Raw genomic sequence first — 57,671 nt, forward strand, 5'->3', positions numbered from 1 at the left:
GGTCAATTGAGAAGAACCTGCCTGATGTGGAGGCGAAAGCGAAAGAGTATGTCGCAGAGTTAAAGCAAGAGTCCGTGTCATCGCTTGCCGAATACGTCATGAAGCGTAAGCTGGTTCTCGACGTGTTCGAAGAAAGTTTAAAATTTAAGCCTGATACCGACCAAGAATCCGAATATGAAGACGTTCTCCACGACATAATCTGCCCTTTGAAATCCACTTCCTCGGATTTGGACTATGACGACCACAATTTGTGGATCGTAGACGATCGGCTGGCGTTCTACTCGTATTTCAATTCTGTCCGAATGCACCCTCATGGCAAGATTGGGAAGCTGACGCGGTAAAAAACGAGATCGACCGGCAGCTTTGGGCCGCCTCTTTGGTCGCGCGATCATTGAGCAATGCCATGTTGCTGAGTACTTCAGCAGCGGTGAAGCGCCCGGTGCTATAAGGTGGTCCAACTGAAGCATTGAGCGGATTTTGGCGTCTCCCGGCATAGCCGGGACCGGGCTCAGGTCCTGGCGGACGGAAGCCGGCGTCGCCGTCTTCCCCCTTTCGGGCATAGATCCCTGACGCAGGACCCGCCAGAGGCGGGGTCCGCCGAGTGATGTGCCGCGGCGATCGCGGCGAGGCTACGGGCCTGTCCGGCTCAGCGTGAGAGGTCGAGAGGGGGCCGGAACGGGCAGGTTCCGGGCGGTTGAGAGAGAGCGCTGTCCGGGGCCGTCCCGCGCTCTGCTCTCCCGAGGATCTTCCCGATGAACGACCTGTCCCCCGCGACCACGGCGCAAGCGCCGGTCGCGCGCACTCCTGTTCTGTCCGCGCCCTGCATTCTGGCTGCAGCGCAGGCGCTTCTCCCGCATCTCGAACGCGGCCAGCGCATCGACAGCACGATGCTGCGCGGTGCCATGGAAACCGCTTTCGGCGCCTCAGACGCTTCCGGCCTCTGGGACTGGAAAGACGCCTACGAGGCCTGCGAAGTCGCCACGATACTGTTCCTGCGCAAGTTTGGCCGTGTGCTGTTCCGCAAAGCGGAAGCGCCGGAGGCGCGTCTCGCGGCGCTGACGAAGATCGCGGCCCTTCTGCCGAGCCATACAAGGCGCTCTGAGGAGAGCCAGGCGCTGCAGCAGTTCAGCACGCCTCTTCCGCTCGCACTTGCGGCCCTCACCTCTGCGGCGATCACCCCCGCGGATGTCGTGCTCGAGCCTTCGGCCGGCACCGGCCTGATGGCAATCTTTGCCGACATCGCCGGCGGCAGCCTCGCGCTCAACGAACTGGCCGCGACCCGCGCGGATCTCCTTTCCGCCCTCTTTCCGGCCCTGCCTGTCACCCGGTTCGATGCCGCGCAAATCCACGACCATCTCGATGCCGGAGTGGTGCCATCAGTGGTGCTGATGAACCCGCCCTTCTCGGTGCTGGCCAATGTGACAACCCGCGTGGCCGATTCTGCTTCCCGCCATATCGTTTCTGCTCTGGCGCGGCTCGCCCCTGGTGGGCGGTTGGTGGCGATCACCGGCGCGGGCTTCGGACCTGACGCACCGGCCTGGCGCGAGACCTTCATCCGGCTGCAAGAGCATGGCCGCGTGGTGTTCACGGCGGCCGTGGATGGCGCCGTCTATGCAAAGCACGGCACCACGTTCGACACCCGGCTGACCGTGATCGATAAGATCCCGGCCGAGGATCCTTCCTCCTTCCCGGCCTCTTCGGGCATCGCGCCCGATGTCGCGACGCTGCTCGGTTGGGTCACCGCCCAGGTGCCGCCGCGCGCAATCGTCGATCTGCCCCGGCCACCGGCACCAACAGCACCGGCCGCCGCCCGCACGGTGCGCTCCTATCTTGCTCGGGTCGGTGCAGCCCAGCCCGCTCGGCTTACGTTGAGCAGTCCCAACGCCGTCGAACTCGCGTATGAGACGCTGGACTGGGCGCCCCCCGAAGCCGCGCGGCTCTCGGACGCGATCTATGAAGAATACGCCCTACAGGTGATCCGTATTCCCGGTACGGCCCCGCATCCGACCAAACTTGTGCAATCCGCTGCCATGGCCTCGGTCGCGCCACCCCGTCCTTCCTACCGGCCCCTTCTGCCCGCTGACATCTGCGCACGTCTCTCGGACGCGCAGCTCGAGACGGTGATCTATGCCGGCGAGGCGCACAGCGACCATCTCGCGGGCAACTGGACGTTGGACGAGACGCTGGACACGATCAGTGCTGCGGCCGCAGATGCTTCCGGCGCTGTCCGCTTCCGGCGAGGGTTCATGCTGGGCGATGGCACGGGCGCGGGCAAGGGGCGGCAATCGGCCGGGATCATCCTCGACAACTGGCTGCGCGGACGCCGCAAGGCGGTCTGGATCTCCAAATCCGACAAGCTGATTGAGGACGCGCAGCGCGACTGGTCGGCGCTCGGCCAGGAGAAGCTGCTGATCACGCCGCTTTCTCGCTTCGCGCAGGGCAAGGCGATCACCCTGTCGGAAGGCATCCTGTTCACCACCTATGCGACGCTGCGCTCGGATGATCGGGGGGAGAAGGTCTCGCGGGTTCGCCAGATCGTGGACTGGCTGGGATCGGATTTCGACGGGGTGATCATCTTCGATGAAAGCCACGCGATGCAGAACGCCGCCGGTGGCAAGGGCGAGCGCGGCGACGTGGCTGCCTCGCAGCAGGGCAGGGCGGGTCTGCGGCTACAGCACGCGCTGCCCGATGCGCGCGTGGTCTATGTCTCCGCAACCGGGGCGACGACGGTGCACAATCTCGCTTATGCGCAGCGCCTTGGCCTCTGGGGCGGTGCAGACTTCCCGTTTGCGACCCGGGCCGAGTTCGTCGAGGCGATCGAGGCCGGCGGTGTCGCGGCCATGGAGGTGCTGGCGCGCGATATGCGCTCGCTCGGCCTCTACACTGCGCGGTCGCTCTCCTATGACGGGGTCGAATACGAGCTGATCGAGCACCAGCTGACCGCGGAGCAGCGTCGGGTCTATGATTCTTATGCCGGGGCCTTCGCAGTCATTCATAACAATCTCGACGCGGCAATGGAGGCGGCGAACATCACCGGCTCGGATGGCACGCTGAACCGTCAGGCCAAATCCGCAGCGCGTTCGGCCTTCGAGAGCACCAAACAGCGCTTCTTCGGCCATCTGCTGACTTCGATGAAGACGCCGACCCTGCTTCGCTCGATCACGGAAGATCTGGAAGCGGGCCATGCCGCCGTCATCCAGATCGTCTCGACCGGCGAGGCGCTGATGGAACGGCGGCTGGCCGAGATCCCGACCGAGGAATGGAATGACCTGAACACGGACCTGTCGCCTCGCGAGTATGTATTATCCGGAGTTCCGGATAAGACATAATATGCCGCGTCCGCGTTATGCAGAGCGCGGCGCTTCAACTCGTTGATATGCTGTTTCATTTTGGGATCTCCGCTTGGCATAATCATGATGCCTCTGCTCTCAACCGCAGAAGGACACCCCGATATGACCTCCCCCTCCAACTCTCACCCCGGCGGCACGACAGCCGCCGGAGCTGTTACCGGCCAAGCACTTGTTTCCGGTTATCTTGCGGATAATCCAAACTTGTCCGCAGGCGCCCTCAGCGCGGCCCGGCATTTTCTGAGGTGGGTCACAGATCGACAAATCAAGATCACCGAACTTGATGTGGCGACTATCGATCGTTTTGCGCGGCACCGCTGCCGGTGCGGCCGCTATAGCGCCGCGCAGTTGCGCGACCCGAGTTACATCACCGAGGCCCGGAGGTTTCTTCGCTATCTGGAAGACACCGGCCATGTGTCCATTCCGGACGAGGTTGCCCGGCTTGGCCCGCATTTGGCCGGCTTTTCAGCGAACCTTGTTGGCCAAGGCTACAGTAAGGTCACCTTCAGCTCCCGCATGAGCCAGGCGCGGCATTTTGCGGAATGGGCTCTGCAGCGACGTATCCCGGCCATCCATATCGATGACGATCTAATCGCGCAGTTTGCCCATCACGACTGCCAATGTGGGATCAAGACCAAACGCGGCAAGCGGGTCGAAGGCACCGGTACGAAGGATCGCTGCCGTGGTGCGCGTGCCTTCGTGGCTTTCCTCAGAGCAGAAGGATTGATCCCGGTGGCGAAGGCCACTGAAGTCTTAGCCGATCCACGCCTCGCTGATTTTGCCACTTGGATGCGCCGAGAGCGCGGTGCCACGTCCGAGACGATCCGGCGCTATCAGCAAGAGTTGGGCCGCTGGCTGATGAAGCTTGGATCGGAACCGCAGGCGTTCACCGCGACAGCCGTCCGCTTAATCGTTCTGGATCAAGGCGAGGACCGCTCCCGATCGTCAGTCCGCATGACGATAACAGTATTGCGCACATTTTTGCGTTTCATGATCGGCCAGGGACATTGTGCCCCGTCGCTGCTTCATGCAGTGCCGTCAGGGGTGCGACGCAGGCTTTCCGACGTCCCAAAGACGATCCCGGCTTCGACCATTGAAGAGATCGTCGCGTCCTGCGGCACAGGCACAGCCGTTGAGGTGCGGGACCGCGCCATCATCCTGCTTCTCGCGCGGATGGCCCTGCGGGCTGGCGATATCTGGAAACTCCGCCTCACCGACATCGACTGGCGCGCGAGCAGATTGCGATTGCACGGTAAAAGCCGACGCGGGATGTTCATGCCTTTGCCGCAGGACGTCGGCGACGCGCTGCTCGCCTATATCGAGAACGCACGCCCGATGGTTGCATCCGATCGGGTCTTCTTGCGCGTCCAAGCCCCTTTCACCCCCTTTCGCTCATCGGCAGAGATCGCCGGTATCGTCTCTCGCGTCCTATCCCGCGCCGGCCTCGTCGGTCTGCCGACCGGCGCGCATGTGTTTCGACATTCGCTGGCTTCGACTTGGCTGCGCAGTGGGGCGGAACTGGATCAGATCGGGGCCGCGCTGCGCCATGCTTCTCGCGACACAACCGCAATCTACGCCAAGGTCGATATCGACATGCTGGGATCTGTGGCCCAGCCTTGGCCGGGGTGCGCAGCATGATGCATCGTCATGTCGACCGCTACATCAACCTGCACCGCGCCCTCGGGAAGAGGTTTACCAAACACGAGAAGTCCTTGCGCGAGTTCGCCGCTTTTGCTGCTGACCGGTCTGATCTGCATGTAACCGCGGCACTAATCCTCGAGTGGGCGGGCAGCGCGGCTACGCCCAATTCAGCGAAAGACCGATATGATCAGGCTCGCGCCTTCGCGATGTTCCTGCATGCAGAGGACGTGCAGCATGAGGTTCCAGTCGCGGGATTATTCGGTCGGTCAAGACGCCGCCGACCCGCTCCCCACATTCTGTCGCAGGACCAGATCAATGGCATCCTGGCCGAGGCGCTGCAGGTTCCAGGACTGTCCCCAATCAGCCCTCATACCTATCACACGCTGTTCGGATTGCTGGCCTCAACAGGTCTGCGCATCTCAGAAGCATTGTCCCTGCGTTGCGATGACCTGACGGAAGACGGTCTGATGATCCGCAAGGGCAAATTCGGCAAGAGCCGCCAGGTTCCTCTTCATTCCTCGACCCGTGCAGCGTTGGAGCGCTATCTCGAGCGGCGGCGCATCGTCCGCGATGCCATACGGGCGCGCAGCTGCGTTCCCAGCTTACCTATCTGACCACCAAATCTAGTTTCATTCTCGATTCCCGTGGCACCCATGACGGCAAGAAGGTGCTTTCGCCCGCTGAGATCGAGCGTGTGGCGCGGCGCTTCGAGAACCAGTGGAACGAACGCCACAGTCCGAAGCTTGGTCACACCTCGCATCTTCTGATGGCCTTCCCCATCGGCACCCGCGCCGCCGAGGTTCGCGAGATCACACGTGAGATCTGTGAGCGGTTCTTCGAAGGCGACGGGGCGCAGTTCGACTATATCGCCGCGATCCATGAAGACCGCGCCCATCCCCATGCGCATATCGTGCTGAACCGCCGCAGCAAGGACGGTGAAATGTTCTTCCTCGGGAAGGATCATCACTTCAATTACGATGTTTTCCGCGAAGCGATGGTCGAGGCGGCCGAGCGTCACGGATTGCGTCTCGAGGCCACGCGGAGGCTGGACCGGGGTGTGCTCACCCGTGCGGCCAGCGACGTCGAAATCCGCAAGGCGGAACAGGAGGGCAGGGTGCCGGTGGAGCGACATCGCACCGGCGCCGACCTGGACCACGCCATTGCCGAGGTTGCGCGCAATGCCGCGATCTATCGGGGTCTCGCCGCCGAGGCCTCGCGTTCGAACTTCCACGATGTTGCAGAAGCCCTGTGCCGGGCCGGGGATGTGCTTGCCCGGGGTGATCGTATCAAGTCAGACGGAGTGTTGTATATGAGTGATGATAGCGCCCAATTCGACGAGTTGATCGACCGGTTCTCGCAGAACATCCGCCAGATCGAGGGGCTGATCGAGCGAGCCCCGGCAACCGAACGCCCGGTGATCGAGCGCAAACTGACCGATGTGCTGCGCGAGGTCTCGCATCTGCGCCCGCTCGGGGAGCGGTCTGACAGTCTGCATGAACCCGCGTCCCGTGACGGGATCTATGCCGCCCCGAACCTGGTGGAAGCCCATCGCGGTCAGCTCGATGATCCGGGCCTCAAATCCCGTATTGCCGAGGCCGTGCGCGGGAGCGGCATCGACAGCGATGCGGTTCTGGCCCGGATGCGCGAGGGTGCGGGCAATGCCGCGCTGGAGCAGCAATGGCTGGCGCAGGATCTGCGGGCCATTGCGAAGGAGGAGCAGCTTGATCTGCGCGACACCGCGCAGCGCGATCACGCGGTCGACCGCCTTGAGGCGGTTCATGGCAAGCTGGGCGATGTGCTGACTGAGGCCCGTGTCCTGCGCGCCGTTGAGGAGGTGGAGAGGGAAGGGCCGGAAAGGGAAGAGGGGGCGCGGCGGTCGGAGATTTCCGCTCATCGCGTTTCGGCTGACAACGTGGCGGCCCGCAGCGAGCCGGACATCTTCGACCCGGCCGAGCGTCAGGAGTTCCGCGCCTTGGTCAGCCAGTTCACGCGGACGGATTTCAGCTATCCCTACTCCGATGATCCGCGCGCCCGGCGCGATGGCGAAAAGCAGGTGGCTGAGGCGAAAGAGGCCTTCGATCGCTTTGCTGAGCGCTCGCCGCAGCATGCCGAACTGGCAACCATGGCCTGGGAAAAGGCCACCGATGTCATGCAGTCACCGGCGACCGGCGTTCGGGCCGCACATCGAACCCTCCATGCCGGAGATATGGACCTCGCGCAGCGTGATCCATCGATCCGGCTCGGTCCGATCACTGAGGAAGTTCGCGAGATGGCGCGCTTCCGGGCCGAAACCCCACAGGACCAGATCCGCGATGCCGTCAGCCGGGAAATCAACCAACTGCATGCCGAAGGCGCATCCCGCGCCCAAATCAGCGAGAAGATCGCCGAGGTTGAGGACAGCGCCCGCCAGGCTCATGCGGAACGCCGCTCTCTCGACGTGACAGCGCCCCAACTGGCCTCCGCCTTGCGCCAGGCTGCCGATGGTAAGGTCGATCTGGCCTCTGACACGGCGCAGCAACGCTTTGTCGAACAGGTCAATGACCGCCTGACGCCAGCCGAAATCAATGATCTGCATCGCGGCGACGCCAAAGTGCTGGACCGGCTCACCCCAAATGCGCTGGAACAGCTGCAGCTGGCGCGGGCCTATCTCGAGGCCAGGGATGTTCATGCCAATGATCCGGCGATGGACCGGGTGCTCGACCGGATCGTGGAAGAGCGCCATGGCGAGGACCTGAGGCATTCCCTCTCCCATGGCGAGAAGGGGATCACCCATGGATAAGGGCCGTATGCTTCTTGGCGCCGTGGTTCTGACCCTGCTCGGGTTTGCCATCGGCTATGTGCTGGCGACGATCTATTTTTCTGTCCAGTATGCCTATTCGACGCGCAGCTTCGATCTCACCCTGCTGGCGCGGAACTGGCTTGGGCTGAGAACATCGGCTCCGCAGGATTTCCTCTGGGTGAATGGCATCATCCTCGGGACCGGCCTCGCGGCCCTCCTCCTGACCGCAACCATGCTGGGCGATGCGCTGACCAGCTTCGGCACCACCCATTGGCAGAGCCGGGCCGAGATGAAGCGAAACGGCTTCTTTGCCGGGCCGGGCGCGGGTTTCTTGCTTGGCAAAATGGGCTCCCCGAAGTCGAAAAAGCCTTTCATCGTCTCGCGCACCTTTCCGCATGCCCTGGTCGTGGCCCCGACTGGTCGCGGCAAGGGCGTGGGCTTCGTGATCCCGAACCTTCTGACCTATCGCGGCTCGGCCGTGGTCCTTGACGTCAAGGGCGAGAATTTCCGCGAGACCTCACGCTTCAGGGCGTCCACCGGGGACAAAGTATTCCGCTTTGCGCCAACGGACTGGGAGCGGCCAACGCATCGCTACAATCCGCTGGCCCGGATCGCCGCCCTGAAAAACCCCGACCGCCAGCAGATGGAGCTGAAGCTGACCGCCAAACTGTTTCTGCAGACCGACAACGAGAAGCTCAGTGGCCTGCTCGCCGGCGGGATCGACCTCTTCGTTGCGGCCGGGCTGTTGGCCTTCGAGCGCGGCAACCCGACCATCGGCGAGATCTACCGCATCACCGCCTCGGGCGGGAACAAGCAGTTGGAGTTCATGAAGCGGGCAGAGGAGGTGAAGAACCCCTCGGCAAAGCTGATCTTCGAGCGCATGGCCTCGACCAACAATGACACGCTGACCTCCTACCTCTCTCTTCTGATGACCTCCGGGCTCGATACCTGGGACAATCGGGCGATCGATGCGGCCACGGCGACCTCGGATTTTTCCTTCCGGGACATCCGCCGCCAGCCGCATGCGATCTATCTGGTGGTGGAATCCGAGATGGTCGGGCCACTGGCCCCCCTGATCCGGCTGTTCTTCTCGGATCTGATTGCCTCGCTGCAGGCCGCGGAGCCGGGGAAGGACGAACCCTGGCCGGTGATGATCATGCTCGATGAGTTCGACCGGCTGGGGAAGATGCCGATCGTGGCCGAGAGCATCAAGACGCTGCGCTCTTATGGCGGCAACCTCGCCATCGTCACCCAGACTATTCCGGCGCTGGACGAGATCTATGGCGAGAATACCCGCCGCTCCCTGCAAGGCGGCGCCGGGGTGAAACTCTATCTGACCCCATCTGACCAGAAGACCATCGAAGAGCTGAGCCAGGCTGTTGGCAAGACGACAAAGCGGGTGGTCACTCGGTCCCGCTCGGTGGGTCGCAACCCTTTCGAGGGGCGCAGCGTGACCGAGCGGACCGAAGAAACACCGCTCCTCAACGAGGACGAGGCACGCCGGCTAAACCTAGACGAGGTGATCCTGGTGATCGATGCCCAGATGCCGATCCGGGCGTGGCGCATCAAATACTATGAGGATCCGGCACTGAAGGTGATCCACGCAGGGCAGTCGGGGAGCCATCCCTATCCCGATGCCGAGAAGCGGCAGTACGAGGCGCGTCTGAAGGAGACCGAGGAAACCGTCGAACGTTTGTCGCGGGCGTTGAGCGCGGTTGCTGGGGCTCCGGGGAAGAAGGCCCGAAAACGCGCGTCCGCGCCGGTGCCCGCTGCACCGCGACTGCGCGCGCCCTTGCGCCGCGAGACCGCTTCCACTCCGCCCGAGCCGATCCGGATCGATCTCACGGCGCTCGGGACGGTTCGAGAGGGGCGACAGGCCGTGGAAGCCGCCGTGCTGAAAACGGCAGGAATCCTCGCGCAACATGCGCCCGGGGCATGACAGGCCGCGGGCTATGTGTACCGCTCCGCCCCGAAGCATCATAGGTCACCCCGGAAGCTGGCGTTGCTCCAGCGTCTCGTCGTCGCCGTCAGAGTTCATGGCATCGGCGATCAGATGATCGACCGTCTCGTTGAAATAGCGGGTGAGTTCCCGGTGCAGCGTCCGGAACTCTTCGGCGACCAACCGCTCGAACTCGGCTTGCCGCACCCGGACCATGACGGTGGTGCGGCGCTGCCTCGGATAACGGTAGGGCTTGACCCCGTGTTTGCGGCACAGCGCCACGAAAATCCGCACCGACCAGATGTCGGGGAGGGTATACTGCAACTCGGTTTCCGGCTCGCTGGCAGAGGCTGACGCCAGTTTCGCCTGCAGGCGGTCCCGCGCGGCGCCTGCTGCGGCACGCTCACCTGCCGTCGCGCCGCGCGCGAACAGGGCTTCCAGCTTGGCGAGTTTCTCTCGGATGTCACCGTTTGCGGCCATGGGCGGCTCCTTCCACTTACCGGTCATCAACGCCAGACCCGGTGTAGCGTCAAGGCATGCAAGCTGCTCAGGCAGAATGCCTTTATCCGCTGGAGAGGCTGTGGCAGTCTCCGTGCGTGGCCGGGGAGAACAGGTTGGCGCGCAAACCATCACATCCATGGGCGTTTCGGGCTGGTATGCGCGCAGGGGCCTTCAGCTGGCACGGGACAGCGAAAGCCGTTGAGCGCCTGAAGGCGGCCAGTTCAGAGATCCGGGCCTTGAACCGCAGCGATCCGGTGGCCGCCGCCGAGGGAGTTATCGTCCTGGCCGAGAGAATTTGGCCGGCCTTTGAACATATCGATCCCCATTTCCCAAGTAAGGCGCTGATTTCGCTGTCCTGACCATTATATTTCCTATATAAAACATGGTGTTGAAGGCTGCGAGGGGCGCGTTTCATGGATCACCCAGAGGGTGCGGGCTTGCAACGGGCAGATCGGGTGGATTTCGACCCTCGCGTGCGGCTGGAATTTCGCGGCACGCAGCTCAGTTCCGACGGCGGCCTTCTGGTGATGCGCGAGCTTGATGACGCGCTCGGGTTGTCCGATTTGGCGTCAGCGGCGCTCGCGATACTCGCTCTGGCAAGAACACGGTCCATTCGGCTCGACGGCCTGTTCCGGCAATCAGTCTTTGGGCGGCTGGCCGGATACGAGGATGTCAACGACGCCAACCGTCTCGCCTGCGATCCGGTCATGCGCCAAGTTGTCGGCGGCAGAGCGGTCGATGCACAAGCGGCCTCGGCATCGCAGATGGGACGGTTCGAGACCGAGACGCGGCTCTGGCCGGGAACCGTGCCGCGCTGGCCGACCTGAACGGGCAATGGATCGACCGGTTCCATGACCGTAACGGGCTGAAGTACATCGTTCTGGACATGGACAGCTCGGTCAGCCCGACCCATGGCGACCAGGAAGGGTCTGCCTGGAATGGCCATTTCGACTGTGCTGCTATCACCCCAACTTTCTGTTCAACCAGTTCGGGATGCTGGAACGCTGCGCCCTGCGCCATGGCAACGTCCACAGGCGATGGCTGGCGTGATGTTCTCGACCCCGTCATTGCGCGCTACGCGGAGCGCGACCTTGGTGGCAGGTTCTTCCGGGCCGATGCTGCCTACGCGATCCCGGCGATCTATGAGCGATTGGAAGAAGCGCGGTTCTTCTACGCCATCCGGCTGCCCGCAAACGCGGTCCTCAAGGACAAGATCGCGCATCGTAACGCGCCCTGTCGGGCGGCCGTCACTGACCAAGGTCAAGCGGTTCTTCGAGGAATTCGAGTATCAGCGCGTCCTGGGACAAGGAACGCCGGGTGATCGCCAAGATCGAATGGCATCCGGGCGAACTGTTCCCGCGTGTCGGCTTCATCGTCACCAACCTGCCGATGGAGCCGGACTGGGTGGTGCGGTTCTACAACCAGCGCGGCACCGCCGAGCAGCACATCAAAGAGGGCAAATACGCCTTTCGCTGGACGCGGCTGTCGTGCCGGAAGTTCCGCGACAATGAGGTGCGGCTGCAACTGCACGCCCTGGCGTACAACCTGGCCACCTTCTTGCGCTGCATCGAGCTGCCCGAGGCCATGGCCGACTGGTCGTTGACCAGCCTGCAACTGAAGCTGATCAAGATCGGGGCACGTGTGGTCCGTCACGCCCGCACCATCACCTTCCAGCTGGCCGAGGTCGCTGTCACCGGCACGATGGTACGCGCCATCCTCGCCGCTATCCCCGATTGCGAGCGCCACCGCTATGCGCATGATCGCGATCCACGCTCAAACTGAACGAAAGCGGCTGGACAGATCTGTCCGCTGCGCTGAAAAACGCCGCCCCTGGGCAAGGAAACAGCGGCTTCGCGGTCTGATCCGTCCAGATCCAGCAGTCTGCGCGACCGCAGGTGCCGCTTGCGGCAGAAAATCCTTGTCTAGCGCTCGGATACAGGCGATCTTCACCTCAAACGACACGCCACTTGGGGAATGCAGGTATATTCGGAGCCGTGACGAGGGCGCGAACAAGGTCATTGAACTGCGGGCCGGAACGAACAGATAACCCATGAATCAGGCCCTCATTCAGGCTTGATACAGGATTGCTTTAAGACTTTTGGAAGACAAAGGCTAAGCTACTGAAAAGCCTCAAAGGATTTTGGTACCGACTCCCCGGCTCGAACGGGGGACCCCCAGATCCACAATCTGGTGCTCTAACCAACTGAGCTAAGCCGGCACTCGGGCGTTGATTAGCGCCCGTCCACGGCTTTTGCAAGGGCAGGTGGCAGGAAATTTTGGGCCCGCTGACAGGCCGATGCGGGTCTCGGGTACTGCTTCCGGGCTTGCCCTGCGCCCGTCCCTGGCTATTTTCGCCCATCTTGCCCTATGGGTTTTCCGAGGAGGATTCGCATGTCCGTCACCCGTATTCCGGAAATCATCGCTGCCGAGATCGGGGCCCAGTCCCGGCAGGTGGTGGCGGCGGTCGAGTTGCTGGATGGGGGGGCTACGGTGCCTTTCGTGGCGCGTTACCGCAAGGAAGTGACCGGGGGGCTGGATGACACGCAGCTGCGCAAGCTGGAGGAGCGGCTTTCGTATCTGCGCGAGCTGGAGGCGCGGCGGGCGTCGATTCTGGGCGAGATCACGAACCAGGGCAAGCTGACCGATGACCTGGCCCGCGCGATTGCCGGGGCGGTGACCAAGGCTGAACTGGAGGATATTTACCTTCCCTACAAACCCAAACGCCGCACCAAGGCGATGATCGCGCGCGAGGCGGGGCTGCAGGGGCTTGTGGATGCCATTCTGGCGGATCGCCGCGCCGATCCTTCGGGGCTGGCGGCGGGCTTCCTGTCGGAGGGGTTTGCGGACGCCAAAGCCGCGCTGGAGGGCGCGCGCGACATCATAGCCGAGGGTCTTTCCGAGGATGCGGGCCTTTTGGGGCGGCTGCGCGACCATATGCGCAAAGAGGGGCGGCTGAGCGCGAAGGTCCAGGCGGGCAAGGAAACGGCAGGCGCGAAGTTCTCGGATTATTTCGACCACAACGAGGCCTTTCGCGATGCGCCCTCGCATCGGGTTCTGGCGATGCTGCGCGGTCGCAACGAGGATTTCCTGACGATTGATCTGGAAATCGACCCCGAGGCGCCGCGCGGCGAATCCCCGTCCGAGCGTGCCTGTGCGGCGGTGCTGGCGGCATCCGGCCCGGGCGCGGGTGACAAATATCTGCGCGAGGCGGCGGCCTGGGCCTGGCGGGTCAAGCTGAAGACCTCGCTGACGCTGGATCTGATGTCAGAGCTGCGCGAGGCGGCCGAGGCCGAGGCGATCCGGGTTTTTGCCCGCAATCTCAAGGATCTGCTGCTGGCGGCACCGGCGGGGGGCAAGGCCACGATGGGGCTGGATCCCGGCATCCGCACCGGGGTCAAGGTGGCGGTGGTGGATGCGACCGGCAAGCTGCTCGCGACCGAGACCGTCTATCCGTTCCAGCCGAAAAACGATCTGCGCGGCGCCCAGGTGGCGATTGCGAAACTGATCGGCAATCACGGGGTGAAGCTGATCGCCATCGGCAATGGCACGGCCAGCCGCGAGACCGAGAAGATGGTCGCCGATCTGCTGGCGCTGCTGCCTGCGGGCGCGCATAAGCCGGTCAAGGTGGTGGTCTCGGAGGCCGGGGCCTCGGTCTATTCGGCATCCGAACTGGCGGCACGGGAGTTCCCGGGTCTGGATGTGTCGCTGCGTGGCGCGGTCTCGATCGCGCGGCGGCTGCAGGATCCGCTGGCAGAGCTGGTTAAGATCGAGCCGAAATCCATCGGTGTCGGCCAGTATCAGCATGATGTCGATCAGCACCGGCTCGCGAAAAGCCTTGATGCGGTGGTCGAGGATGCGGTGAACGCGGTTGGTGTCGATCTGAACACCGCCTCGGCGCCTTTGCTCGCGCGGGTGTCCGGCGTCGGCGCGGGGCTTGCGGAAAGCATTGTCGCACATCGCGATGCCAATGGGCCGTTTTCCAGCCGGCGCGAGTTGTTGAAGGTTGCCCGCCTGGGGCCGAAGGCTTTTGAACAGGCGGCGGGGTTCCTGCGCATCACCGATGGGAAAGAGCCGCTGGATGCCTCATCCGTCCACCCGGAAGCCTATGATGTCGCACGGAAAATCGTCTCTGCCTGCGGGCGCGATATCCGCAGCCTGATGGGCGATGGCGCGGCGCTGAAAAAGCTGAACCCCGGCCAGTTCGTCGATGAGAAATTCGGCCTGCCGACCGTGAAAGACATCCTGTCCGAGCTGGAAAAGCCCGGCCGCGATCCGCGCCCCGGGTTCAGAACCGCGACCTTCACCGATGGGGTCGAGGAGATCAAAGACCTCAGGCCCGGCATGGTGCTGGAAGGCACCGTCACCAATGTCGCGGCTTTTGGCGCCTTCGTCGATATCGGCGTGCATCAGGACGGGCTGGTCCATGTCAGCCAGCTGGCGGATAAATTCGTCTCGGACCCGCATGAGGTGGTGAAGGCCGGCGATGTGGTGAAAGTCACCGTGGTCGAGGTCGATGTCGCCCGCAAACGCATCGGGCTGACAATGAAGAAAGACGGCGGCGCCTCGGCGAAATCGGCGCGGGAAGAGCGCGGCCCGGGGCGTGAGCGCGCGCCGCAAAAAGCCGGCCGGCCAATGTCTTCCGCGCCGCAATCCCCTGCGGGCGGCAATGCCTTTGCCGATGCGCTCAAGGGCAAATTCGGGCGCTGATCTGTTGCGTGTCGCGCGCCGGGGGCGCTCCCCGGCGGAACCGTTATTAAGAGATTAAAGCCGCAATCTGGCCCCGCAGCTTTCGCGGAGAGGTCATTTGCAGCGCATCATCATCCACTGGACCGGCGGCCCGCATCAGCCGACCGGGCTTGATCTGCACCATTATCACTATGTGATCGACGGGGCGGGCAAGGTGCATCCGGGGAAATTCCCATCGATACCTCCTCCGGCGCACTTGGCACTGCGGTGCGCCGGACACTGGGGGATCTCGTGCCGGTGCTGATTGCCGCGCCAGCGCATGAGGGCGTGCGGGCGCAGTGGCTGGAGCGCATTCGCACGGCCATTGCCGAGGATGGCGTGGATTACCTCGCGCCACTGGCGGATGGGTTCGGCGAGATTTCGGTGTATCCCGCCCTGATCAACGATCATGCCGACCGGGATCTTGCCATGGTTTTCGCTGCATGGGCAGATCACGCGCGTTTCATTCACATCCCCACCGCAACATTGACCCTCTCCTGCCTTCTCGAGGCAGGGCGGTATGACGAGTTGCTTGCCCTGATGGAGGTCAAGAGGAGCCGCCTCTGGTTCGACGAGAAATTCGCGGCCGAGGCGCTCATACGCCAGGGGCGGGAGGACGAGGCCCTCGCCCGCGCCGCGGCGCTGATGGAGGATGATCGCCAGAACTGGGGTCGCCAGGAGATTGCCCGCTTTTGCGAGGCGCTGCTGATCCGGCGCGGGCAGCCTGACGAAGCCTATCGGCGCTTTGGCCTGCCGACGGCGATGGGCAACACCTGGCTGGCGATGTGGCGGGATCTGGTGAAGCGCTATCCGGACACCGACCCGCGCGGCATTCTCGAGGATCTGATCGCGTTGCATGGCCGCAAGGGGAAGTGGTTCGCCGCGGCCAAGACCGCCGGTTACTTGGACATTGCGCTGGACTGCGCGCAGGACAGTGAGGCGGCCCCGGCGACCCTCACGCGCGCGGCGCGGGATTTTGCCGTGAAGGAGCCAGCCTTTGCGACGAGCGTTGCACTTTGCGCCATCCGGCATCTGATTGCGGGTCGAGGCTATGATGCCGGTCCGCATGACATTGACGAGGCGACAGAACATCTGATCGCAGCAAGCCGACGGGTCGGTTCGATGGATCTCGTACACGAGGAACTGAGGAGAATTGTTGAAGGCGGGCGGAACGCGGACCCGCTTGCGATGCGGCTCAGGGAGAGGATCGTGTTGCTGGAGGGCAAGGCCGACGGCGAAGCTGGATAGCCATGAGCGCAAACTCGGCCCTTACCTGCCGGTCGACGCTCGCCATTGCTGCACTGCGGCGATCCCGACAGCGGCCGTTCGTGCGCAATGCAGCGACTTAAGCCTTGCAATGCACCTTGCGGGCGGAAACTTCGCATTGACGTCGCAGTTCGACGACGTCGGGTGGGCTCATAATCTTCCGCATCCTCTGAAAATGCGACCATAGGTGTTTCCAGATCAGTCTTTGGGTAGCTCACCCATGAAGCTGTGGTACATAGTACTTAGTCACACCAGATCTGGGGGCTTTAAGAACTTGTCTTACTATCGATTTAAGTTAGCGGGCTGGTTTATTACGGCTGCGGATCGGCTCACTCGGAAACCGGAGGAGGCAGGCGCGGGAACGCGATACGTCGACCTCGCCCCGACGGATCAGGCCGACCCGGCGGGCGTGTACTCAGCCGCGTTGACCAAGGCGACCAACAACCCCCGTGTGATGAACATTGCCCTCACCGGACCCTACGGATCAGGCAAAAGCAGCATCATCAAGTCTTTCTTGAAGGGGTATAAGCGACCAGTTTTGCAGATATCCTTGGCAGCGTTTCTGCCTGAAGCTCCACCCGAAGCCGGGTCCTTCAACGGCAAGGTGAGCAGGCAGGAGATCGAGCGAAGCATCCTGCAACAAATGCTCTACGGTGCCGATTCGAAGCGGCTTCCGCTTTCGAGGTTTAAGCGGATACAGTCGCCCGGCCGTTGGTCGATGCTGGCCTCTCTCTTCATGATTATCGGCGTCATCGCCTGTTGGCATCTATTCCAGAAGCGAGATGCGATCATGACGGGTGCCTACTTCCGTCCGTTCGACATGACCAATTGGTTCAATCTACTTGCCTTCGTGATTGGTGGTGGGTTCATCTGGCAGGTCATCCATAATCTGTATATCGCAAGTTTCGGTATATCGCTGAAAAGCGTATCTCTGAAGGATATTGAGATCACACCTAAGGCGACGACAGAGGAATCTATCCTTAATCGTAAGCGGCGTCTGAACCCCACGTTGCGTGGCTGACGCGCTGCTGCGAAGTCCTTTTCATCGGCTGATGGGGAGTGCGTTTCGCAATGTGTGCCAAGAATTCGTTTCTCACCTCCCTGGGCGTGGAGATTTATGCCTCTGGTCATCGGCGGTGGCCGGATGAGGTGAAGGCTCGGGTGGTCGCCGATACACTGCAGCCGGGGGCCACGGTAAACGCAGTGGCGGATCACTATGGAGTGCAGCCGAACCAGGTATCGGCGTGGCGGCGGCTGGCCAAGCAGGGCAAGCTGGTGCTGCCAGCCATCTTGGCCGAAGAGCCGGTCTTTGCCTCGCTGGTGGTTTGCGATACACCGCCTGCTGTCCATTCCTACGACGGGCGCGCTGCAGACGAGGGGATCAGGATCATTATCGGGGAGGTGAGGCTTGAGCTGGCCGCGGACACGCCCGCCGTTCGGCTGGCCGAGATTGTCCGTGCTCTTGGAGCCGCGCCGTGCTGATGCCGTCGCAGGGCATGCGGATCCTGGTGGCGACCAAGCCGGTGGACTTCAGGAAGGGGCACGACGGATTGGCAGCCTTGGCGCAGTCGATGCTGGCGGAAGACCCCTTCACCGGCACGATCTTTGTGTTCCGCTCGAAGCGCGCCGACAGGCTGAAGATCCTGTTCTGGGACGGCAGCGGGCTGGTGATGGCTTACAAGCGCCTTGAGGCCGACAGCTTCACCTGGCCGGCCATCCGGGACGGGGCCATGACCTTGAGCCGAACGCAGTTCGAGGCGCTTTTTGCCGGCCTCGACTGGCGGCGGGTCCGACCTCTGGAAACCCCAAAGCCAGCCGTTTCAGAATGACCTGAATGCAATAAAAGCGTTCAACTACAGTCGGATCAGGGTATGATGACTTCATGTCCGCCGCTCCGTCCATCGACCTGTCCGCCATCCCCGAAAGCCAGCGCGCCGCTGTTCTTGCCGTGCTGAGGGAACGGGACGCGCTGCAGGAAACCAACCGGCGGCTGGAGCATCTGATCGCCGAGCTGAACCAGGTCTTGCATGGCAAACGCTCCGAGAAGCTGAACGACGACGAGCGTCAGCTGGCTTTCGAGGATCTGGAAACCGCGTTGGCCGAGGCCGAGACCCGGCAGGATGCGGAGACTGCGCCCCGCACGCCCCCGCGCCGGGCCGCCCGCCGCAATCGCGGGCATCTTCCGGAAAGCCTGCCCCGCGTAGAACGCGTGATCGAGCCGAGCAGTCTGCTCTGTCCGTGTGGCTGTGGTGAGATGCACCGCATCGGCGAAGACCGGACCGAGCGGCTGGATATCGTGCCCGCGCAACTGCGGGTCATCGTGACCGTGCGCCCAAAATATGCGTGCCGCAGGTGTGCAGAGGGCGTGACCCAGGCACCGGCACCCGCACACCTGATCGATGGCGGCCTACCCACTGAGGGCGCCTTGGCGCATGTGCTGGTCAGCAAATACGCGGACCATCTGCCGTTGTATCGTCAGAGCCAAATCCTTGCCCGCGCGGGCATCGAGCTTCACCGCAGCACGCTGGCTGATTGGGTCGGCACCGCCGCCTTCCACCTCGGTCCCGTGGTCGATCGGCTGACAGAGCACCTGAAGACGTCGAGCAAGCTGTTCATGGACGAAACCACGGCACCCGTGCTCGATCCTGGCCGAGGCCGGACGAAGACGGGCTACCTCTGGGCCCTGGCGCGCGATGACCGCTCATGGGGCGGGGGCGATCCGCCCGGTGTGGTCTTCACCTATGCGCCCGACCGCGCGGGCGAAAACGCAGAGCGCATCCTCCATGGCTTTGACGGCACCCTGCAGCTGGATGGCTATACCGGCTACAACCGTCTGACGCGTCCGTCCCGGACAGGCGGCGCACCGATCACCGTCGCTTATTGCTGGGCGCATGTCCGGCGAAAACTGAAGGAGATCTTTGATCGCGACGGCTCCAAGATCGCGGCCGAGGGCCTGTGCCGGATAGCCGAGCTTTACCGGATCGAGGCCGAGATCCGTGGCATGGACCCGGGCCAGCGGCTGTCGGCCCGCCAAGCGCGCAGTGCGCCGCTGATCGCCGCATTCGGGGAATGGCTGCAGCTGCAGTGTCGGCGCATATCGATGAGGTCGCGCCTCGGGGAGAAGCTGGCCTATATCCATCGTCACTGGGGCGGGTTGCAGACCTTCTTGCGCGACGGCCGGGTCGAGATCGACTCCAACAACGTCGAGAACCTGATCCGGCCGATCGCGCTGACGCGAAAGAATGCGCTCTTCGCAGGCCATGACGAGGGTGGCCGATCCTGGGCGCGCATCGCATCCCTGATCGCCACCGCAAAGGTCAACGGCGTCGAACCCTTCGCCTACCTCAAGGCAACCCTGGAAGCGGTGGCAGCCAGCCATCCTCAGGCAAAGATCGACGACCTGCTGCCCTGGAACTTCAACCCGTCAAGCTGAAACCAGGTGAGGCGGCGCCGCCGCTTACTGATCGTCGAGGTTCTGGCCCGCAACGGCCTGGTCTTTGCCTTCCTGTTCGTGGGCGGCGTCATGTGGCTGTCCTATCAGCTGTCCGACCGGCTGACGGCTGGTCGGCTGCACGGATCGGCAGTGGCCATCATCATCGGTCTGATCCTGGCCTGGATCGGCGGCATGATGACCGGGGGCAGCCGCGGGCTGGCGGATGTGCCGCTGTTCACCGGGATCGGGCTGATGGGGGGCGCGATGCTGCGCGACCTGGCCATCGTCTCGACCGCTTACGGCGTCGACATGCGCGAGATCCGCAAGGCCGGCGCGGCGGGGGTCAGCGCGCTGGCCTTGGGGATCGTGGTGTCCTTCGCGGTGGGCGCGGCGATCGCGGCGGCCTTCGGCTATACCGATGCGGTCAGCATGGCGACGATCGGCGGGGGTGCGGCGACCTATATCGTGGGTCCGGTGACCGGCACCGCCTTGGGCGCCAGTTCCGAGGTCATCGCCCTGTCGGTCGCTGCGGGGCTGCTGAAGGCGGTGCTGGTGATGATCGGCACGCCGCTGGTCGCGCCGCTGATCGGGCTGAACAACCCGAAATCGGCCATGGCCTATGGCGGGCTGATGGGCACGACCAGCGGCGTGGCCGGGGGGCTGGCCGCGACCGACAAGCGGCTGGTGCCCTATGGCGCGATGACGGCGACCTTCTTCACCGGGCTGGGCTGTCTGATGGGGCCGTCGGTCCTCTATCTGGCGCTGCTGGCCGTGACGGGCTGACCGTCTCGACCGCCAGCACCACGAGGCCCAGCCCCGCGGCCAAGGCCCACAGATGCCACAGGATGGGCGCGATCTCGGGCAGGGTCGCGCCCATCTGCATGACCCGCACCAGCCCGTCGATGGCCGCCGTCGACGGGATCAGCTGCGCCAGCGCGTTGAGATGGGCCGGGATCGCCTCGACCGGCCAAGCGAAGCCCGACAGGAAGAAGAACGGCATCCCGAGCGCCAGCAGCACGACCTGCACGACCTCGCCCCGCCGGAACAGCGCCGCGACCAGCTGCGCCAGAAACCCGGCCGCCAGCAGGAAGGGCAGGCCCAGCATCATCAGCGCCCCCGGCCCGCCCAGGATCGGCAGGCCATAGAGCACCGGCAGCACGATCAGATAGACCGGCAGCAGCCCCGCCCAGATGGCCAGCCACGCCCCCGCCCGGCCCAGCAGCCGCCAGACCGGATGGCCGGGCAGCGGCCCGCGCCGGGTCGCAGCCAAGGCCAGCCCCATCATCATCGTCTGCTGCAGGATCAGCACGAAGGCCGCGGGCAGCACATAGGTCGCGTAGCCCGCCGCGGGGTTGAACAGCGGCACCTCGATCTGGTTCGCGGGGCTGACCTGGGCGGTGGCCACGGCGCGGGGCGTGCCTTGGGCGATCAGGCGCCCGGCCTCGACCTCGGCGCCCATCTGGCGCAGGGGGACGGCGGCGCCCTGCATCACGCGCTGATACATCAGGAAATAGCTGGCATCGGCATAAAGCGCGACGGGGCTCTGATCGCCGCGCAGCAGGGCGCGTTCGAACCCGTCGGGGATCAGCATGACGCCATAGGCGCGGCGTTCATGGACCAGCCGCGTGGCCTCGGCCATGTCGGGGGCGAGATGGGTCAGGGCAACGGCCTCCGACGCGTCCACGCGCCGCGCCAGATCGGCCGAAGCGGTCGATCCGTCCTGATCGACCAGCACCACCGGCACATCGCGCAGAAGCTCGGCCCGATAGGGCAGCGGATAGATCAGCGCATAGATGACCAGCGCCAGCAGGACGATCATGCGCACCTGCCGGTCGCCCAGCACGGCGGCCAGCTCGGCGCGGAAGGCGGTGGCCAGCGCGGTCATGACGCGACCTCCTGCCGGGCCAGGCGCGACAGCTGCGCCAGGATCAGCGTGGCCAGCACGCCCGCGATCACCGCCAGCCACAGGACCGACATGGCGGAGATGTCCAAGGGCGTCGCGCGCAGCGACTGGTCGATGCGCAGCTGCACATACCAGGTGCCGGGAATGGCCGCGCCCCAGGCCTGGGCCAGGGTCGACATCGCCTCGCGCGGGAAACCCAGCCCCATGAATCCGAAGGCCGGCGCGGTGATGATGGCGATCAGGCTGGCCGCCCGGCCCATGTCACGCGACAGCACGAAGGCCAGCGCGCCGATCATCTGCGACGCCAGCACGAACAGCACCGCGCCAAGCGCCATCAGCCACAGCGACCCGCGCAAGGGCACCGCCAGCCAGCCATAGAGCGCCACGTCCGACAGGCCCAGGAGCAGCAGGAAGACGACCGTATAGGGCAGGATCTTGCCCAGCATCGCGGGCAGGATGCCGCCCGCCATCCGCATCAGCACGCGCGGATGCCGCCCCGGGCCGAAATCCAGCGAGACCGCATAGGCGGTCGCGGCGGCGGCGATGATCTGCAGGACCGTGGGGATCAGCGCGGCCAGCAGGAAATGCACATAATCAAAGGCCGGGTTGAACAGCGCATGGGCCTGCATCGGGATGGGCTGCAGCGCGACCATGGCCTGCACGGGCGCCTCTCCCTGACCCTGGCGCACCGACAGGCGCAGGCCCGCCAGCGCCGTGTCGATGGCATTGCGGGCGCCGCGGGCGACCAGCGATCCGGCGCTCATGTGCTGGTTGTCGTAGAAGGTGACGATCTCGGGGCGCGCGCCCCGGGTGATGTCGCGTTCCAGGTTCTGGGGCATCAGCACCGCGCCGCGCACCGCGCCGGACACGATCAGCGCGCGTGCCTCGGACAGATCGGACGCGCGATGGGTCACGGTCAGCTCGGGCGCCGCGTCCAGCATCCGCGTGACGGCCCGCGACAGATCCGAACGGTCCAGGTCGATCACCGCCACCGCCATGCCCGTGGGAATGCCTGCGCGAAAGATGCCGCCCAGGACCAGCAACATGATCAGCGGCAGCACGATCACCAGCCCCGCCAGCGCCGGGCGGCGCGGCAGCAGGCGGATCTCGCGCGCCATGACGGCCAGCATGGCCCTAGCGGTCCAGCTGGATCAGCGCGGACATGCCGGGGCGCAGGCCCTCCAGCGGCGCGACGGGGCGGGCCCGCAGCTCAAAGCTGCGCAGGTCGAAATCGCCCGTCGCGCGGGTGGCGCGCCAGCTGGCGAACTGGCCCTGCACGTTGATCAGGGTGATCTCGGCCTCGGCCTCACGGTCCAGGGCGGGGATGCGGATCGTCAGCCGGTCGCCCATCTCCAGCCCCGCCAGCAGATCCTCGCGCAGGTTGAAGGTGAACCAGGCCTGGTCCAGATCGACGATGGTGAACAGCGGCGCGCCCGGGCCGACATTCTCGCCCAGCTCGATCGTGCGGCCAGAGATCTCGCCCGACATGGGCGCGAAGATCCGCAATTCGTCCAGATCGGCCTGGCGTTGGGCCAGCGCGGCCTCGGCCTGGGCGACCTGGGCCGCGGCGACCTCGCGTTCCTCGGGCGAGGCCCCGGCCCGGGCCAGGTCCAGCTGCGCCTCGGCGGCCTCGACCCGGCCTGCGGCGGCGTCGAGGTTGCGCGTCGACTGGTCCAGCGCCGCCTGCGGGCGCAGGCCCTGCTGCGACAGGCCCGTGTCGCGGCCCAGCTGCTCCTCGGCCAGGCGCAGATCGGCCTGGGCCGCGGCCAGCTCGGCCTCGCGGGCGCGGATCACCTCGGGGCGGGTGGCGCCGGCCGCGGCCTCCGAGGCGCGGGCGACCTCCAGCCCTGATGCTGCGGCGGCATGGGCGGTGACCAGCTGCGGGTTCGACAGTTCGGCCAGCAGCTGGCCGCCCTCGACCCGCTGGCCCAGATCGGCCTCGATCCGCGTGACCCGGCCCGAGGTGCGGGCCGAGACATCGACCCGCGGGGCCGCGACCTCGCCCTGGATCAGCAGGGGGCCGGGGCGCGTCGCCCACCAGACGGCACCGATGACCAGCCCGGCCAGAACGGCCAGGACCAGCAGCGGCAGAAGGGATCGGCGGGGCGCCTTGGCAGGTTTCATCGGTTCGGTCCCTGACATTCGACTGAGGGCCAGACTACGCCCGGCCCGCGCCGGGGACAATTCGAAAGCATGCTTGCGAAAAGCAATTTTCATGGGCGTTGTTGGGCATTGATGATGTGACCGCCCCCCGACGGCATCTGTGTGCCAAGGTGGGTCTGCGAGGATCCACATAGGAGAGCGGTCATGTCGGAGATTACCACTGTCGGGCTCGATCTGGCGAAGAATGTGTTCCAGGCACATGGTGCCGACGCCTCTGGGCAAGCTGTGCTGCGCAAGAAGCTGAGGCGGGATCAGGTGCTGTCGTTCTTCAGCCAGTTGCCGAGCTGCATTGTCGCCATGGAAGCCTGCGGAGGGGCGCATTTCTGGGGCCGCGAGATCGGCAAGCTCGGGCACGAGGTTCGGCTGATCCCGCCCGCCTATGTGAAACCTTTCGTCAAGCGCCAGAAGAATGATGCCGCTGATGCCGAGGCGATCTGCGAAGCGGCGCAGCGCCCGACGATGCGTTTCGTCCCGGTGAAGAGTGAAGAAACCCAAGGGTCGGCGATGGTATTCCGTATCCGGGAACTTCTGATCCGGCAGCGCACACAGGCGATCAACGCCCTGCGTGGGCATCTGGGCGAGTTTGGTCAGATCGTGCCACAAGGTGCTGGCAACGCTGCGCGACTTATTGCGATGATCGAAGACCCGGACAGCGGGCTGCCCACCGAGGCCCTCCCCACGCTTGATGTGCTGGTTGCGGCGCTCCGGCACCTCGAGACAGAGATCGGGAAGCTGGACGCCGAGATCAGCCGGCGGGCAAAGGGCAACGAGGTCGCACGGCGGCTGATGACAATTCCTGGCATCGGCCCCCTGATCGCCACGGCCATTGCTACGCTGGCGCCCCCACCAGAGATATTCCGCACAGGCCGGGACTTTGCCGCCTGGCTCGGGCTCACCCCTCGCCAGCATTCGACAGGCGGCAAACAGAGGCTCGGGGCCACGACCAAGATGGGGGAACGATCCCTGCGGCGCCTGCTGATCATCGGCGCCAACAGCGTGATCATCAAGCGACACGTCCATGCCTCGGCCCGACCGGGAACCTGGTTGGGCGGGATACTGACGCGCAAGCCGCCCATGCTGGTGCGGGTCGCGCTGGCGAACAAGATGGCGCGCATCGTCTGGGCCCTTATGGCCCACGGTGACGTCTACAAGGCTCCGGCCGCAGCGGCATAAGCCGTCGAGGTCGCGAGAACGTCGGAGCGGAAGAGGGCAAGGAGACGTTTGGCGCAACGGTCGTGAGACAGGATCAGGGGAACCAGCCTGCAACAAAGTGCCTTCGAGCACGCGGCGTTGATTTGGGGCCTGATCCGCGAACACCATACGGGCCCGCGGCATGACGATGGTCGCATAAGAGGCCGGATACATGTCAGCACCCGACAACGCGTCAAAAGAAGCTTCGAACCCCCTTGCGCAAGGGGCGGTTATACATGTTGCAGAACTCGGCGTCGGAGCAGGGCTCTCCCTTACCCATTAAGCTCAGGCCAGGCGCTCGATTTCGGCGGTGCCGGGTGCGTTGAAGCGGTTCATGAGCGCGACGCGGATGTAGATCTCGGCCGCTTGTCTGTCGGGGTCTTGCGAGGCGATGCGCTCACCGAAGGATTTGAGGCAGCGCATCCTTGCCTCGATCCGACTTCGGACGTGATAGCCGGACCAGACCTTCCTGTTCGCCCGACCGAAACGTTTGGTCGCCCGGAGGATGTCGTTGCAAGCGCGAGCGGCAGGGCAGTCCTCTTTCCAGAGGCGACCATTCTTCCGGATCGGGATGATGGCCGTGCCGCCACGGTCCACGATTGCGGTGTGGCATCGCCGGGTGTCGAAGGCACCGTCGCCGGTCACGGTGCCGACCAGCCCCTCCGGCGGAATCTGCTTCAGAAGGTCAGATAGCTCAGGACCGTCGCCTTCGCGGCTGGAAGTGAACTCCACCGCCCGAATGTCGCCGGTGTCTGTATCCATTGCCAGGTGGACCTTGCGATACTGGCGCTTGCGGTGGGTGCCATGCTTGTGCGCCAGCCATTCTCCATCGCCGAGAAACTTGATCCCGGTGCTGTCCACCAGCAGGTTCAGAGGACCTGGTGCGCGCCGGCAGGATATCTGGACAGTGAGGGTTTTTTGTCTGCGGCTCATGGTGGAGAAGTCCGGCACGGGCCAGTCGAGCTCGACCATCTCCAGGATGCTGGCCACCGTTCCGGTTGTCTGCCGAAGCGGCAGCCCGAAGAGCACCTTCACCATCAGGCAGAACTGGATGGCCGCACCCGAGAACACCGGCGGGCGACCACGACGACCCGCCTTGTTCGCCAGCCACACCATGTCCTTGTCCATCCAGATCAGTGGCGATCCACGCCGCCTCAAAGACTCGTTGTAGGACTTCCAGTTCGTCATACGGTAGCGGGCAGCCTCAGGTTTGCTCATGCCGAGACGCTTACCGTGGCCCCCGGCTGCAGTGTATCGGCGACCACCCGAGCCTTCACCTCATCCGGCCACCGCCGATGACCAGAGGCATAAATCTCCACGCCCAGGGAGGTGAGAAACGAATTCTTGGCACACATTGCGAAACGCACTCCCCATCAGCCGATGAAACCCCATTTCCCAAGTAAGGCGCTGATTTCGCTGTCCTGACCATTATATTTCCTATATAAAACTGGTGTTGAAGGCTGCGAGGGGCGCGTTTCATGGATCACCCAGAGGGTGCGGGCTTGCAACGGGCAGATCGGGTGGATTTCGACCCTCGCGTGCGGCTGGAATTTCGCGGCACGCAGCTCAGTTCCGACGGCGGCCTTCTGGTGATGCGCGAGCTTGATGACGCGCTCGGGTTGTCCGATTTGGCGTCAGCGGCGCTCGCGATACTCGCTCTGGCAAGAACACGGTCCATTCGGCTCGACGGCCTGTTCCGGCAATCAGTCTTTGGGCGGCTGGCCGGATACGAGGATGTCAACGACGCCAACCGTCTCGCCTGCGATCCGGTCATGCGCCAAGTTGTCGGCGGCAGAGCGGTCGATGCACAAGCGGCCTCGGCATCGCAGATGGGACGGTTCGAGACCGAGACGCGGCTCTGGCCGGGAACCGTGCCGCGCTGGCCGACCTGAACGGGCAATGGATCGACCGGTTCCATGACCGTAACGGGCTGAAGTACATCGTTCTGGACATGGACAGCTCGGTCAGCCCGACCCATGGCGACCAGGAAGGGTCTGCCTGGAATGGCCATTTCGACTGTGCTGCTATCACCCCAACTTTCTGTTCAACCAGTTCGGGATGCTGGAACGCTGCGCCCTGCGCCATGGCAACGTCCACAGGCGATGGCTGGCGTGATGTTCTCGACCCCGTCATTGCGCGCTACGCGGAGCGCGACCTTGGTGGCAGGTTCTTCCGGGCCGATGCTGCCTACGCGATCCCGGCGATCTATGAGCGATTGGAAGAAGCGCGGTTCTTCTACGCCATCCGGCTGCCCGCAAACGCGGTCCTCAAGGACAAGATCGCGCATCGTAACGCGCCCTGTCGGGCGGCCGTCACTGACCAAGGTCAAGCGGTTCTTCGAGGAATTCGAGTATCAGCGCGTCCTGGGACAAGGAACGCCGGGTGATCGCCAAGATCGAATGGCATCCGGGCGAACTGTTCCCGCGTGTCGGCTTCATCGTCACCAACCTGCCGATGGAGCCGGACTGGGTGGTGCGGTTCTACAACCAGCGCGGCACCGCCGAGCAGCACATCAAAGAGGGCAAATACGCCTTTCGCTGGACGCGGCTGTCGTGCCGGAAGTTCCGCGACAATGAGGTGCGGCTGCAACTGCACGCCCTGGCGTACAACCTGGCCACCTTCTTGCGCTGCATCGAGCTGCCCGAGGCCATGGCCGACTGGTCGTTGACCAGCCTGCAACTGAAGCTGATCAAGATCGGGGCACGTGTGGTCCGTCACGCCCGCACCATCACCTTCCAGCTGGCCGAGGTCGCTGTCACCGGCACGATGGTACGCGCCATCCTCGCCGCTATCCCCGATTGCGAGCGCCACCGCTATGCGCATGATCGCGATCCACGCTCAAACTGAACGAAAGCGGCTGGACAGATCTGTCCGCTGCGCTGAAAAACGCCGCCCCTGGGCAAGGAAACAGCGGCTTCGCGGTCTGATCCGTCCAGATCCAGCAGTCTGCGCGACCGCAGGTGCCGCTTGCGGCAGAAAATCCTTGTCTAGCGCTCGGATACAGGCGATCTTCACCTCAAACGACACGCCACTTGGGGAATGCAGGTGAAAAGGACTTCGCAGCAGCGCGTCAGCCACGCAACGTGGGGTTCAGACGCCGCTTACCCTTAATCGCCATTTAGACGAGATCATATACTTCTTCCAGTCTACGCAATATGATCTTGTCGTCATCGAGGACTTAGATAGATTTAACAACGCTGAAATATTCGTCACGCTGCGTGAAATCAATAGCCTGGTGAACGCCAATCTGCGCGGCAAGCGACACATCCGGTTTCTCTACGCCCTTCGCGACGATATGTTCGTGAACACGGATAGGACCAAGTTCTTCGAATTCATTATTCCAGTCATCCCTATCATCAATAGCTCGAATTCTATCGACAAATTGCTGGAGCAGGGCAAGCGGCTCTCCCTGGACGATAGGTTCGATCAGCGGTTCCTGCGGGAGGTTTCGCGATATCTGAACGACCTCAGGCTCATACAGAATATTTTTAATGAGTATGCTATCTACGTCGCCAATCTCGAAACCGAGAACGAAACCAGCCTAGACGTCAACAAGCTGTTGGCGGTCTTGATATACAAGAACGTGTTCCCAAGCGATTTCGAGAACCTTCATCGCGGAAAGGGGCATCTGGCAGGGGTTCTTCGAAGTCATGATCGATACATCGCGACGAGCGAGTCCCGATGCAAAGTCGAGATATCTCGCCTCGAGACGCTTGTCGATCAAGGTGAAAAGCAGCTGCCGAACGATCTGACCGAGTTGCGCCGGAGCTATGCGATGGCCATCGTAGAGATGGTTCCCGAGGGACACAGCCGTGTTGGCCTCAATCATAGTGCCATGATTTCTCTGAGCAACCTTGCTAACGATGAGCGTCTTGAAGCAATAATGGGAGCGAGCCAACTGTTAACCACTTCAATACACGGTCACCAGCATCACCTCCAAGTAGGCAATTTACAGGCGAAGGTTGATCCCCATAGAACCTTCCAACAGCGCAAAGAGGACGTTGAAAAGAAGTCTGCGGAATTTAGAGACTCTTCACTCAAGCAAATTCGCGAACTGAGGGCCAAATTAGGCAACTTGCGAATGACTAAATTCAACGAAGTCATTCGAGAAAATTCAGATGAAGTCGATGGGCTGTTCGACGAATTTGGAGACGGCGCCGATCTGGCTCGCTTCTTGGTTCTGGAGGGTTATCTGGATGACACGTACTACCAGTACACATCCCTTTTCCATTCAGGGCGTCTATCTCCCAGCGATAACAAGTTTCTGATCCACATTCGCGGTTTCAGAACTCCAGATCCCAACTTTCAGATAGACAATCCGAAGGAGGTCATCGCCGCGATGCGCGACGAGGATTTCAGCCGAACCTACGTTCTCAACGTGACGATCGTCGACTGCCTGCTTGCGGATCCCTCTTCGTATGGGATGCAGAAAAAGCGTCTGCTCAACTTCATCGCGACCGATTTCGCGGGCTGCGAGACATTCCTGTCAAGCTACTACGCCAGAGGCACGGCGGTCGCGGCTCTCATTTCTGGAATGGCGAGGACGTGGCCTGGGTTCGTCGCGGCGGCACTGACCAGTCCCGCAAACCTGATGCATGTTGCGCACATCATGAGCCACATGTCGAATGCGGACCTGAAGGGTCTTGCCGGCAGGCACCCGGCCATATCAAACTTCGTCTCAGAGAGGTTGGCTGACATCTTGGCGCAGGGGGTCGATGTCCCAGCCGAACGACTGCAACCGCTCGACGTCGAAGCGACCGACCTAGCCGCCGTGGAGGCTTACCCGGGCGTCATAAGGGTCCTGTTCGACGGCGGTCTCTATGAGCTTTCCATCGACAACCTGAATTTCATATTCCGAGTCGTCCTCGGTATCAGGGAAGTTGATCGGTCAGGCGAGCAAAACTACACGTTGGTACTCGAGTCCGGAAGCGCGCCGCTTCTAGCCAAGATCGATGGCCGTTTCGGCGAGTATCTTCGGAACGTCCTGCTTCGTCTGCCGAACAATTGCCGTGAGAGCATTTCGACCATTCAACGCGTCATCGGCCGGGCCGACGTGGAAGTTGAATCCATTGCAGAATTCCTCGAGATGCAGTCGACATCGGTCCCAACCTTGGATCAAGTCCCCGATGGTCTCCACGCCACGCTTTTTCGGATAGCAAAGATCGAGGCGACTTGGGTAAACTGCTTAGCGTTTATTGGCAGCAGCAACTACGATGCGGAAGTACTCACGTCGTTCTTGAACAGACCGGCCACCTTGCGTGCGCTTGCCGACCACCAAGTTCCGGACGGAGATCGGGCGGCACCATTGCGCAAGTTCATCCTAGAGAACGACGCATTGAGCGAGGAAACATATTCGGCCTATGTCAAAGTGCTTCCGAGACGGTTCAAAGTCTTCCCGCAGCAGCTCAGTGCAGCAAAGACCAAGATACTGGTCGAGCAGAATACCATAACCTTCTCCGCGACCAACCTTTTGCATCTCAGCGACGATCCAACATTAGGCATCGCATTCGTAACAAGGAACATTGCAGAGTTCTTCGAGGCTGAAGGCGAGTGCGATCTAGCCGACGACTTCCGGCAGAATCTGTTGGAAGCGGACATTGGCGATGAAAACAGGCTGAAGATAATTCAAAAGATGGATCTTAGCCTGCTGGCTGACATATCGTCCCGCGCGGCCATCGTTGGCAGAATACTCGCTCGAACTGGCGTGAAGATCGACAACCTCGGAGTCGACGCCGCACGTGCGGTCATCGTCAACTCCCAGCCTCTTTCCACACAGATAACTTTGTTCAACATGCTTCAAAGGATGTTCGATGATCAGCAAGTGAGAGATATCCTGCGTTCACTGCCTGATCCACTTCCCGACATCAAACCGGGTTTCTCAACGCCGAAGATTGAAGGCAGCGAAGTGAACCTCGAGTTCGTTACATGGTTGAAGGATCGGGGCTTCATCTCATCGTGGCGGAAAGGCACCTTGTTCGATGACGACATTCGCATGAGTATGTTCAGGAAGTGAGTAGGATCGTTCATCGCAGTTTCCCAAGCAGGTCGTTCTCGGCACCTCGCCGAGATAGATTAGCGGATAGCAGGTGGCGGGCTCAAATCCTGATAGGCTGAAGACCTCCACCGTTGCCAGGCGGCTTGCCGCCTGCTCGGAGCGTCGGGCAGGGCGTTGCTTCGCCCCGTTTGAGCATGCTCTGTGCCAGAGTGGCAGCTGTCATCACGCGGAATTGCCGACAGGCCGCTTTCCGCCCGTCAGGCGGTTTCAGCCCGGTTGACCATGGCAGCCCGTATGAGTGTCCGCTGTCTGGCTGTCGCTGCGATGGCGGTGCCGCACCGCCACAAGACAGCTTTCCGCCCTTCCCGCTCGGTCGTGTCTCGGAAGTGGTAGAAATTGTCTGGCGGCGTAATCTCCGGGTGAACCAACACCCACCCAACCGGCGGCGGCAACCGCCAGGGAGATCACGCCATGAAGCAGAATACCGATAGCTCGTCCTTTTCGCCGCTGCCCGACGCAGGCGGGTATGATCCGATCGAGGATCGCCTGCGGGCGAATGTCCGGGCCACCATTGAAGCCATGTTCGAAGAGGAACTTGCCGCCTTTCTTGGTTGGCTTCGTTACGGCCGCGGCAATGAGCGGGCCAGGGGCTACCGCCACGGGCACCGCGATCGGCAGCTGACCGGCACATTCGGCACCGAGACGGTGCGGGTTCCTCGTGCTCGGATCGAGAACGAAGCCGGCAAGATCACCGAATGGCGATCGAAGGCACTGCCCCGCTACAGGCGGCTGACGAAGAAGGCCGAGGCCCTGATCGCGGCGGTCTACCTGGCCGGCACCAACACGCGCCGGGTCAAGCGGGCGCTGTTCGGACTGTTCGAGGGGGCGGTGAGCAAGGACGTGGTCAGCCGGGCCTGGCGCAAGGTGAAGGTCGACTGGGACGCCTGGTCCACCCGCGACCTGGCCGAGGAGGATATCGTGCGGCTCATCCTCGACGGCACCGTCATCAAGACCCGGCTGGACCGCAAGGCCACCAACATCTCGGTGCTGGCGGCGATCGGCATCCGCCGCGACGGACAAAAGGTGCTCCTCTCGATCAGGAACATGGGCGGCGAAAGCACGGCTGCCTGGGGCAGCTTCCTTGCCGACCTGGACGCGCGGGGCCTCAGGCGGCCCGAGTTCGTAATCGTTGACGGCGCCCCCGGCCTTGAAGCCGCGCTTGTGGCGCTCTGGGGCGGGGACCTGCCCATCCAGCGCTGCACGGTTCACAAGCACCGCAACCTGCTTGGCCACGCGCCCAAGCGCCTGCATGACGAGCTGAGCGAAGACTACCGCGACATGATCTACGCCGACAGCGCCGCCGAGATCGAGACGCGCCGCAAGGCCTTCCTCCGCAAGTGGAAGCTCAAGTGCCGGGCCGTGGCCGATAGCCTTGAGGAGGCCGGCGATCGCCTCTTCAGCTTCACCCGCCTCGATCCGTCGCAATGGAAATCCGCACGGACCACCAACGCCATTGAGCGTCTGAACGAGGAGTTCCGCCGCCGCATCAAGACCCAGACCGTGCTGCCCTGCGCTGAAACCGTGCCGATGCTGCTCTGGGCGCTCCTGGCGTCAGGGCAGATCCAGATGCGAAAAGTCGATGGCTGGGAAACCCTTTCTCAGCCTCTCGTGCCGATGTCTCTTGACCTCGCGGCCTGACCGGAGCCAACGTTACATGCTCGGAGCGCGCTGCTCGCCAATTTCCACCACATTCGCGACACGACCGCATCATGGCGATGAAAAATTGATTGTCTGGCATGGGCTTCACGGTCCTGTGCCAATTTTGATCCATATCCGGCCCTGCGGGTCGGGGAAGGCAACACCCGCTGCCCGGCGGGAAGCACCCTGTTGAACAAGGAAGTCAATGCCATGCCGATCAGTCTTGCCGCCGCTGCACAGACCTACCGCGAAGCCGCGCGCGATGCGGTGCGCCGCCATTCGACCTTCCACCTGGTACAGGCGGCGCTGCTGGTCGTCGCGGGGATCGTCGCCATCGTCTTCCCGGCCTTTTCTTCGGCTGCTGCCGTCGTGGTGTTCGGCTGGCTGCTGATCGCCAGCGGCATCATTCAGGCCATCGGCCTGATCAGCGCACGCCATGCGCCGAACTTCTGGCTGCAGATCATCTCGGCCATACTTGGTGTGTTGCTGGGCATTCTGCTCTTGCGCAACATCGCGCAGGGGATGCTGCTGCTGTCGCTTCTGCTGATCATCTTCTTCATGATCGAGGGGATGTCGAAGGTTGTCTTCGCATTGACGATCCGTCCCTTGCCCAACTGGCTTTGGGTTTTTGCCAGCGGGGTGCTCTCGGTCGTGCTGTCGCTTGTGCTTTTTGCCGCGATGCCGGTCACTGCGCTGTGGCTGATCGGGCTGATGCTGGGGCTCGACCTCATCGCCATTGGCGCGGCCCTTGGTGCGATGGCGTGGAGGCTTCGCGGGCAAGCGGTGCCCGCCGCCTGATCCCCTAGGGCGCCCGGCTTCGGGCGCCATTTTCTTGCAATGAATTGACTGAAAGGCGCCGAAATGGCCAGCAACCCGAAATCGCAGACGCGAAAAACCCTTCCCATCGACCTCGCCTTGCAGGGGGGCGGTTCGCATGGGGCGTTTACATGGGGCGTTCTGGACCGCATCCTCGAGGAAGACTGGTTCGAGATCGATGGCATTTCCGGCACCTCGGCCGGCGCCATGAACGCGGCAATCCTGGCGGCCGGCATGGCCACCGGCGGGCGGCAGACCGCGCGTGAGATGCTGACCGCCTTCTGGCGCCGGACGGCCGATGCCGCGCGCTTCAGCCCGTTCAAGCGCGGGCCGCTGGAGGTCCTGACGGGCAAATGGACGCTGGACAACTCGCCCGCCTTCATCGCCATGGATCTGATGGCGCGGCTGATCTCGCCCTATTCGCTGGGTGGGGCGGCAGGGAACCCGCTGCGCGACATCCTGACAGACCTGATCGATTTCGACGCGCTGGCGACCGGGCCGGTCAAGCTGTTCATCACGGCAACCAATGTGCACACCGGGCAAGGCAGGGTGTTCCGCAAGCATGAGGTGACGGCCGATGTGCTGCTCGCCTCGGCCTGCCTGCCATCGATGTTCCAGGCCATCGAGATCGACGGCGTGCCCTATTGGGACGGCGGCTATGCGGGCAACCCGACGATGACGCCGCTCGTGCGTGAATGTGAAAGCCTCGATACCGTTCTGGTGCAGATCAACCCGGTCGAGCGGCGCGAGACGCCGCGCACCGCGCGCGAGATCGCAAGCCGCCTGAACGAGATCTCTTTCAACGCCCAGCTACTGAAAGAGTTGCGGATGATGGCGCTGCTGCGCCGTGTCATCGACCCCGGCAATGGCGAGGCGCGGTACTGGAAAGAGATGCGCCTGCATCGCATCACCTCGGACATCATGGTGGACCTTGGACATTCCTCGAAGCTGAATGCCGAATGGGACTTCCTGAAGATGCTCTTCGACGAAGGGCGCCGCGCCGCCGAGGATTTCGGCCGCACCCATATTCAGGACATCGGGGTGCGTTCGACCTTCGATATCGACGCGCTGGCGGACGAGCTCTGACATGCTGGGTCTGCTGGGTATTCTGTTGGGCCTTGCCCTGATCATGGTGCTTGCGTTCCGCAGTTGGACAATCCTGCTGCTGGCGCCTTTGGCTGCTGCGGTGGCGGCGCTTTTTTCCGGTCAGCCGATGCTGGCGCACTGGACGCAGACCTTCATGCCTGCGGCGGCGGGGTTTGTGGCGCAGTTCTTTCCGCTTTTCCTGCTGGGCGCATTGTTCGGCAAGCTGATGGACGACAGCGGATCGGTTTCAGCGATCGCCGATTACATGACGCGCCGGCTCGGCCCCTCGCGGGCGATCCTTGCCGTGGTGGCTGCGGGCGCGATGGTCACCTATGGCGGTGTCAGCCTGTTTGTGGCGTTCTTCGTTCTGGCGCCAATGGGGCAGGCGCTGTTCAAGGCGGGAAGCGTGCCGCGCAGGCTGCTTCCGGCGGCACTCGCGCTTGGAACCTCGACCTTCACCATGTCGGCCATGCCGGGAACGCCTGCGATCCAGAACGCGATTCCGATGCCGTTCTTTGGTACCACCCCCTTTGCCGCACCTGGGCTTGGCATCATAGCCAGCATCATCATGGCGGCCATCGGCCTGGGCTGGCTTTCCTTCCGCGAACGTCAGGCCAAGGCGCGGGGCGAGGGTTATGGCGCGGCCGAAAAAGGCTCCGCCGTCTCGCGCGAGCTGGCCAGCACCGCACGCGAGTTTGACCCTGCCGAGATCAGCCGCGCCGGATCCTGGGGCGGGCGGCCACCGATCGGCCTGGCCATTCTGCCGCTGGTTCTGGTTGTCGTGGTCAACCTGATCCTGACGCAGTTCGTGCTGCCCAGCATGGATTTCGATTTCCTCTCGCAGCCCGCATGGGGCGAAACCACCCTGTCGGCTGTCGGCGGGGTCTGGTCGGTGGCGCTTGCGCTTCTGGTCGCCTGCATCGTGCTGGTTGCCATGAACCGGCGCCGCTTTCGCAATCTGCGCGAAAGCATCGACTCGGGCGCGACGGCCGCAGTACTTCCGATCATGAGCGTGGCAAGCCTTGTGGGGTTCGGCGCGGTCGTGGCGGCCCTGCCTGCGTTCGAGATGGTGCGGGACTGGGTTCTGGGCATCGGAGGCGGGCCGCTCGTGTCACTGGCGGTAGCGACGAACATCCTTGCCGCGTTGACCGGATCGGCTTCGGGCGGGATGACCATTGCGCTGCAGGCCCTTGGCCCCACCTTCATGCAGATCGCGTCAGACACAGGGCTGGACCCTGCGCTGATGCACCGGGTGGCCGTGATCGCCTCGGGTACGCTGGACAGCTTGCCGCATAATGGCGCGGTGGTCACGATGCTTGCGGTCTGTGGCTGCACGCATCGCGAAAGCTATCTGGACATCGTCATGGCCGCCATTGTCAGCGCGCTTGTTGCCCTTGTGGCCGTGATCGTGCTTGGCACAGCCTTCGGTTCCTTCTAACCCGATAGGGACAGAGCTTCGGGATCGTCATGACACAGCCCACGCCGACCGCCGCACCACCGGCCCTTTTGAACATCACGCTGGGCGTCATGCTGGCGCTGATGCTGGGGTGGTTCTTCCACATCGCCTCGGGCGTTCTGGTGCCAATGGTGCTGGGGCTGATGATCTCTTATGTGGTCATGCTCATCCGCAGAAGACTGATCGCCAAGATCCCCAGCCTTGACTTTCGTCGCAGGTTTCACATGTAGTAACGTAACCACAATCGGAGGCCGCGATGACGATTCATACGATCAGCAGCCGTGAACTGAACCAGGATCTGGCCCGCGCAAAACGGGCGGCGCTTGACGGTCCCGTGTTCATCACGGACAGAGGCCGACCGGCCCATGTCCTTATGAGCTTTGCCCAATATCAGCAGATGAGCGGCCAGCGCCGCAACATCCTCGATGCACTTGCGGTGCCGGGGCTGTCGGACATCGACTTTGAGCCGCGCAAGACTGAGATCATGTCCCGACCGGCCGATCTGTCCTGATGTTTCTGCTCGACACCAATGTGATTTCCGAGTTGCGCAAGGCGGGGGATGGCAGGGCCGATGCCAATGTCACCGCCTGGCTGAGCGGTCAGGATGCCGCGGCACTGTTCATCTCGGCAATTACCGTGATGGAGCTGGATATCGGTGTGCGCCGCATCGAGCGGCGCGATGCGGCGCAGGGAGCCTTGCTCCGGGCATGGTTCGCAGAACGGGTCCTGCCGGAGTTCCAGGAGCGGGTTTTGCCGGTAGATACAAGCGTGGCGCTGCGCTGCGCCGGCCTTCATGTTCCTGATCCGAGATCAGAACGGGACGCACTGATAGCGGCGACGGGGCTGGTCCATGGCTTCACGGTCGTGACCCGAAACACCGGTGATTTCAAGGACACGGGGGTGATCTTGCTTAACCCTTGGGTCAGGGTTTGACTGACAGCCAGCGCGCTCTGGTACAGGCTTTCGGGCCGAGCGCATATTACTAGGACACTGTTCAGGGGACGCCTTCTCCCGGCTCTCGGGCGAAAAGCAACCTGTATAGGGGTTGGCAGGTCCGTAGCTTATCCCGTTCTCAACGAAGAAGCCCAATCGCCCGAGCAGCCACGCCCGGTGCCAGCACGAGCCCGCCAGCAGCAGACGCAGCCAGCGTGGCGGTTGGCGGCCCGAATAGCCAGCGAGATACATCTGGTTCAGAAGACCGCTGCGAAGGCGGGTTGCAGTGCAACCCTTACCCATCTTTCCCGACCGGCACGACTGCAAAGCGATCAGCCGTGAGTGAGGTCTCATAGACGGTCTGCCCGTCTTTGGCGTAATTGCTCTCGCCGATCCGCCCCCTCACATGGACGAGGTCGCCGGGTTTCAGGTTCTCCTTCAGCCAGGCGAAACCTGCGGTGCTGCGTTCGAAGAGGGTGACGGTGTTCCAATCCGTGCGCTCCCGCAACTCGCCGCTGTCCTTGTCCTTCCAGCTGTCGGTTGCGGCGATGCTGACCTTCAGGACCTTGCCGCCGCCAAGCTCGGTTCTGCGGCCGACATAGCCCTGAATCTGGAATTCCGCGAAGGTGTACAACATCCTATTTCTCCTCGTTACGATACTGGATTGAAGGCTCGCCCTCGAAAGGGCGCCTACTTCCCGAGCCTCCGTGCCCGCTCTGCGACCCGGACGATTTGCCCGCCGGCGGCAAGAGCCGCGGATTTCACGGCGGGCGCATTCTGGGCGATCTGGCGGCCGACCATTTCGCCGGTGCTGAGATTTCCCATTCGCTCGCGCGCCTGCACGCCGCGGGTGTTCAGCATCCCACGGGTCATGGCTGCAGTTCCGGCAGCAACAGCCGGCCCCGCCACCACCATGAAGTTCCCCGACAGCCCGCGCACGATCAGAGGCGTTGCAGCAACGAAGCCCTTCGCCAGGAAGATCATGACGAAGAAGGGGATAAGCGAGCCGATATTGGTGGCAGATTCCGGGTCTCCGACCTGCGCAAGGAGGGCGTTTGCCATGCCCACCACAGTCGAGAACATCGCGGCGATCACCACCGGGTAGAACGCATAGCTGACGGTTGTGGAAACCCAACGGTGGAAGAAGTCCTTGGTCGCATCGAACAGCGACAGGGCGATCATCACCGGCGCCAGGCCTAGCATCAGCGAGAGCATCATCTTGGCAAAGATCAGCACGATCCCGGTCATGAAGCCGAGGATGCTGAGCAGAATGAGGCCGATGCCGCCCAGGATCGCGCCCGTCATCCAACCCAGATTACTGCCGATCGCATTGAGATAGGCCGAGAACCGTTCGATCAGATTGTCGAACTCACCGGCAAAGTGCGTCGCGCCAGCACCGCCGCCTCCGACCGATGCGACCAGCGCCCCTGCGATATAGTCCAGACCGCCGATCACCGCATTTGCGACCGCGTTGAAGCGGGTCCAGTTGAAGGCGAAGAACCCGATCAGGGTCAGCTTCAGCAAGTACCAAAAGAAGGTCGCGCCATCCATGCTGCGATATTGGAAGGCCATGTTGATACAGAGGCCGATCAGGGAAAGCGTGACCATCAGCAGGGTGATCGTGCCGATATTGCTCGCAACAGCCCCAAACTGCGATTCCGCAGCCGAGGCGAGGAAGCTATCGGCCGAACCGACCATCCAGCTGACAACACCCATTACCAGTTGCCCTGCGCTTCGCAGACAGCTTGAACTGCATGGCGCAAGTCGTTGGCTTGGCGACGCAATACCCGTTGGGTCTGTGTGTGCTCAGCCTGCGGTAGGTCAGCGAAGCGCTCGGTATATTCCGCGTCAGCAGCTGTCCAATCCGGGAAACGTGTTTCGCAGGAACAATCGCCATTTGCCACGATGGTTTCCCACGAGCGCAGTTCATAGAGGGCCATCACAGTCAGCGCCTTGTAGGCTTCGCGGGGAGAGACATTTTCAACCCATGCCGGGCGCTCGGGCCTGTCGTTGCAGATACGGTACCGTTGCGGCTCAAGCGTGGGTGTCAGATCGTTGGTGACGGGAGTTTGCCCGATGGCCGGAAGTGCGGCAGCGAAGATGGCAGCGGTGAGAACGAGGACACGCATGGGGGTTTCCTTTCATCATTCGGAGGCAAGGCGTGAGGGGACCTCATCAAGTCCAATGCCGGGCAAGTAGAATTCGGTGATGCCTCTGGCCCCCTCATGGCGGCCGGCCTGAATGATCACGTCGATCGAGCCTTCGATGTAGGTGATCATGTCGGCATAGGTCATCGGAAGGTCCGTCTTCAGGGCCGCAATGGCAAGGCGCCGGACGGCGAGCTGCGGTGTCTCGGCGTGAAGCGTCGTCAGAGATCCGCCATGGCCGGTATTGATCGCTTCGAGGAAGGTCATGGCCTCCTTCCCGCGCACCTCGCCCAGAACGATCCGATCCGGCCGCATGCGCAGGGTCGAGGTCAGGAGCGCATCGGCGCTGCGGGCGTCGGATTCCCGGTCCGAGATCAGCGTCACGACATTCGGCTGCTCGGGCCTGAGTTCGGCCGCTTCCTCGATGGTCAGGATACGCTCGTCATCCGGGATGAGGGAGATGATCTTGCGGGCGGCGACCGTCTTGCCGGTGGAGGTGCCGCCAGAGACGATCATGTTCAGCTTGTTTTCGACACAAAAGCGTAGAGCCGCATCGATCTCGCCCGAGGCCACCACCTTCCGAAGCGCGAGGTTGCGTTCCTTGCGCAGACCTTCAAGGCTACGTTCGCGGCCGTAGAGGAAGCCAAGCCTGATCTGCTCGAGCGGGAGCGTCGAGAAGAATCGCAGCGAGATGGAAAACCCGCCTTCGACGGCCGGCGGCTGGATGACCTGAGCCCGGATCGGTCGATCCCCCCAGAGGATGCTGACCGAGACGATGGGCTTGCGGTTGCTGAGCGTCGTGTTGGCCGCCGAGGCGATTTGGTTGCCAAGGTCCCTGATCTCGATCTGCGTGAGCGGCTGACCCAGGTCTCGCATGAAGTGATCGCCCTTGGAACTCGCCCCAGACCCGGCCATCGGGGTTGATGCAGATCTCGATCACATCAGGGCGGCGGATCGGATCCCCCAGCCGTGCCAGCGAGGCTTCGAGATAGCTTGCCGCCATCAGAGGATCTCCAGATCGCGGTCGACCATCACGGTGATGCGCGTTCCCTGCGGCACGCGGATCACCGGACGGATCGAGAGATAGTCCTGCATCACGCTGCGGCTGGCATCGCGAAGGTCCGTGGCCACATCGCTGGCCGCATCCGAGGTCGTGTCGTCGTCAATGCTCGCGGCGGCCGCTGCCGGGACCGCGCCGATGAGGGAGATCAGTGCGGCAGAGCCAAACCGGGTGCCAAATCGGCTGTCGACATCGCCCGTGACGCCAGAGCGGCCGAGTTCATCACCGCCAAAGGCGCTGATCTGGACGGTCTGGTTGTCGGGCAGAATGACCCGGTCCCAGCCGACCATCACACGGGATTGCGCGAGGGAGACCTCAGAGCGGTAGCGCCCGATCAACTGGGCACCACGGGGGATCAGGATGCGGGTGCCGTCAAAGGAATGCACATCTTCCGAGACGACCGCCCGGATCACGCCGGGCAGGGTGCTGTCCATGGCGGTTTCCAGCACCGCCTGGATCATCGTGCCCTGCACGACGGTGTGGCCGGGGTTCACGATGATCTCGGCCCGGGTCACGGGCGCCGCCGCCGCGCCGCCCCGCACGAAGGCCTCATCCGCGCTGAGACGTGCCGCCTCGACCTCGGATTCTCCATTCGCTCCCCCACCCACGCCGGACCAGGCCAGCATGGGGGAGGTAATGCGTGCCTCGCGTGCCGCAGCCTCTGCGGCCCGCCTGCGCTCGAGCTCGGCGAGCCGTGCATCTTCCTCGCCGGTGCCGGGCGCTCCAAGCCGAGCGATCTCGAGATCCATGCGAATGCGCTCCAGCTCGCGGTCCCGCTCGACCAGCTGCCGCTCAAGAGCGCTGCGGGCTTCCGCGTTCGAGGCGTCCAGTGCCGCCAGTTGTGCTGTCAGATCCGCGATGGCTGCCTGTGAGGCTGGATCGCCCGTCTCTACGGGACGCGCACGCAATTCGGCCAGTTCCGCTTGCAATCTGCCGAGCGTTTCTCGCAACTCGAGCTCTGCAGCGCTTGGCCCTTCAGGAACCGGCGCGGGCGCCGGAGCGGGTTCTGGGGCCGGGGTCGCGGGGAATTCGCCGAAGCCTGACCCGTTGCTTTGGAACTCCTCAGCCGCCGCCGTGGGCAAGCTGGGCTCGGTCTTTGGCTGTAGGAGCAACCATCCCAAGCCACCAATCATCAGAATAGCGGCGCTGCCGAGCAAGGCCGCAAAGAGAGAGGGGCGGGCGGGCGCTTTACGTTTTCCCGTCGAGGCTTCTATGGCTTTGAGGCGGGTGGCAAGGTCGTCAGGATCACTGCTCATGACGATGCCGCGCCTTCAGCGCCTGACATATCCTGGATGCAGATGACATCTTCGCCGAGGCGCAACACCCACTGGCGGTGAACCCCGGAGACCCGAATCACGCCTTCTTCCTGCGCGACGGAATTCACAGTTCTCTCCCGCCCGCCGGTCCAGCGGAAGATCGCGGGGATCGGCGCATTACGCGGGAAGCGGAAATAGGTGAAGGTGCCATCGTCCCAGACCGCGGTTGGCGTAAACTCGGTCTGGCTGCTCACAGCATAATTGCTGTTCGGTGCGCCGGCGGCGACGGCATTGACGGCAGGCGCGGCGGCATCCGGATAGCGAAACTGCACGACATAATGCGGGGTCTCGCGCGCCTCGACGACATGGAAGTAGTAGGAGCGACGGTTGGTATAGACGGTGATATTGGTCGCCACATTCGACGCCACGGGCTTGATGGCAAAGGCCCGACCGCCGGGCACGCCGTCGAACTGGAAACCTGCCGTGTCGCCCGCGATGATCGAGCGGATGGTTTCCCCTTCGCCAAACTCGATCGAGGTAACGCGGGTCAGATTGGTGACCACACGATAGACCTGCCCCTCGGTCCAGGTGGCGACACGCACCCGCCGGTCATGCGATCCCGCACGCGGCGTGGTTTCCGCAAGGGCGGGCACCTCGCCATAACGCACTGATCATCAACCGACATCTGGAATCCCTTGTTGCAGCGCCAGCGGTTGCCGGACCGATCAAGGTGAGCGTCGTCGGGAAGGACAATCCTGCTGCAGGCTGTCCCATCCTGCTCGAAGCCTCTTTCGCAGCGCCATCCCTGCCCGTAGGTGCTCGTATCAAGGAATGCATTCTCGGGGACGGGCACCGGGTCACAGCTGCCGCGGACCTCAAAGAACCCGCGCTCGCAGCGCCAGGCCGCGCCGTGGCTGGCATTGGTAGGATAGGCGTTGTCGGGCAGGACGATCGTGAGGCAGGAGCCGGAAGTCGCGATATAGCCGCGCTCGCATTCCCATCCGTTCCCTGAAGAACTGCCGGTCAGAAATGCGTGCTCCGGCACTTCGATCCGATCACAGCTGTCGCGCAGTCTCCGATACCCTCGGTGACAGTCCCACCCTGATCCGCCATCTGACAGAAAGGCATTCAAAGGGATCGGAATCGAAAAGCATGAGCCGCTCTTTTCAGCATATCCATGCGTGCACTCCCAGCCTGTGCCATAGGATCGTCCCGTCGGGTAGGCGTTCTCAGGTAGAATGATCTCGGCACACGACTCGCCGTCGGACCGATAGCCAAGGTTGCATTCCCAGCCGCCACCGAACCGTCGCTCCGTGGCGTTGTCCGGAATTGCCCCGTGGCCCCCCTGCTGTGCCAAGACGGGAGTTGTGGAAAGTAAACAGAAGCCCAGGATTAGGCCCATGAAACTGGACAGCCTGATGATCGATTGCCGGGCCATGATCGAGAACTTCTCCATTCGAGTTGCGTCGGCAGCATTTGCCGAGCACCATGTTTCCTTGTTCTGCCTTGAGGAATTGGCCTGCCTCCAGTGGATTTCCGGCATCGATCATGATCCGCCCGGAGCCAGGCTCCGGGCAAGAGGTCTTGCAATCGCCATCCGTGACAGCGCCATTCGCTGAGGGCTGGTCAGAGCACTGATCAGGCGGCAGGCAGTTCGAGCGCAGCCAGACAGGCGGTCGCAAGATCGCGGTTTGGCGCATCACTTCCGGGCATTGTCGCCCAGCCGGTTGCGATAAGCGCGTCGCGTCGTCTGGGAGTTGTCGCCTGCTGAATCGTGGCGATCTTGCTGACGCGCTCCGGATCGGCGGTAGACATCGCCAGGCAGACCGGAACCAGCGCTGCAACAGTTTGTTCGGTAGCGACGGTCTGCGCCAGACGGTTGGCGCCTCCGGCTGTGGACCATCCCGCCCATCCGAAGCCGATCACAGCAACTGCGATACCGCCGATGATGCCGCCATAGATGCCGGGCTTGAGCCATTCAGGAGTTTTCATGTTTACGCCCTTTCAGGATGCAGGCCTCTTGACCACAGAGCACATCGCTGGATGTTTCTGATGCGAAGCCGGGTGCGGTTCGAAAGAAAGATGTCGTTCGGCAGCTGGTGCAGAGGATCCGTGGCCAAAGGCGACCTGAACGGATCCGCCCAACCGAAGCCAGTATTATGCAGCGGCCGCCCCGAGAGACTGACGGGTGTTAGCATCGCGCAGGCCATTTCTGAATTATTCCCGGAATTCCGTGTTTTCTGTCGGTGAGAACGTATGGCGGCCGCCGGGGAAAGCACTCGCGCAGTTTTCGTGCATCTCATCGACGCTCAGCGATCATGACCTCGGTGGTGATCAGAAGGCCCGCAATCGATGCGGCATCCTCGAGCGCGATCCGCACCACCTTTGTCGGGTCGACGATACCGGCCTCGAACATGTCGACGAAGCTCTCTGCCTGCGCATCGAACCCGAAGCCAGCGCGACCTGCCTCGATGATCTTCCCCGCGACTACAGCGCCGTCGATCCCGGCATTCTCGGCGATCTGGCGCAGAGGCGCCTGTAGCGCCCTCCGGATGATCCTGATCCCGGCGTCCTGGTCGGGATTGTCGCCTTTCATATCGGCCAGCAGATTTCCGGCGAGAAGGAGCGCGACCCCTCCGCCCGGGACGACGCCCTCCTCGACGGCCGCGCGCGTCGCATGGAGCGCATCGTCAATCCTGTCCTTGCGTTCAGTCACCTCTGTCTCGGTGGCGCCCCCGACGCGGATCACGGCAACGCCGCCCGACAGGCGTGCCAGCCGCTCCTGCAGCTTTCCCTTCTCGTAATCCGACGCTTCACCCTCGATCTGCGCGCGGATATGGCCGATGCGAGACGCGATCGCGGCCTTGTCGCCCTGACCGCCGATCAAGGTCGTGGCGTCCTTGCCGACGAGGATTTTCTTCACCGTACCTAGCCGTGCCATCGTCACATCTTCAAGCCGAGTTCCAAGCTCGGCCGAGATCACCTCGCCACCCGTCAGAATGGCGAGATCTTCCAGCATGGCTTTGCGGCCATCGCCGAAGCCAGGGGCCTTGACCGCCGCAACCTTCAGATCAGCGCGGAGCTTGTTGACGACCAGCATCGCAAGCGCCTCGCCTTCGATATCCTCCGCAACGATCAGCAGCGCTCTGTCGGCCTCCAGCACCTCCTCAAGCAACGACAGCATCGGCTTGAGGGCCGATAACCTGCTGTCCAGTAGAAGGATGACGCAGTCTTCGAGTTCCACGGTCATCTTTTGCGCGTCGGTGATGAAATAGGGGCTCAGCCAGCCGCGATCAAACTGCATGCCCTCGACGATTTCTGTCGTTGTCTCGATGCCTTTTGCGTCCTCGACGGTGATGACACCTTCCTTGCCGACCCGCTCCATCGCATCTGCGATCTGTCGGCCGATGGCGGCATCGCCGTTCGCCGAGATCGTTCCGACCCGCGCGATTTCGTCACTGTCGCGAACTGGCCGCGACATGTCCCTGATGCCCGTGACGGCAGCCTTTACAGCCTTGTCGATGCCGCGTTTCAGATCCATCGGGTTCATGCCGGCTGCCACCGCCTTCATGCCTTCCCTGACGATGGCCTGCGCAAGGACGGTGGCGGTCGTCGTGCCATCTCCGGCCTCGTCATTGGTGCGGGTCGCAACTTCCCGAACCAGCCGGGCGCCCATGTTCCCGAACCTGTCCGCAAGCTCGATCTCTTGCGCAACGGTCACGCCGTCCTTGGTGATACGCGGAGCACCAAAGTCCCGGCCCAGGATGACATTGCGCCCCTTCGGGCCGAGGGTGATCCTGACCGTATCGGCGAGGATATCGATGCCTTTCACCATGCGACTGCGGGCTTCGGTGCCGAAGAGAACGTCTTTCGCAGACATGTCAGTCGATCCTGAAAATTGGTAATGTGGAAGCAGGGCAATAGTCCTGAGAAAAAGGGCGTGACCGATCCCGATGTACTGCCCTCTGTTGATGGCCGCCGTCTCGGGATCCCTCTGGCCTGAGAGAGCGCGGTGCTAAGGCCGGCCGGATGGGTTTATCCCGGCCATGATCCCGTTGATCAGGCTGGCTACGCTTTGATGCATCTGCATCTCTGTTGCATCGCCCGCCGCATTCTCATGTGCCGCGGCTGCATCGCGGAGCACACCTGCAATCTCGCGTTCGGGCAGAAGTTTGTGGTCATTGATGGCGAGCAGGAGAGCCTCACATATGGAAAGTGCTGCCATTCCTGCATGATCTGTCTGGCCGGGCATCGCGAAGCGTCCTTTTGGTATAGAAGAGGATCAGGACAGGGGCAGAATCCTGATGAGTTGCATCACCCTGACAGGAAGTTCTGTCGGCCGGACTGATCCAGAGCAGCCTGCCCGACTGCCTGTCGTGAATTCCGCACCAACCGGGAGAAGCTGTTGAACCCTATTGAGAGCAGTCCGCTGACCCGGAAACTGTCGACCTTCGTGGCCCTGTCGGATGTGGATCTGGAGACACTTGCGCGCTTTCATCGGCGGCGCAGAACCTTCCTCGCCGGGCATGAGATGATGCACGAGGGCCAGTCGAATGCTTCGGCCTACATTCTGGCCGAAGGCTGGGCCTGCTCCTACAAGATGCTGCCCGATGGCGGACGGCAGGTCATCAACTTCCAGATTCCTGGCGATTTTCTGGGTTTGCGCAGCATCCTGTTCCGAACGTCAGACCTCAGCCTCGAGGCGCTGACGGATATCGAAGCCTCCGAGGTCTTTGCCCCGGATATCCTCGGCGCATTTGCCGAGGCGCCCCGGCTTGCCACCGCCGTCCTCTGGGCCTCATCCCGCGACGAGGCGATGATGGTCGAGCATCTGGTCAATCTCGGGCGGCGCTCAGCGGTGGAGCGGATGGCGCATCTGCTCATGGAGCTCGGGGCACGGCTGAACCATGTGGGGATCGGCGACAGAACGGGGTTCTCCTGTCCCCTGACCCAGTATCATCTGGCCGATGCCCTTGGTCTGAGCGCCATTCACGTCAACCGGGTGCTGCGGCAGTTGCGGGAGGACAGGCTGGTCACGTTCCGGCAAGGCAAGGTGACCTTCAACAATTTCGAGGGCCTTCAGGCACTGGCGGGTTTCGACACCGGCTATATGGATCATGCAGGGCCGTTGCTGCGTTGACCCGCCTGCAACGACCATTGAGGAGGTAGGCCTTGCCGCCCTTGTCGCCCTGACAAGCGAGGCTGCACAATCCGCACGCCGGATATCGTCGGTTGCGGGCTCCGCAGCCTCGCTGGAACTTGTTACGACCTGCTGACTGGCTCCCCGTCAGCGCCTTTCGGTATAACGGTGTCTTGGAGCGGCTGACTGATCCAGGTTTGCATGGGCCGATATTCAGCATGCCATCGCGTTCCGGGGAGCCGGAAGTGCGAGGGTCGCATCCATTTTTGATTCAGGCATAATTCAGAGAGGACGCTAACACCGATCAGCCCCGGCGGCGGACGATGATCGTATGGTCAGAACGCTGCCGTGTCGCCGCGCCGAAGCGAAGGCGTCACACGCGGACAAGTTTTTCAGACCTGATCGGAGGCTACAGATGAACATCCGCTCATCCAGGAAGCAGGTGACTTTCGCGCATCCTTTCACCTTGTCAGGTTACGCCGATCTGCTGCCCGCCGGAAATTATGATGTCCTCGTCGAGGAAGAGCTTCTGCAGGGGTTGAGCTTTGAGGCCTACCGCAGGACCTCGACCCATATGATTGTCACAGGACGGGCTGGTCGGGCGGAGATGCGACCGATCACTGAGAAAGACCTTGAGGCCGCGATCGGGCGAGATCAGGCAGCACCTCAGCCCGGGGGCGCAGAATGAGTGATGATCCGGTGAGCCTTGATGCCCGGCGTAGCACCGAAGGACAGATGGCGACGGATTTTCGCCGTCATGCTCTCAGGGAGTTCGAAGCCGATCAGGAGGCCCTGCGCAAACGCCAGGAGGAGCTTGAAGCGCAATTTCTCGCCGAGCCATCGGTGACATGGATCGAGGCAGCAGTGAAGGCCCAATACCTGATCCGTCGCTACGCAGAGACTGCGGAAGCAGGGGACGCCCGTAAGCAGAAGCTGATCCAGCGCGCCCTCGGAGATCTGGCGCGACTGATCGAGAGCGAACCGAAAAAACCGTGAAAGATTCCTCGCCTGACGACAACGATCTGCAACGCGCCCTTGCGGATGCACCAAGGGAACGATCCTGCCTGCGATGCCAGACGATGTTCTGGAGCGAGGGGTTCGGCGAGCGCATATGCAAACGCTGCAAAGGGTCTCATTCGTGGAAGAATGCCGTCCCCGTTTCCCCGGGCTCTTCGCGAAGGTCCTGAAAAGCATTATCTGCGGGCATAGCGGCGGTCGAAAGCAGGATACACGTGGTCTTTCTCGAAACGGTTCATACGACCACCTACCGATATCGAAGCGAGGTCTCCCTCGGACCGCACCGCATGATGCTTCGGCCACGCGAGTCCCGGGACCTGCACCTCCTATACCATGACGTTTCCCTGTCTCCGGCTGCGGAACTGTCATGGGCGAATGACGTCTCGGGAAACGTGATCACCACGGCCACGTTTTTGCAGCCGACCGCCTGCTTGCGGATCGAGAGCCGCGCCAGGATCGAATTGACGGCTTCGCCCTCGCCAGGATTCGCCATTGCGCCCTCCGCGATGCGCTGGCCGTTCCTCTACTCCGGTGACGACTGGACCGACCTTGGTGCGCTGGCCATGCCACAATATCCCGATCCCGAGGGCCATTTCTCTCGCTGGGTCGAGGGATTTGTCTACGGCTGGCGCACCGACACGCTGTCCCTGCTGATGGATATCAGCGACGGGATATCCGACCGCATTTCCTATCAGAGCCGGGAGACCGAGGGCACGCTATCGCCGCTTGAAACCCTGCACCGTGGCTGGGGGTCGTGCAGGGATTTCGCGGTCATGCTGGCGGAAGCTGCAAGGATACTCAAGTTCGGCGCACGTATCGTGTCCGGATATCTGTTCGATCCCCGTGAAAGCCTTGTCGGATCCACGGGGCCGGGTTCGACCCATGCCTGGACCGAGATCTATGTGCCCGGCGCGGGCTGGATCACTTTCGATCCGACCAACCGGAGTGTTGGTGCAAGGAATCTGATCCCGGTGGCCGTGGCCCGCGATGTGCGCCAGATCGTCCCGGTTTCGGGCAGCTTCATCGGCAACAGTGATGCACTTATCGAAATGGCGGTCAGTGTCACTGTAACCGCAGAGAACCTCGACCAGGCCCCGTCGTAACGTGGCGCTGTTCGGCGGCCCGAACCGACTTGTGGGCGGTCACACGGACTGAGGCGGGATATGCAACCGAACCAGGTGCTGCGCGCCGTCCAACAGCACGCGTGTGTCGTTGTCCTTCGAATGGATGAAACCTTCGGGAGCAATGTCGCCCTGCGTAATCCGGATATCGATGGCGGTGCCGGCCACCTGCACCGTTGCGGAGAAGCCAGGCCAATGCGCAGGCAGGCACGGTGCGATCCGCACATGGTCGCCCTCGCGCCGAATGCCGAGAATGCCCTCGACCGCAGCGCGATACATCCATGCCGCAGACCCGGTGTACCATGTCCAGCCGCCCCGTCCTTCATGCGGGCCGACTGAATAGACATCCGCCGCAACGACATAGGGTTCGACCTTGTATCGTCCGGCGTCTTCCGCTGTCAGCGCATGATTGATCGGATTCAGCATCGCGAACAGGCGCACCGCGCCGTCACCGTCGCCAAGCTTCGCCCGTGCCAGTACTGCCCACATCGCGGCATGGCTGTATTGCCCACCATTTTCACGCAGACCAGGGGGGTAGCCCGCAATATATCCGGGATCGGGGCCGAAGCCGACGGCCGCATTGTCAAAAGGCGGGGTGAACAGCAGAGCAATACCCGGATCGGGGCGGATCAGATGCCGTTCGACCGAGGCCAGGGCCGTGGCGGCGCGGGCCGGATCAGCCTGACCTGACAAGACTGCCCAGCTTTGCGCGATGGAGTCGATCCGGCACGCGGTTCCAGCGGCCGAGCCAAGCCAGGTCCCGTCATCGAAGGTGGCGCGGCGATACCATTCCCCGTCCCAGGCTTCCCGCTCCAGCGCCGCGCGAAGGTCGGTAGCATGCGCCTGCCAGCGCACGGCGCGTGCTGGATCGCGAACCTCGGCCATGGGAATGAAGCGGCTAAGCGTATCCAGCAGCAGCCAGCCGAGCCAGACGCTCTCGCCGCGCCCCGCCTCACCAACCCGGTTCATGCCGTCATTCCAGTCGCCGGTGCCGATCAGCGGCAGGCCGAGCGCACCTGTCAGCGCGATGGTGCGGTCGAGGCCAAGCGCGCAATGCTGCCAGAGCGTCGCATCGGTTCCCGATAGCTCGGGCTGGAAGAAGGCGTCATGCTGGCCCGATGCCAGTAAAGCTCCGTCAATGAAGGGAACCCGCTCGTCAAGCACCAAGCTGTCGCCTGTCACCGCAACATATTCCCCGGCGGCGTAGGCCAGCCATACGCAATCATCCGATATTCGCGTGCGCACGCCCTGGCCCGAATGCGGCAACCACCAGTGCTGCACATCGCCTTCGGGGAATTGTCGCCCGGCCGCGCGCAACAAATGGCTGCGGACGCGGTCGGGCTGCGACAGGGTCAGCGCCATGCCATCCTGCAACTGGTCACGGAACCCATAGGCCCCACTGGCCTGATAGAAGCCGGCGCGCGCGTGAACGCGGCAGGCCAGAGTCTGGTACTGCAGCCAGCCATTGACCATGACATCCATCGCACGGTCAGGCGTTTCGATCTGCACGGTTCCGAGCACGGCCTCCCAATGCGCTTCGACCTCGGCCAGCGCGGCATCAAGATCAGTCTTGCGGAGGCGGCAGATCAGGGTTCGTGCGTCTTCGACAGAGACCGTCTGGCCGAGGAAGTGGTCAATGACGATCTGAGCACCCGGCGCCAGTTCTACCTTGCGTTCCAGAGCCATGCAGGGATCGAGGCCTGATCCGGCACGGCCTGCCAATGGTTGTCCGTGGCTGACCGCCAGTGGCATGGTGGGTGCGCCGCCCCGGCCCAGAAACCCGGTGCGGTCGGCGGTGAACCCGCTTTGCGCGCCTGCCAGATCGGCGAACATCACACGGTCAGGGAAGGCCGTGTTCCAAGGATTGCGGGCAAAGAGCGCGCCGGTCTCACCGTCGCGTTCGGTGGTCAGGAACGGCGCCGAGCCCGCGCGTGACGGGCCCATCACCGGCTCGGCATAGCTGATCACGGTCAGACGCCGGGGCTGCCCGGACAGGTTGCGCAGGGTCAGGCGCGAAATTTTTACCGGATCCGCCAGCGGCACGAATTGCAGCAGGTCAAGGCCGATGTTCCCCGCCTGATGCTGAAACCGGCTGTAGCCAAAGCCATGACGCGCGATGTGACGCCCCGCCTGGCGCAAAGGTGCGAAGGTGGGCGAGAATACTTCGCCGGTGGCATCGTCGCGGATGTAGAATGCCTCTCCCGTCGGATCGGCCACTGCATCGTTCGACCACGGCGTCAGGCGGTTCTCGCGGCTGTTCCCGGCCCAGGTGCCGGTGCTGCCGGTGGCAGAGACGTGAAAGCCAAGGCTGTCATTGGCGATGACATTGATCCAGGGCGCCGGTGTCGGGATGCTGCCGTCAAGGATCGTGACATATTCCCGGCCCTGACGCGCAAAGCCGCCGATGCCGTTGAAGAACTCCAGCTCTTCGACCGATGGTGGGCTGGCCGTGGCAGGGAGTTGCCGCTCCCATGTTGCCGGGGGCGCCTCTTCGCCAATATCATCTGCCAGGATTACAGCGATCTGCTCGGCCAGGGTGCCGCGCCGCGCCACCAGATGCACCCGCGCCACCGAGATCAGCAGCGACCGCGCCTCGGGCGAGATGAGATCGGCGCGCAGGGCATGTATTTGCCCACCTCCACCGCCATCCGGCGCCCGTGAGCCCCTCAGCGCCGCCTCGATCCCCGCTTGCAGGCCCTGAACATAGGAGGCGGGATGCTCGTTGAGGATTACCAGATCCACCGCCAGGCCTTTGCCGCGCCAGTATTCCTGCGCCAGCAGCATCTCATGCACCCGCGCTATGTCGGCGGCATCGTCGATGCGCAGCAGCACGATGGGCAGATCGCCCGAGACGCCCATCGGCCAAAGTGCAGATTGCTTGCCTGCGCCCGTGGCGACAAGATCGGCACGTGCCCGGAAACGCATGTCCGAACAGAGGATCGGGGCGGTGAGGCGCTGGAAGCCGGCTGCCTGCACCGGTGTGATCGCGAGATGGCGCAGTTGAACCTGTGCCTGGGTCCAGGCGAGTGTTCTTGCCCTATCAAAGGCATTGCGGTCATGGTGTCGGTCGATCAGGTCGGTGAGCGCATCGCGGGTCGGCGCGACCACTGTCCAGAACGCGAGTTTCACGGTGCCGCCTGCCGGAATCGTGACCCGCTGACGCAGCGCAAAGACCGGGTCCAGCACAGTGCCGACCCCTCCCTCCAAACGGCTCCCCGCGATCAGAGCCTGCGCCGAGGACAGGTCATTGTCGCGCCCGACAAAAGCAGCGCGGTCGGTCTCGAACTCCATCGCCGCGGAAAGCTCACCCTCCACCACCAGAAAATGGGCCGCCCAGACCGGGGTTTCATCAGGGGAACGCGGCCTGCGGGTCGCGATGACGGCGCCGAACTCCGGCAGGTATTCGGTCTGCACGAACATCCGGGCAAAGGCGGGATGCGCAGCATCCGCAGCCGGTGTGGTCAGGGCCAGCTCGGCATAGGATGTCAGTTCTACCTCACGCGGACGGCGGGACGTGGAAGTGATTGCAACCCGGCGCACTTCGGCATCATCCTCGCCCGAAACGAGCACATCCATCGCTGTGGACAGAGTGCCCTGCCTGCGTGAGAAGCCGACGCGATCCTCAAAGAACTGCACCTCGCGCTGGTCGTCGTCTGCCGCGCCCTCGACGGAATGCAGCTGGCCGCCCTGTAGATCGCGTAGCCAGATCCGCGTGCCGCCGGTGTCACGCGTGGCATCCGCCTGCCATCGCGTCAGGGCGATGTCGCCCCAACGGCTGTAGCCGCCGCCCGTTGCTGTCAGCATCACCGCATAACTGCCGTTCGACAGGATATGGGCGACCGGCGGCCCCTGTGGGGTGCCTTCGATCAGCGCCATCCGCTGCATGTCCAGCGCGCTCGGGCTGTCGGGCACCGCCATGGCTTCAAGGCGCGGCGTCACGGCAGGGATGTCGCGCGGGATGCGTTCCTGCAAGACAAGCTCGGTCGCGCGGATCATCGGCTCGGCATGGAAATGCGCCCGCATGCGACCAGATTGCAGGATATTTGCGATGGCGACGATGGTCATGCCCTGATGATGCGCCATATAGCTGCGAACCACGGCAACGGTTTCGCCTTCGGGCAGCCGCGAGGCCGTGAAATCCAGCGCCTCATAAAACCCGTAGCGACCACGGCCCCCAGCCGCCGCCAGCGCGGCATAGTTGCGGTGGGCCTCGGCCGGGGCGAACATCACCGCAAGCCCGGTGGCATAGGGCGCCACCACCAGATCGGTGGCAAGGCCGCGCTTCAGCCCCATTCCCGGGATACCGAAGGTGGAGTACTGGTAATTCATATCCAGATCGCGGGCGTTGAAGCCGGATTCCGATATGCCCCAGGGGACCCCATGCCGGCGGCCGTAGGCGCGCTGCCCGGCCACAACCTGCCGGTTGGTCTGATCGAGCAGGCTGCCCGATGGCTCCTCCATCACCAATGCCGGCATCAGATATTCGAACATCGAGCCGGACCAGGATACCAGCACCGACCCGCCGCGCGCGGGCGTGGCGGATCGGCCCAGGCGGAACCAGTGGCGCACCGGCACATCGCCCTTTGCGATGGCGAACAGGCTGGCCAGCCGCGCCTCGGAGGCCAGAAGGTCATAGCAGCTCTCGTCGAGGGCATTGTCGTTGCGGGACCAGCCGATCGACAGAAGCTTGCGGTCTGGATCGAAGAGAAAGGCGAAATCCATCGCCAGAGCCATGGCCCGCGCCTGCGCCGCCAATGCGTGCAGCCGCGGCGGCAGCGCGGCGGGATCATAGGGATGAGCGTTGCGCGCGCACTGGTCGCACAGGGCCTGCAACCATTCGCGAAGATCATCGGCAAATGGTTCGTTCGCCAATGCCCCCTTGGCCTTTACGGCCAGACGAAGGATGGCGGGCCAGGCGACGCTTTCGCCGGGGATGACTATTGCAGCCTCCAACCCGTCCAGGAGGCCGCTAATGGGCACTCCACCGCCATTTCGTGACTGCCGGGCAAGTTGGAGTGTATCGACAAGGCCCGCGCGTTGGGTGTTACTGTCCGGCCAGCCTTCATCGCTTGCCCAGCTTTCGCAGGCGTTTGCCAGAGCGATCAGATGCCCTGCCAGATTCCCGCTGTCGACCGATGAGACATAGGCCGGGTTGAGCACCTGCCCATCTGCCGTCCCATACCAGTTGTAGAAATGCCCTTTATGCTTCGGCAGTTTTTGCATCGTGGCAAGGGTCGCCTCCAACCTTTCTGTCGCCTCGACGGTTCCGATCCAGCCGAACTCGCGGGCGGCCACGCAGGACAGCAGATAGAGGCCCATATTCGTGGGCGAGGTGCGGGCCGCAGTCAGCGGCACCGGAACTTCCTGATGGTTGTCGGGTGGCAGATGGCTGTGATCCGCCGTCACGAAGGTCTCGAAATAGCGCCAGGTCGCACGGGCGATTACGCGCAGGTCACGCGCGGCATCGGGGGACAGGGTGTTCTGTTGCGGGCCGGCAGATGGACGGCTGATCCGGAATGCGATGAACGGCGCACAAACCCACAACGCCGCAAACGGCAGCGCCAGCGGGGCCGCAGCAGGCGCCAGTGTCACGGCGCCGGCCACAAGAAATGTTCCCAACCCCATCCCGCCGGCCATGAAAAGTGAAAAGCTCCAAAGCCCGGGCCGCGCCCGGCCAGATGCCTGGGCTGCAGTTGTCCACTCCAGAAGATGGCGGCGAGAGACACCGGTCCGCCACAGACTGCGCAGAATGGCATCCATCATGCGCCATGCGGAATCGGCGAGGAAAGTCGCAGCCAGCCCGACCCGCAAGCCAGCCATACCCAGATCGCCTGCCGACTGGCGAAGATGGCTGGAGGGGTCCAACCCCGCCCGGCGCGGGATCACCCCAAGGATCGTTGGCCAGACCACAGGCAACGCCAGCGCGGCCAACAGCAGCAGCGTGGCGCTCAGCGCAGCCTCCTCTGGCAACAGCCACCCGAGTGTCAGCGCCGCGAGCATGGACGGTGCGATCAGCGAGCGGCGCAGCGTATCGGCCATCTTGACCCGTCCCAGCACCGGCACCCCGGGCGCGAAGAGCCAGCGCAAAAGCTGCCAGTCGCCACGCGTCCAGCGGTGTTGGCGGCGCGCGGCAACGTCAACACGGCCGGGAAAAGCCTCGATCAGTTCGACATCCGAGGCCAGACCCGCGCGGGAGAAAATGCCCTCCAGCAGGTCATGGCTCAGCAGGGTGTTGTCGGGCACTCGCCCCCGCATCGCCGCCTCGAAGGCGTCGATGTCATAGATACCCTTGCCGGTAAAAGACCCCTCGCCGAACAGATCCTGCCACAGGTCCGAGGCCGCCGAGGCATAGGGATCCATCCCGCCCGGCCCTGCGGTCGCCCTTTGATAGAGCGTGGCGGGCATGCCTGGCTCCAGCGATGGGGTGACACGAGGTTGCAGGATACCGTAGCCGCTGGTCACCCGGCCCAATGCGGAATCAAAGATCGGACGGTTCAGCGGATGGGCGATCTTGCCGATCAGACGCGCCGCCGTGTCGCGCGGCATCCGCGTGTCGGCATCCAGGGTGATGACGTAGCGCACATCGGCAGGAACGACGGGCACGATCCCATCGGCTTCTCGGAACCCCGTATCCATTGCCCCCCGTAACAAGAGGTTCAATTCGTGCAGCTTGCCGCGCTTGCGCTCCCACCCCATCCAGACGCCCTCGGACGCATTGAACTGCCTGGGGCGGTGCAGGTGCAGGAAACGCGGGCCCGCCGGACCAGGCGGATGGCGACGGTTCAGGGCTGCGATGCCCTCTGTCGCCTGTTCCAGCAGTGCCGCATCGTCCGGCATGACCTCATGCGGGGCGTCAACGTTGTCCGTCAGCAGAATGAACGTCAGATCGCCGCCTGCACCAGAAAGATGATGAACCTCTAACGCCTCTATTTGCGCACGCAGATCATCGTGGCCAGAGACCAATACCGGGACCGCGACAACCGTGCGAAACTCGGACGGCACACCTGCCCGCAGATCTAAGCCCGGCAACAGGGTCGCCCCGACACCGGCGCCCACGATGCGGTTCACCAGCATCATCGCAACGCCGCTGGCCGGCAGCACCATGGCCAGAAGCCAGAGAGACCCGACAATTCCACCTGAGATCCACATGGCGCAAAGCGATAGCAAGACCAGCGTCAGAACCGCGATAGCGCCGAGATAGCCACGCAGGCCCGCTGCGATCCCCCATCTGCGAAACCTCAGATGGATAGGGGGGCGAAAGCCGATCTCCTGTTCAAAGGCCGGTCTTCCTGCCGCGATCAACGACCAACCAGGATCCGCCCGCATGGTCCCTGCGGGCGCTGCCGATGCCCGTCGGCATGCCAAAGCGACGACTTCTCCCTCGCTCAGTGCAACACCGCGCGCGAGATCCTCGACCCCACTGCGGTAAAGATTGCGACTGGGAAAATCCATTGCCGCATAGCCGGGATAGTCGCGCAAATCAGCCTCGACCAGGCTGACGCTTTCAAAGAGATCAGACCAGTCGGTCGCGGAAATTCTGCGCATCGCGGTGATGACATTGCGCAGAGTGACGTTCGAGGCGCCCTGTCGTTCCTGTGCGTGGCGGACGACAGTGTCGATATTCGTTCCCTGCGTCGCCAGAGTCTCCTCAAGCCAGCCGAGCGCGGGATTGGTGCGCGGATCGCGGTCGCGCATGCGTTTGGCCAGTTGGGCGGCGAACACCTCGGACAGCGGGCGTCCGGCGAGGCGTGCCACTTCGGGCAACAAGGCGGTATGTGCCTGACCCGGGGCACAGATGCGATCAGCAAGGCTGTTGGCATCGAGCCGGTCAGCGCGCCCCATCGTCATCTGATCCGCCAGCCGGCGCAGGTTCTCGATCAGAACGATGCGCAGGGTGATGGCAACGGCCCAGAGCTCGCCGATCGTCAGCGGCTGCACCGTTTGATATGCGACGAGGTAACGGCGCAGGATGTCGGGATCGAAATGGCTGTCGGTATGGGCCACGAATGCCCAGGTCACGCCGAAGACGCGTGGGTATCCTGCGAATGGACCATCCGCCAGTTTTGGCAGAAGACGATAATACCCTTCGGGAAGATCGGTGCGAACTTCCCGGATCTGCGCCTCGACGAGGTGGTAATTGTCCAGAAGCCAGGTCGCGGCGGGCACCACTTCGCGCCCGGCTGCAACTTCACTGGCGCTGGCGCGCCACGCCGTAAGCAACACCTTTGCATTGTCGTCCAGCCGGCGGCGCAATGTCCGGACCCTTTTTGTCCGTTCAGCCACCGGCTGCGCAGAAGCCAGCGAGATCGCGTGCTGCTCAAGCCGCTCGGCGCTGAAAAGTTCTGCGCGAACAGGTGCCGTATCCGCCCAGGGGTGACCCGGCACGATATCACGGGTCGTCATCCCGGCAGAAATACGTTCGACCGCCGCTCCGAGGCGGCCGCTCAACCCTTTTTCTTCTTCGGCGCTGCAGCGGGTGCCAGTGCGCCTTTTTCGAACAGAGGTGCCGCTACTGGGGCAGCCTTGACCTGTTTGGGCTTCTTCGCCTCACGATTTCCGCGTTTGTTTCCCTTGGCCATATAGTTATCCTTTGATTTACGGACCGCAAAGCGCGGGCATGATTATTCAGCCCACGCGCGATGCGAAGGGGCTGAGAAGGTTTCGAACCAGCGATCACATTCACTCACTCAGGGAGTGCCAGTAATTTTTGGATAGCAAGGCAACGGCGTCGGGCGGAGCTTTCTCGACGCCAGATCAACCTGTGACGTGAGAATGATGGAAGAGGACCTCAATAGCAACCCCTTTGGATGAGCGTTACAGCGGCTGAAGCGAAGGGTGCTCATAAGTTGTCATTATATCATGCGGTTGGAGTGGCTTCGGGTTGGGTTTGATAATTTATTTATTGTAATGCCTTGATTTTCTGAAACGACTACTTATTTGGATAGAAGCAGAGCTTGCCCGGATGAACGACCGGGTGACTGCGCGATTTATCTCCTTCGTGAGAAATCTCCGTGGAATTCTCTTATCTCACATCGGCTTTTCCGGTGTGGTTTTGCAG

47 protein-coding genes, 1 tRNA gene and 3 pseudogenes are annotated in these 57,671 nt (G+C 63.1%); 34 read left to right on the top strand and 17 right to left on the bottom strand.

What is annotated here, in order from left to right:
• From DRF71_RS28310 to DRF71_RS26225, 6 genes and pseudogenes are all read left to right on the top strand, one after another.
• A pseudogene (locus DRF71_RS28310) lies at window positions 1-341 on the top strand (hypothetical protein); the annotation flags it as partial.
• 411 nt (window positions 342-752) lie between these two features.
• A pseudogene (locus DRF71_RS26205) lies at window positions 753-3,302 on the top strand (strawberry notch-like NTP hydrolase domain-containing protein); the annotation flags it as partial.
• 150 nt (window positions 3,303-3,452) lie between these two features.
• The gene (locus tag DRF71_RS26210; RefSeq protein WP_112309786.1) at window positions 3,453-4,985 is read left to right on the top strand and encodes a tyrosine-type recombinase/integrase; all 1,533 of its coding nucleotides are present in this window, start codon (window positions 3,453-3,455) and stop codon (window positions 4,983-4,985) included.
• The gene (locus DRF71_RS26215; RefSeq protein WP_232831703.1) at window positions 4,982-5,602 is read left to right on the top strand and encodes a tyrosine-type recombinase/integrase; all 621 of its coding nucleotides are present in this window, start codon (window positions 4,982-4,984) and stop codon (window positions 5,600-5,602) included. The genes DRF71_RS26210 and DRF71_RS26215 overlap by 4 nt, the downstream gene beginning before the upstream one ends.
• Window positions 5,603-5,655: 53 nt before the next feature.
• On the top strand, window positions 5,656-7,767 hold the full coding sequence (locus tag DRF71_RS26220; protein ID WP_232831704.1) for a relaxase/mobilization nuclease domain-containing protein: 2,112 nt from the start codon (window positions 5,656-5,658) through the stop codon (window positions 7,765-7,767).
• Complete coding sequence (locus DRF71_RS26225) at window positions 7,760-9,706, top strand: type IV secretory system conjugative DNA transfer family protein (protein ID WP_112313400.1); 1,947 nt, start codon at window positions 7,760-7,762, stop codon at window positions 9,704-9,706. The genes DRF71_RS26220 and DRF71_RS26225 overlap by 8 nt, the downstream gene beginning before the upstream one ends.
• Before the next feature lie 45 nt (window positions 9,707-9,751).
• On the opposite strand, the gene DRF71_RS26230 is transcribed toward DRF71_RS26225, so the two are convergent.
• The gene (locus tag DRF71_RS26230; RefSeq protein WP_035714918.1) at window positions 9,752-10,186 is read right to left on the bottom strand and encodes a hypothetical protein; all 435 of its coding nucleotides are present in this window, start codon (window positions 10,184-10,186) and stop codon (window positions 9,752-9,754) included.
• A 134-nt stretch (window positions 10,187-10,320) separates the two neighbouring features.
• Between DRF71_RS26230 and DRF71_RS26235 the strand changes: the two genes are divergently transcribed.
• From DRF71_RS26235 to DRF71_RS29150, 4 genes are read left to right on the top strand one after another with little or no spacing between them, the layout of a single operon-like run.
• Window positions 10,321-10,566 (top strand): hypothetical protein, encoded by a 246-nt coding sequence (locus DRF71_RS26235; protein WP_198672402.1) that lies wholly within the window; start codon window positions 10,321-10,323, stop codon window positions 10,564-10,566.
• A 54-nt stretch (window positions 10,567-10,620) separates the two neighbouring features.
• Complete coding sequence (locus DRF71_RS29140) at window positions 10,621-11,034, top strand: transposase (protein ID WP_269814319.1); 414 nt, start codon at window positions 10,621-10,623, stop codon at window positions 11,032-11,034.
• A 38-nt stretch (window positions 11,035-11,072) separates the two neighbouring features.
• Window positions 11,073-11,528, top strand: coding sequence for a transposase (locus tag DRF71_RS29145; RefSeq protein WP_269814345.1), 456 nt, complete (start codon window positions 11,073-11,075; stop codon window positions 11,526-11,528).
• Window positions 11,525-11,989 (top strand): transposase, encoded by a 465-nt coding sequence (locus DRF71_RS29150; protein ID WP_269814320.1) that lies wholly within the window; start codon window positions 11,525-11,527, stop codon window positions 11,987-11,989. The genes DRF71_RS29145 and DRF71_RS29150 overlap by 4 nt, the downstream gene beginning before the upstream one ends.
• 359 nt (window positions 11,990-12,348) lie before the next feature.
• Here DRF71_RS29150 and DRF71_RS26245 read toward each other — a convergent pair.
• A tRNA-His gene (locus DRF71_RS26245) sits at window positions 12,349-12,425 on the bottom strand.
• 173 nt (window positions 12,426-12,598) lie between these two features.
• Here DRF71_RS26245 and DRF71_RS26250 point away from each other — a divergent pair.
• From DRF71_RS26250 to madM, 7 genes are all read left to right on the top strand, one after another.
• On the top strand, window positions 12,599-14,914 hold the full coding sequence (locus DRF71_RS26250; protein ID WP_112313401.1) for a Tex family protein: 2,316 nt from the start codon (window positions 12,599-12,601) through the stop codon (window positions 14,912-14,914).
• Between the two features lie 246 nt (window positions 14,915-15,160).
• Window positions 15,161-16,180, top strand: a complete 1,020-nt coding sequence (locus DRF71_RS26255; RefSeq protein WP_198672403.1) for a hypothetical protein — start codon at window positions 15,161-15,163, stop codon at window positions 16,178-16,180.
• Window positions 16,181-16,472: 292 nt separating this feature from the next.
• Window positions 16,473-17,219: a YobI family P-loop NTPase gene (locus DRF71_RS26260; RefSeq protein ID WP_179209266.1), complete on the top strand. Its 747-nt coding sequence runs from the start codon at window positions 16,473-16,475 to the stop codon at window positions 17,217-17,219.
• Between the two features lie 50 nt (window positions 17,220-17,269).
• Window positions 17,270-17,680: an IS66-like element accessory protein TnpA gene (tnpA, locus tag DRF71_RS26265; protein ID WP_035714911.1), complete on the top strand. Its 411-nt coding sequence runs from the start codon at window positions 17,270-17,272 to the stop codon at window positions 17,678-17,680.
• A complete protein-coding gene (gene tnpB / locus DRF71_RS26270) occupies window positions 17,680-18,027 on the top strand; it encodes an IS66 family insertion sequence element accessory protein TnpB (protein WP_084695240.1) in 348 nt (115 codons plus the stop codon). The genes tnpA and tnpB overlap by 1 nt, the downstream gene beginning before the upstream one ends.
• A gap of 53 nt (window positions 18,028-18,080) precedes the next feature.
• Window positions 18,081-19,631: an IS66 family transposase gene (gene tnpC / locus DRF71_RS26275; protein ID WP_035714907.1), complete on the top strand. Its 1,551-nt coding sequence runs from the start codon at window positions 18,081-18,083 to the stop codon at window positions 19,629-19,631.
• 6 nt (window positions 19,632-19,637) lie between these two features.
• Window positions 19,638-20,414 (top strand): malonate transporter subunit MadM, encoded by a 777-nt coding sequence (gene madM, locus DRF71_RS26280; RefSeq protein WP_226341282.1) that lies wholly within the window; start codon window positions 19,638-19,640, stop codon window positions 20,412-20,414.
• Here madM and DRF71_RS26285 read toward each other — a convergent pair.
• Genes DRF71_RS26285 through DRF71_RS26295 form a run of 3 tightly spaced genes read right to left on the bottom strand, consistent with a single transcriptional unit; the run spans window position 20,347 to window position 23,658 of the window.
• Entirely contained in the window at window positions 20,347-21,516 is a 1,170-nt protein-coding gene (locus tag DRF71_RS26285) for an ABC transporter permease (RefSeq protein WP_035714904.1), read from the bottom strand. The two genes, madM and DRF71_RS26285, sit on opposite strands and share 68 nt — an antisense overlap.
• Complete coding sequence (locus DRF71_RS26290) at window positions 21,513-22,664, bottom strand: ABC transporter permease (protein ID WP_035714902.1); 1,152 nt, start codon at window positions 22,662-22,664, stop codon at window positions 21,513-21,515. Before DRF71_RS26290 ends, DRF71_RS26285 begins: the two co-directional genes overlap by 4 nt.
• A gap of 4 nt (window positions 22,665-22,668) precedes the next feature.
• Window positions 22,669-23,658, bottom strand: coding sequence for an HlyD family secretion protein (locus DRF71_RS26295; protein WP_051911464.1), 990 nt, complete (start codon window positions 23,656-23,658; stop codon window positions 22,669-22,671).
• A 183-nt stretch (window positions 23,659-23,841) separates the two neighbouring features.
• Between DRF71_RS26295 and DRF71_RS26300 the strand changes: the two genes are divergently transcribed.
• Window positions 23,842-24,870, top strand: coding sequence for an IS110 family RNA-guided transposase (locus tag DRF71_RS26300; protein WP_112311428.1), 1,029 nt, complete (start codon window positions 23,842-23,844; stop codon window positions 24,868-24,870).
• A 303-nt stretch (window positions 24,871-25,173) separates the two neighbouring features.
• On the opposite strand, the gene DRF71_RS26305 is transcribed toward DRF71_RS26300, so the two are convergent.
• Window positions 25,174-26,106, bottom strand: a complete 933-nt coding sequence (locus tag DRF71_RS26305; RefSeq protein ID WP_112313402.1) for an IS5 family transposase — start codon at window positions 26,104-26,106, stop codon at window positions 25,174-25,176.
• A 260-nt stretch (window positions 26,107-26,366) separates the two neighbouring features.
• On the opposite strand from DRF71_RS26305, the gene DRF71_RS29155 reads away from it, so the two are divergent.
• The 11 genes from DRF71_RS29155 (at window position 26,367) to DRF71_RS26355 (ending at window position 36,872) form a co-directional block, all read left to right on the top strand.
• Window positions 26,367-26,780 carry a transposase gene (locus DRF71_RS29155; RefSeq protein ID WP_269814319.1) on the top strand — a complete coding sequence of 138 codons (414 nt, stop codon included), beginning with the start codon at window positions 26,367-26,369 and terminating at the stop codon, window positions 26,778-26,780.
• Between the two features lie 38 nt (window positions 26,781-26,818).
• Window positions 26,819-27,274 (top strand): transposase, encoded by a 456-nt coding sequence (locus tag DRF71_RS29160; protein ID WP_269814345.1) that lies wholly within the window; start codon window positions 26,819-26,821, stop codon window positions 27,272-27,274.
• The gene (locus DRF71_RS29165) at window positions 27,271-27,735 is read left to right on the top strand and encodes a transposase (RefSeq protein ID WP_269814320.1); all 465 of its coding nucleotides are present in this window, start codon (window positions 27,271-27,273) and stop codon (window positions 27,733-27,735) included. The genes DRF71_RS29160 and DRF71_RS29165 overlap by 4 nt, the downstream gene beginning before the upstream one ends.
• 283 nt (window positions 27,736-28,018) lie before the next feature.
• The gene (locus DRF71_RS26320) at window positions 28,019-30,901 is read left to right on the top strand and encodes a YobI family P-loop NTPase (protein ID WP_456300099.1); all 2,883 of its coding nucleotides are present in this window, start codon (window positions 28,019-28,021) and stop codon (window positions 30,899-30,901) included.
• Between the two features lie 453 nt (window positions 30,902-31,354).
• Window positions 31,355-32,581: an IS256 family transposase gene (locus DRF71_RS26325; RefSeq protein WP_088215553.1), complete on the top strand. Its 1,227-nt coding sequence runs from the start codon at window positions 31,355-31,357 to the stop codon at window positions 32,579-32,581.
• A 189-nt stretch (window positions 32,582-32,770) separates the two neighbouring features.
• Window positions 32,771-33,379 carry an HdeD family acid-resistance protein gene (locus DRF71_RS26330; RefSeq protein WP_198143212.1) on the top strand — a complete coding sequence of 203 codons (609 nt, stop codon included), beginning with the start codon at window positions 32,771-32,773 and terminating at the stop codon, window positions 33,377-33,379.
• A gap of 63 nt (window positions 33,380-33,442) precedes the next feature.
• Window positions 33,443-34,483, top strand: a complete 1,041-nt coding sequence (locus tag DRF71_RS26335; protein ID WP_035715050.1) for a patatin-like phospholipase family protein — start codon at window positions 33,443-33,445, stop codon at window positions 34,481-34,483.
• Window position 34,484: 1 nt separating this feature from the next.
• Window positions 34,485-35,921 (top strand): GntP family permease, encoded by a 1,437-nt coding sequence (locus tag DRF71_RS26340; protein ID WP_084684278.1) that lies wholly within the window; start codon window positions 34,485-34,487, stop codon window positions 35,919-35,921.
• Window positions 35,922-35,950: 29 nt separating this feature from the next.
• Window positions 35,951-36,169 (top strand): hypothetical protein, encoded by a 219-nt coding sequence (locus DRF71_RS26345; RefSeq protein ID WP_035715047.1) that lies wholly within the window; start codon window positions 35,951-35,953, stop codon window positions 36,167-36,169.
• 26 nt (window positions 36,170-36,195) lie between these two features.
• A complete protein-coding gene (locus DRF71_RS26350; RefSeq protein ID WP_035715044.1) occupies window positions 36,196-36,450 on the top strand; it encodes a type II toxin-antitoxin system Phd/YefM family antitoxin in 255 nt (84 codons plus the stop codon).
• The gene (locus DRF71_RS26355; RefSeq protein WP_198672404.1) at window positions 36,450-36,872 is read left to right on the top strand and encodes a type II toxin-antitoxin system VapC family toxin; all 423 of its coding nucleotides are present in this window, start codon (window positions 36,450-36,452) and stop codon (window positions 36,870-36,872) included. The genes DRF71_RS26350 and DRF71_RS26355 overlap by 1 nt, the downstream gene beginning before the upstream one ends.
• 295 nt (window positions 36,873-37,167) lie before the next feature.
• Here the strand turns inward: DRF71_RS26355 and DRF71_RS26360 are convergent, their stop codons facing one another.
• From DRF71_RS26360 to DRF71_RS26385, 6 genes and pseudogenes are all read right to left on the bottom strand, one after another.
• The gene (locus tag DRF71_RS26360) at window positions 37,168-37,509 is read right to left on the bottom strand and encodes a single-stranded DNA-binding protein (RefSeq protein ID WP_020952590.1); all 342 of its coding nucleotides are present in this window, start codon (window positions 37,507-37,509) and stop codon (window positions 37,168-37,170) included.
• A gap of 53 nt (window positions 37,510-37,562) precedes the next feature.
• Window positions 37,563-38,588 (bottom strand): type IV secretion system protein, encoded by a 1,026-nt coding sequence (locus DRF71_RS26365; RefSeq protein WP_035715035.1) that lies wholly within the window; start codon window positions 38,586-38,588, stop codon window positions 37,563-37,565.
• Window positions 38,588-39,001, bottom strand: coding sequence for a hypothetical protein (locus DRF71_RS26370; RefSeq protein WP_035715033.1), 414 nt, complete (start codon window positions 38,999-39,001; stop codon window positions 38,588-38,590). Before DRF71_RS26370 ends, DRF71_RS26365 begins: the two co-directional genes overlap by 1 nt.
• A gap of 15 nt (window positions 39,002-39,016) precedes the next feature.
• Window positions 39,017-40,022, bottom strand: a pseudogene (locus DRF71_RS26375) (ATPase, T2SS/T4P/T4SS family).
• Window positions 40,022-41,161 carry a TrbI/VirB10 family protein gene (locus DRF71_RS26380; RefSeq protein WP_408634572.1) on the bottom strand — a complete coding sequence of 380 codons (1,140 nt, stop codon included), beginning with the start codon at window positions 41,159-41,161 and terminating at the stop codon, window positions 40,022-40,024. The pseudogene DRF71_RS26375 and the gene DRF71_RS26380 overlap by 1 nt, the downstream one beginning before the upstream one ends.
• Window positions 41,162-41,331: 170 nt before the next feature.
• Window positions 41,332-42,003, bottom strand: a complete 672-nt coding sequence (locus DRF71_RS26385; RefSeq protein ID WP_157971293.1) for a TrbG/VirB9 family P-type conjugative transfer protein — start codon at window positions 42,001-42,003, stop codon at window positions 41,332-41,334.
• 732 nt (window positions 42,004-42,735) lie between these two features.
• On the opposite strand from DRF71_RS26385, the gene DRF71_RS26390 reads away from it, so the two are divergent.
• Window positions 42,736-42,954 (top strand): hypothetical protein, encoded by a 219-nt coding sequence (locus DRF71_RS26390; protein WP_112313405.1) that lies wholly within the window; start codon window positions 42,736-42,738, stop codon window positions 42,952-42,954.
• Between the two features lie 19 nt (window positions 42,955-42,973).
• Here DRF71_RS26390 and DRF71_RS26395 read toward each other — a convergent pair whose 3' ends face one another.
• The 3 genes from DRF71_RS26395 to DRF71_RS26405 all read right to left on the bottom strand — a co-directional run bounded on the left by DRF71_RS26395 (window position 42,974) and on the right by DRF71_RS26405 (window position 45,587).
• Complete coding sequence (locus DRF71_RS26395) at window positions 42,974-43,327, bottom strand: hypothetical protein (RefSeq protein ID WP_112313406.1); 354 nt, start codon at window positions 43,325-43,327, stop codon at window positions 42,974-42,976.
• Window positions 43,328-43,634: 307 nt separating this feature from the next.
• The gene (gene groL, locus DRF71_RS26400; protein WP_112313407.1) at window positions 43,635-45,215 is read right to left on the bottom strand and encodes a chaperonin GroEL; all 1,581 of its coding nucleotides are present in this window, start codon (window positions 45,213-45,215) and stop codon (window positions 43,635-43,637) included.
• A 135-nt stretch (window positions 45,216-45,350) separates the two neighbouring features.
• A complete protein-coding gene (locus DRF71_RS26405) occupies window positions 45,351-45,587 on the bottom strand; it encodes a hypothetical protein (protein ID WP_112313408.1) in 237 nt (78 codons plus the stop codon).
• Between the two features lie 153 nt (window positions 45,588-45,740).
• Here DRF71_RS26405 and DRF71_RS26410 point away from each other — a divergent pair, with 153 nt between their 5' ends.
• The 4 genes from DRF71_RS26410 to DRF71_RS26425 all read left to right on the top strand — a co-directional run bounded on the left by DRF71_RS26410 (window position 45,741) and on the right by DRF71_RS26425 (window position 48,595).
• On the top strand, window positions 45,741-46,475 hold the full coding sequence (locus tag DRF71_RS26410; RefSeq protein WP_112313409.1) for a Crp/Fnr family transcriptional regulator: 735 nt from the start codon (window positions 45,741-45,743) through the stop codon (window positions 46,473-46,475).
• Window positions 46,476-46,890: 415 nt separating this feature from the next.
• Window positions 46,891-47,163, top strand: coding sequence for a hypothetical protein (locus tag DRF71_RS26415; RefSeq protein ID WP_101754968.1), 273 nt, complete (start codon window positions 46,891-46,893; stop codon window positions 47,161-47,163).
• Entirely contained in the window at window positions 47,160-47,471 is a 312-nt protein-coding gene (locus DRF71_RS26420; protein ID WP_112313410.1) for a hypothetical protein, read from the top strand. Before DRF71_RS26415 ends, DRF71_RS26420 begins: the two co-directional genes overlap by 4 nt.
• 236 nt (window positions 47,472-47,707) lie before the next feature.
• A complete protein-coding gene (locus DRF71_RS26425; protein ID WP_112313411.1) occupies window positions 47,708-48,595 on the top strand; it encodes a transglutaminase family protein in 888 nt (295 codons plus the stop codon).
• 39 nt (window positions 48,596-48,634) lie between these two features.
• On the opposite strand, the gene DRF71_RS26430 is transcribed toward DRF71_RS26425, so the two are convergent.
• Both DRF71_RS26430 and DRF71_RS29170 read right to left on the bottom strand, forming a co-directional pair.
• Window positions 48,635-57,061 (bottom strand): GH36-type glycosyl hydrolase domain-containing protein, encoded by an 8,427-nt coding sequence (locus DRF71_RS26430; protein WP_232831706.1) that lies wholly within the window; start codon window positions 57,059-57,061, stop codon window positions 48,635-48,637.
• On the bottom strand, window positions 57,058-57,192 hold the full coding sequence (locus DRF71_RS29170) for a hypothetical protein (protein ID WP_101754912.1): 135 nt from the start codon (window positions 57,190-57,192) through the stop codon (window positions 57,058-57,060). Before DRF71_RS29170 ends, DRF71_RS26430 begins: the two co-directional genes overlap by 4 nt.
• Window positions 57,193-57,671 lie beyond the last annotated feature (479 nt).

Origin of the sequence: Pseudogemmobacter bohemicus (assembly GCF_003290025.1) — a bacterium.
Classification (GTDB): Bacteria; Pseudomonadota; Alphaproteobacteria; order Rhodobacterales; family Rhodobacteraceae; genus Pseudogemmobacter; species Pseudogemmobacter bohemicus.

What these genes read in the sequence shown, in the direction of transcription:
- DRF71_RS29140 (WP_269814319.1), top strand. Translation starts at nt 10,621, where the DNA reads ATGGATCACCCAGAGGGTGCGGGCTTGCAACGGGCAGATCGGGTGGAT.
- DRF71_RS26415 (WP_101754968.1), top strand. Translation starts at nt 46,891, where the DNA reads ATGAACATCCGCTCATCCAGGAAGCAGGTGACTTTCGCGCATCCTTTC.
- tnpA (WP_035714911.1), top strand. Translation starts at nt 17,270, where the DNA reads ATGTGTGCCAAGAATTCGTTTCTCACCTCCCTGGGCGTGGAGATTTAT.
- DRF71_RS26350 (WP_035715044.1), top strand. Translation starts at nt 36,196, where the DNA reads ATGACGATTCATACGATCAGCAGCCGTGAACTGAACCAGGATCTGGCC.
- tnpC (WP_035714907.1), top strand. Translation starts at nt 18,081, where the DNA reads ATGTCCGCCGCTCCGTCCATCGACCTGTCCGCCATCCCCGAAAGCCAG.
- DRF71_RS26210 (WP_112309786.1), top strand. Translation starts at nt 3,453, where the DNA reads ATGACCTCCCCCTCCAACTCTCACCCCGGCGGCACGACAGCCGCCGGA.
- DRF71_RS26370 (WP_035715033.1), bottom strand. Translation starts at nt 39,001, where the DNA reads ATGCGTGTCCTCGTTCTCACCGCTGCCATCTTCGCTGCCGCACTTCCG.
- DRF71_RS26285 (WP_035714904.1), bottom strand. Translation starts at nt 21,516, where the DNA reads ATGACCGCGCTGGCCACCGCCTTCCGCGCCGAGCTGGCCGCCGTGCTG.
- DRF71_RS26360 (WP_020952590.1), bottom strand. Translation starts at nt 37,509, where the DNA reads ATGTTGTACACCTTCGCGGAATTCCAGATTCAGGGCTATGTCGGCCGC.
- DRF71_RS26225 (WP_112313400.1), top strand. Translation starts at nt 7,760, where the DNA reads ATGGATAAGGGCCGTATGCTTCTTGGCGCCGTGGTTCTGACCCTGCTC.
- DRF71_RS26420 (WP_112313410.1), top strand. Translation starts at nt 47,160, where the DNA reads ATGAGTGATGATCCGGTGAGCCTTGATGCCCGGCGTAGCACCGAAGGA.
- DRF71_RS26405 (WP_112313408.1), bottom strand. Translation starts at nt 45,587, where the DNA reads ATGCCCGGCCAGACAGATCATGCAGGAATGGCAGCACTTTCCATATGT.
- DRF71_RS26215 (WP_232831703.1), top strand. Translation starts at nt 4,982, where the DNA reads ATGATGCATCGTCATGTCGACCGCTACATCAACCTGCACCGCGCCCTC.
- DRF71_RS26230 (WP_035714918.1), bottom strand. Translation starts at nt 10,186, where the DNA reads ATGGCCGCAAACGGTGACATCCGAGAGAAACTCGCCAAGCTGGAAGCC.
- DRF71_RS29155 (WP_269814319.1), top strand. Translation starts at nt 26,367, where the DNA reads ATGGATCACCCAGAGGGTGCGGGCTTGCAACGGGCAGATCGGGTGGAT.
- groL (WP_112313407.1), bottom strand. Translation starts at nt 45,215, where the DNA reads ATGTCTGCGAAAGACGTTCTCTTCGGCACCGAAGCCCGCAGTCGCATG.
- DRF71_RS26355 (WP_198672404.1), top strand. Translation starts at nt 36,450, where the DNA reads ATGTTTCTGCTCGACACCAATGTGATTTCCGAGTTGCGCAAGGCGGGG.
- DRF71_RS26390 (WP_112313405.1), top strand. Translation starts at nt 42,736, where the DNA reads ATGAAACTGGACAGCCTGATGATCGATTGCCGGGCCATGATCGAGAAC.
- DRF71_RS26335 (WP_035715050.1), top strand. Translation starts at nt 33,443, where the DNA reads ATGGCCAGCAACCCGAAATCGCAGACGCGAAAAACCCTTCCCATCGAC.
- DRF71_RS26345 (WP_035715047.1), top strand. Translation starts at nt 35,951, where the DNA reads ATGACACAGCCCACGCCGACCGCCGCACCACCGGCCCTTTTGAACATC.
- DRF71_RS26250 (WP_112313401.1), top strand. Translation starts at nt 12,599, where the DNA reads ATGTCCGTCACCCGTATTCCGGAAATCATCGCTGCCGAGATCGGGGCC.
- DRF71_RS26305 (WP_112313402.1), bottom strand. Translation starts at nt 26,106, where the DNA reads ATGAGCAAACCTGAGGCTGCCCGCTACCGTATGACGAACTGGAAGTCC.
- tnpB (WP_084695240.1), top strand. Translation starts at nt 17,680, where the DNA reads ATGCCGTCGCAGGGCATGCGGATCCTGGTGGCGACCAAGCCGGTGGAC.
- DRF71_RS26300 (WP_112311428.1), top strand. Translation starts at nt 23,842, where the DNA reads ATGTCGGAGATTACCACTGTCGGGCTCGATCTGGCGAAGAATGTGTTC.
- DRF71_RS26365 (WP_035715035.1), bottom strand. Translation starts at nt 38,588, where the DNA reads ATGGGTGTTGTCAGCTGGATGGTCGGTTCGGCCGATAGCTTCCTCGCC.
- DRF71_RS26290 (WP_035714902.1), bottom strand. Translation starts at nt 22,664, where the DNA reads ATGCTGGCCGTCATGGCGCGCGAGATCCGCCTGCTGCCGCGCCGCCCG.
- DRF71_RS26325 (WP_088215553.1), top strand. Translation starts at nt 31,355, where the DNA reads ATGAAGCAGAATACCGATAGCTCGTCCTTTTCGCCGCTGCCCGACGCA.
- DRF71_RS26395 (WP_112313406.1), bottom strand. Translation starts at nt 43,327, where the DNA reads ATGAAAACTCCTGAATGGCTCAAGCCCGGCATCTATGGCGGCATCATC.
- DRF71_RS26295 (WP_051911464.1), bottom strand. Translation starts at nt 23,658, where the DNA reads ATGAAACCTGCCAAGGCGCCCCGCCGATCCCTTCTGCCGCTGCTGGTC.
- DRF71_RS29170 (WP_101754912.1), bottom strand. Translation starts at nt 57,192, where the DNA reads ATGGCCAAGGGAAACAAACGCGGAAATCGTGAGGCGAAGAAGCCCAAA.
- DRF71_RS26340 (WP_084684278.1), top strand. Translation starts at nt 34,485, where the DNA reads ATGCTGGGTCTGCTGGGTATTCTGTTGGGCCTTGCCCTGATCATGGTG.